General features: G+C 54.4%; 53 protein-coding genes. 39 read left to right on the top strand and 14 right to left on the bottom strand.

What is annotated here, in order from left to right:
- Positions 1-90: 90 nt before the first annotated feature.
- The 3 genes from srtD to JQC72_RS13605 form a co-directional block, all read right to left on the bottom strand.
- A complete protein-coding gene (gene srtD / locus JQC72_RS13615; RefSeq protein WP_205496581.1) occupies positions 91-1,023 on the bottom strand; it encodes a class D sortase, LPxTATN-specific in 933 nt (310 codons plus the stop codon).
- 6 nt (positions 1,024-1,029) lie between these two features.
- Positions 1,030-1,707 carry an LPXTG cell wall anchor domain-containing protein gene (locus JQC72_RS13610; protein WP_205496580.1) on the bottom strand — a complete coding sequence of 226 codons (678 nt, stop codon included), beginning with the start codon at positions 1,705-1,707 and terminating at the stop codon, positions 1,030-1,032.
- A 114-nt stretch (positions 1,708-1,821) separates the two neighbouring features.
- Positions 1,822-3,726: a tetratricopeptide repeat protein gene (locus tag JQC72_RS13605; protein WP_205496579.1), complete on the bottom strand. Its 1,905-nt coding sequence runs from the start codon at positions 3,724-3,726 to the stop codon at positions 1,822-1,824.
- A 190-nt stretch (positions 3,727-3,916) separates the two neighbouring features.
- On the opposite strand from JQC72_RS13605, the gene JQC72_RS13600 reads away from it, so the two are divergent.
- Positions 3,917-5,077, top strand: coding sequence for a conserved virulence factor C family protein (locus JQC72_RS13600; RefSeq protein ID WP_205496578.1), 1,161 nt, complete (start codon positions 3,917-3,919; stop codon positions 5,075-5,077).
- Positions 5,078-5,422: 345 nt separating this feature from the next.
- Entirely contained in the window at positions 5,423-6,070 is a 648-nt protein-coding gene (locus JQC72_RS13595; protein WP_205496577.1) for an HAD family hydrolase, read from the top strand.
- Positions 6,071-6,234: 164 nt separating this feature from the next.
- On the opposite strand, the gene JQC72_RS13590 is transcribed toward JQC72_RS13595, so the two are convergent.
- Entirely contained in the window at positions 6,235-6,963 is a 729-nt protein-coding gene (locus JQC72_RS13590; RefSeq protein WP_205496575.1) for an alpha/beta hydrolase, read from the bottom strand.
- 263 nt (positions 6,964-7,226) lie between these two features.
- On the opposite strand from JQC72_RS13590, the gene JQC72_RS13585 reads away from it, so the two are divergent.
- Positions 7,227-9,182, top strand: coding sequence for an AMP-binding protein (locus JQC72_RS13585; RefSeq protein ID WP_205496574.1), 1,956 nt, complete (start codon positions 7,227-7,229; stop codon positions 9,180-9,182).
- Between the two features lie 196 nt (positions 9,183-9,378).
- On the opposite strand, the gene JQC72_RS13580 is transcribed toward JQC72_RS13585, so the two are convergent.
- Entirely contained in the window at positions 9,379-9,531 is a 153-nt protein-coding gene (locus tag JQC72_RS13580) for a hypothetical protein (RefSeq protein WP_205496573.1), read from the bottom strand.
- 161 nt (positions 9,532-9,692) lie between these two features.
- On the opposite strand from JQC72_RS13580, the gene sigI reads away from it, so the two are divergent.
- The 8 genes from sigI (at position 9,693) to JQC72_RS13540 (ending at position 18,496) form a co-directional block, all read left to right on the top strand.
- On the top strand, positions 9,693-11,708 hold the full coding sequence (gene sigI, locus JQC72_RS13575) for an RNA polymerase sigma-I factor (RefSeq protein ID WP_205496572.1): 2,016 nt from the start codon (positions 9,693-9,695) through the stop codon (positions 11,706-11,708).
- A 57-nt stretch (positions 11,709-11,765) separates the two neighbouring features.
- A complete protein-coding gene (locus JQC72_RS13570; RefSeq protein ID WP_205496571.1) occupies positions 11,766-12,017 on the top strand; it encodes an AbrB/MazE/SpoVT family DNA-binding domain-containing protein in 252 nt (83 codons plus the stop codon).
- A gap of 193 nt (positions 12,018-12,210) precedes the next feature.
- On the top strand, positions 12,211-12,993 hold the full coding sequence (locus JQC72_RS13565; RefSeq protein WP_335342473.1) for an enoyl-CoA hydratase-related protein: 783 nt from the start codon (positions 12,211-12,213) through the stop codon (positions 12,991-12,993).
- Between the two features lie 89 nt (positions 12,994-13,082).
- On the top strand, positions 13,083-13,868 hold the full coding sequence (locus JQC72_RS13560) for an enoyl-CoA hydratase-related protein (RefSeq protein ID WP_205496569.1): 786 nt from the start codon (positions 13,083-13,085) through the stop codon (positions 13,866-13,868).
- Between the two features lie 111 nt (positions 13,869-13,979).
- Entirely contained in the window at positions 13,980-15,128 is a 1,149-nt protein-coding gene (locus tag JQC72_RS13555; protein WP_302104861.1) for a Leu/Phe/Val dehydrogenase, read from the top strand.
- Positions 15,129-15,152: 24 nt separating this feature from the next.
- The gene (pdhA, locus tag JQC72_RS13550) at positions 15,153-16,229 is read left to right on the top strand and encodes a pyruvate dehydrogenase (acetyl-transferring) E1 component subunit alpha (RefSeq protein ID WP_205496568.1); all 1,077 of its coding nucleotides are present in this window, start codon (positions 15,153-15,155) and stop codon (positions 16,227-16,229) included.
- Positions 16,230-16,231: 2 nt separating this feature from the next.
- Positions 16,232-17,209, top strand: a complete 978-nt coding sequence (locus tag JQC72_RS13545; protein ID WP_205496678.1) for an alpha-ketoacid dehydrogenase subunit beta — start codon at positions 16,232-16,234, stop codon at positions 17,207-17,209.
- A 12-nt stretch (positions 17,210-17,221) separates the two neighbouring features.
- Positions 17,222-18,496, top strand: coding sequence for a dihydrolipoamide acetyltransferase family protein (locus tag JQC72_RS13540; RefSeq protein ID WP_205496567.1), 1,275 nt, complete (start codon positions 17,222-17,224; stop codon positions 18,494-18,496).
- Between the two features lie 285 nt (positions 18,497-18,781).
- On the opposite strand, the gene JQC72_RS13535 is transcribed toward JQC72_RS13540, so the two are convergent.
- Together JQC72_RS13535 and JQC72_RS13530 are read right to left on the bottom strand one after the other, a co-directional pair.
- Positions 18,782-19,570: a phosphotransferase gene (locus JQC72_RS13535; RefSeq protein WP_205496566.1), complete on the bottom strand. Its 789-nt coding sequence runs from the start codon at positions 19,568-19,570 to the stop codon at positions 18,782-18,784.
- A 13-nt stretch (positions 19,571-19,583) separates the two neighbouring features.
- On the bottom strand, positions 19,584-19,799 hold the full coding sequence (locus JQC72_RS13530; protein WP_205496565.1) for a hypothetical protein: 216 nt from the start codon (positions 19,797-19,799) through the stop codon (positions 19,584-19,586).
- 161 nt (positions 19,800-19,960) lie between these two features.
- Here JQC72_RS13530 and JQC72_RS13525 point away from each other — a divergent pair, with 161 nt between their 5' ends.
- Together JQC72_RS13525 and JQC72_RS13520 are read left to right on the top strand one after the other, a co-directional pair.
- Positions 19,961-20,788, top strand: coding sequence for an MBL fold metallo-hydrolase (locus tag JQC72_RS13525; protein WP_205496564.1), 828 nt, complete (start codon positions 19,961-19,963; stop codon positions 20,786-20,788).
- A gap of 121 nt (positions 20,789-20,909) precedes the next feature.
- Positions 20,910-21,386, top strand: coding sequence for a VOC family protein (locus JQC72_RS13520; protein ID WP_335342478.1), 477 nt, complete (start codon positions 20,910-20,912; stop codon positions 21,384-21,386).
- Here JQC72_RS13520 and JQC72_RS13515 read toward each other — a convergent pair.
- Complete coding sequence (locus JQC72_RS13515; protein ID WP_205496561.1) at positions 21,309-22,091, bottom strand: undecaprenyl-diphosphate phosphatase; 783 nt, start codon at positions 22,089-22,091, stop codon at positions 21,309-21,311. The two genes, JQC72_RS13520 and JQC72_RS13515, sit on opposite strands and share 78 nt — an antisense overlap.
- Positions 22,092-22,234: 143 nt before the next feature.
- Here JQC72_RS13515 and JQC72_RS13510 point away from each other — a divergent pair, with 143 nt between their 5' ends.
- The 3 genes from JQC72_RS13510 to JQC72_RS13500 all read left to right on the top strand — a co-directional run bounded on the left by JQC72_RS13510 (position 22,235) and on the right by JQC72_RS13500 (position 25,846).
- Positions 22,235-24,388, top strand: a complete 2,154-nt coding sequence (locus JQC72_RS13510; protein ID WP_335342472.1) for a heavy metal translocating P-type ATPase — start codon at positions 22,235-22,237, stop codon at positions 24,386-24,388.
- On the top strand, positions 24,385-25,212 hold the full coding sequence (pdxK, locus tag JQC72_RS13505) for a pyridoxine/pyridoxal/pyridoxamine kinase (protein ID WP_205496558.1): 828 nt from the start codon (positions 24,385-24,387) through the stop codon (positions 25,210-25,212). The genes JQC72_RS13510 and pdxK overlap by 4 nt, the downstream gene beginning before the upstream one ends.
- A 172-nt stretch (positions 25,213-25,384) precedes the next feature.
- Positions 25,385-25,846, top strand: a complete 462-nt coding sequence (locus JQC72_RS13500; RefSeq protein WP_205496557.1) for an SMI1/KNR4 family protein — start codon at positions 25,385-25,387, stop codon at positions 25,844-25,846.
- 319 nt (positions 25,847-26,165) lie between these two features.
- Here JQC72_RS13500 and JQC72_RS13495 read toward each other — a convergent pair whose 3' ends face one another.
- Both JQC72_RS13495 and JQC72_RS13490 read right to left on the bottom strand, forming a co-directional pair.
- The gene (locus JQC72_RS13495) at positions 26,166-26,600 is read right to left on the bottom strand and encodes a TlpA family protein disulfide reductase (protein WP_205496556.1); all 435 of its coding nucleotides are present in this window, start codon (positions 26,598-26,600) and stop codon (positions 26,166-26,168) included.
- 14 nt (positions 26,601-26,614) lie between these two features.
- Positions 26,615-27,475 carry an EamA family transporter gene (locus JQC72_RS13490; protein ID WP_205496555.1) on the bottom strand — a complete coding sequence of 287 codons (861 nt, stop codon included), beginning with the start codon at positions 27,473-27,475 and terminating at the stop codon, positions 26,615-26,617.
- A gap of 171 nt (positions 27,476-27,646) precedes the next feature.
- Between JQC72_RS13490 and JQC72_RS13485 the strand changes: the two genes are divergently transcribed.
- The 10 genes from JQC72_RS13485 to modB all read left to right on the top strand — a co-directional run bounded on the left by JQC72_RS13485 (position 27,647) and on the right by modB (position 37,777).
- Entirely contained in the window at positions 27,647-27,790 is a 144-nt protein-coding gene (locus tag JQC72_RS13485; RefSeq protein ID WP_205496554.1) for a hypothetical protein, read from the top strand.
- A 918-nt stretch (positions 27,791-28,708) separates the two neighbouring features.
- Positions 28,709-29,305 carry a DUF1802 family protein gene (locus JQC72_RS13480; protein WP_205496553.1) on the top strand — a complete coding sequence of 199 codons (597 nt, stop codon included), beginning with the start codon at positions 28,709-28,711 and terminating at the stop codon, positions 29,303-29,305.
- A gap of 204 nt (positions 29,306-29,509) precedes the next feature.
- Complete coding sequence (locus tag JQC72_RS13475; RefSeq protein WP_205496551.1) at positions 29,510-30,493, top strand: NAD(P)H-quinone oxidoreductase; 984 nt, start codon at positions 29,510-29,512, stop codon at positions 30,491-30,493.
- A gap of 87 nt (positions 30,494-30,580) precedes the next feature.
- Entirely contained in the window at positions 30,581-30,937 is a 357-nt protein-coding gene (locus JQC72_RS13470; RefSeq protein WP_205496549.1) for a carboxymuconolactone decarboxylase family protein, read from the top strand.
- Between the two features lie 416 nt (positions 30,938-31,353).
- The gene (locus JQC72_RS13465; protein ID WP_205496547.1) at positions 31,354-33,150 is read left to right on the top strand and encodes a M3 family oligoendopeptidase; all 1,797 of its coding nucleotides are present in this window, start codon (positions 31,354-31,356) and stop codon (positions 33,148-33,150) included.
- Positions 33,151-33,332: 182 nt separating this feature from the next.
- Positions 33,333-33,521: a GNAT family N-acetyltransferase gene (locus JQC72_RS16620; protein ID WP_335342471.1), complete on the top strand. Its 189-nt coding sequence runs from the start codon at positions 33,333-33,335 to the stop codon at positions 33,519-33,521.
- A 177-nt stretch (positions 33,522-33,698) separates the two neighbouring features.
- Positions 33,699-34,244, top strand: a complete 546-nt coding sequence (locus JQC72_RS13455) for an RNA polymerase sigma factor (RefSeq protein WP_205496545.1) — start codon at positions 33,699-33,701, stop codon at positions 34,242-34,244.
- Entirely contained in the window at positions 34,241-35,755 is a 1,515-nt protein-coding gene (locus tag JQC72_RS13450) for a DUF4179 domain-containing protein (RefSeq protein WP_205496677.1), read from the top strand. The genes JQC72_RS13455 and JQC72_RS13450 overlap by 4 nt, the downstream gene beginning before the upstream one ends.
- Before the next feature lie 556 nt (positions 35,756-36,311).
- Positions 36,312-37,115: a molybdate ABC transporter substrate-binding protein gene (gene modA / locus JQC72_RS13445; RefSeq protein ID WP_205496543.1), complete on the top strand. Its 804-nt coding sequence runs from the start codon at positions 36,312-36,314 to the stop codon at positions 37,113-37,115.
- Positions 37,112-37,777, top strand: coding sequence for a molybdate ABC transporter permease subunit (gene modB / locus JQC72_RS13440; protein WP_205496541.1), 666 nt, complete (start codon positions 37,112-37,114; stop codon positions 37,775-37,777). The genes modA and modB overlap by 4 nt, the downstream gene beginning before the upstream one ends.
- A 104-nt stretch (positions 37,778-37,881) precedes the next feature.
- Here the strand turns inward: modB and JQC72_RS13435 are convergent, their stop codons facing one another.
- Together JQC72_RS13435 and exaC are read right to left on the bottom strand one after the other, a co-directional pair.
- Positions 37,882-38,259 (bottom strand): DUF779 domain-containing protein, encoded by a 378-nt coding sequence (locus JQC72_RS13435; RefSeq protein ID WP_205496539.1) that lies wholly within the window; start codon positions 38,257-38,259, stop codon positions 37,882-37,884.
- Positions 38,260-38,276: 17 nt separating this feature from the next.
- Positions 38,277-39,809 (bottom strand): acetaldehyde dehydrogenase ExaC, encoded by a 1,533-nt coding sequence (gene exaC, locus JQC72_RS13430; protein WP_205496538.1) that lies wholly within the window; start codon positions 39,807-39,809, stop codon positions 38,277-38,279.
- A 445-nt stretch (positions 39,810-40,254) separates the two neighbouring features.
- Here exaC and JQC72_RS13425 point away from each other — a divergent pair, with 445 nt between their 5' ends.
- From JQC72_RS13425 to JQC72_RS13395, 7 genes are all read left to right on the top strand, one after another.
- Positions 40,255-42,216, top strand: a complete 1,962-nt coding sequence (locus JQC72_RS13425) for a sigma-54-dependent Fis family transcriptional regulator (RefSeq protein WP_503629804.1) — start codon at positions 40,255-40,257, stop codon at positions 42,214-42,216.
- A 30-nt stretch (positions 42,217-42,246) separates the two neighbouring features.
- Positions 42,247-42,606 carry an Mpo1-like protein gene (locus JQC72_RS13420; protein WP_205496536.1) on the top strand — a complete coding sequence of 120 codons (360 nt, stop codon included), beginning with the start codon at positions 42,247-42,249 and terminating at the stop codon, positions 42,604-42,606.
- 681 nt (positions 42,607-43,287) lie between these two features.
- Positions 43,288-43,917, top strand: a complete 630-nt coding sequence (locus JQC72_RS13415; protein WP_205496535.1) for an FMN-binding negative transcriptional regulator — start codon at positions 43,288-43,290, stop codon at positions 43,915-43,917.
- Between the two features lie 301 nt (positions 43,918-44,218).
- The gene (locus JQC72_RS13410) at positions 44,219-45,178 is read left to right on the top strand and encodes a Bug family tripartite tricarboxylate transporter substrate binding protein (RefSeq protein ID WP_302104871.1); all 960 of its coding nucleotides are present in this window, start codon (positions 44,219-44,221) and stop codon (positions 45,176-45,178) included.
- Positions 45,179-45,193: 15 nt separating this feature from the next.
- The gene (locus JQC72_RS13405; protein WP_205496531.1) at positions 45,194-45,652 is read left to right on the top strand and encodes a tripartite tricarboxylate transporter TctB family protein; all 459 of its coding nucleotides are present in this window, start codon (positions 45,194-45,196) and stop codon (positions 45,650-45,652) included.
- A 13-nt stretch (positions 45,653-45,665) separates the two neighbouring features.
- On the top strand, positions 45,666-47,192 hold the full coding sequence (locus tag JQC72_RS13400) for a tripartite tricarboxylate transporter permease (RefSeq protein WP_205496676.1): 1,527 nt from the start codon (positions 45,666-45,668) through the stop codon (positions 47,190-47,192).
- Between the two features lie 340 nt (positions 47,193-47,532).
- The gene (locus tag JQC72_RS13395) at positions 47,533-48,096 is read left to right on the top strand and encodes a hypothetical protein (protein WP_205496529.1); all 564 of its coding nucleotides are present in this window, start codon (positions 47,533-47,535) and stop codon (positions 48,094-48,096) included.
- Positions 48,097-48,101: 5 nt separating this feature from the next.
- Here JQC72_RS13395 and JQC72_RS13390 read toward each other — a convergent pair whose 3' ends face one another.
- Entirely contained in the window at positions 48,102-48,392 is a 291-nt protein-coding gene (locus JQC72_RS13390; RefSeq protein WP_205496528.1) for a hypothetical protein, read from the bottom strand.
- Positions 48,393-48,941: 549 nt separating this feature from the next.
- On the opposite strand from JQC72_RS13390, the gene JQC72_RS13385 reads away from it, so the two are divergent.
- Entirely contained in the window at positions 48,942-50,576 is a 1,635-nt protein-coding gene (locus JQC72_RS13385) for an APC family permease (protein ID WP_205496527.1), read from the top strand.
- A 680-nt stretch (positions 50,577-51,256) separates the two neighbouring features.
- Here the strand turns inward: JQC72_RS13385 and JQC72_RS13380 are convergent.
- Positions 51,257-51,781 (bottom strand): type 1 glutamine amidotransferase domain-containing protein, encoded by a 525-nt coding sequence (locus JQC72_RS13380; RefSeq protein ID WP_205496526.1) that lies wholly within the window; start codon positions 51,779-51,781, stop codon positions 51,257-51,259.
- A 417-nt stretch (positions 51,782-52,198) separates the two neighbouring features.
- Between JQC72_RS13380 and sufC the strand changes: the two genes are divergently transcribed.
- Genes sufC through sufB form a run of 5 tightly spaced genes read left to right on the top strand, consistent with a single transcriptional unit; the run spans position 52,199 to position 57,403 of the window.
- Positions 52,199-52,987 (top strand): Fe-S cluster assembly ATPase SufC, encoded by a 789-nt coding sequence (gene sufC, locus JQC72_RS13375; RefSeq protein ID WP_205496525.1) that lies wholly within the window; start codon positions 52,199-52,201, stop codon positions 52,985-52,987.
- 14 nt (positions 52,988-53,001) lie between these two features.
- Complete coding sequence (gene sufD, locus JQC72_RS13370; RefSeq protein ID WP_205496524.1) at positions 53,002-54,312, top strand: Fe-S cluster assembly protein SufD; 1,311 nt, start codon at positions 53,002-53,004, stop codon at positions 54,310-54,312.
- The gene (locus tag JQC72_RS13365; RefSeq protein WP_205496522.1) at positions 54,309-55,529 is read left to right on the top strand and encodes a cysteine desulfurase; all 1,221 of its coding nucleotides are present in this window, start codon (positions 54,309-54,311) and stop codon (positions 55,527-55,529) included. The genes sufD and JQC72_RS13365 overlap by 4 nt, the downstream gene beginning before the upstream one ends.
- Entirely contained in the window at positions 55,516-55,956 is a 441-nt protein-coding gene (gene sufU, locus JQC72_RS13360; RefSeq protein WP_205496520.1) for a Fe-S cluster assembly sulfur transfer protein SufU, read from the top strand. Before JQC72_RS13365 ends, sufU begins: the two co-directional genes overlap by 14 nt.
- A gap of 22 nt (positions 55,957-55,978) precedes the next feature.
- Positions 55,979-57,403, top strand: coding sequence for a Fe-S cluster assembly protein SufB (gene sufB, locus JQC72_RS13355; RefSeq protein WP_205496518.1), 1,425 nt, complete (start codon positions 55,979-55,981; stop codon positions 57,401-57,403).
- The last annotated feature ends 268 nt before the right edge of the window (positions 57,404-57,671 follow it).

The following is a 57,671-nucleotide window of genomic DNA, read 5'->3' as shown; positions in this document are numbered from 1 at the left end:
TTCGTTCGGGGACACCGTTTTCCCTATCGCTTCTCTTTCGGCAAGCACAAGGGTCGCTCGTGAGAACGGCCACCGTTTTTAGCGTTTATCTTAAAAGTCGATCAACCCGTATGTTCTCGCATTTTGCACTTGTTTTCGGCTCTCTCTGCCAGGGAGTGTCCGGATAAATCTTTGAGGGTGCAAGTGAACTCCCGGCGAGCGAAACCCGGAAAGCGCAAAAATGAAATCGCGGGCGACTTCCTTTTGGCGAAGCGGCCATGACCTGCTTCCTTGCAGGGGCAGGTGAAGCAAACCGGGAATGCATTTGGTCAGGATTCCGCTTTCTGGGAGAAAGGAAAGAGAGAGAATCCCGTCGCGGGCAATTTCACAAAATAACGGGCCCAAAGGCCCGGGTTTGACAAGTGGGAAGATGGGTTCCCGCTTTATTTTTTTTTTCGAATCGATCCGAATCAAAACTGCTTCTACGATGTAGCGATCCGGTGCGCTTCCGATATAACCGAAAGGATAGCAGGTGGTCAATGTCAGTATCGGCGTCGGTCTGGGAGCGAGAACCGACCGGTCTGTGGGCTTGGTCACCCACATCTTTTGCACCCGGTAGGTAAAGGTGCCCGCTTCGGTTCTCACCACCAGCAAATCGCCTTTTTTCACTTCACCCATCCGGCGGAAAACCGTATCCCGATGCCCGGACAGTATCGCATTGCCGGTGACGCCCGGAAGGGCGCTGCCACGAAGGTGTCCCACTCCTTTGGCCAACTGGTCCTCATCGGTCCCTTCCACGATGGGCAAAATGGCACCGATGCGAGGGATGACCAACTGACCGAGCGTGGCTCCCGTCGGTGGAGCAGGATAGGGTGGGATCCCCCTGGACAGCGCGGGATCATTGGGATGGGTCCGTGGGGTATACGCCAGCGCCGTTTTTGAGTCGTACACGGCTGTACGGCTTTCCGCCCACCACTGATACCCGCTCCAGACCACCAGCAAAGCACCCGCAGCCATCAACAGAAGCCCCAGTTTGCGTATCAAAGCCATTCAGCCTTTTTGCGGACGGAACCGATACAGCACTGCACCGCTGACGAGCAACAATCCGCCCGCCAATGCCAGATTGGGGTACGGCGTAGCCGTTTTCGGAAGTTCTTGGGTTTCCAGCTGGGGTGCGGAAGCGCCCGATTTGTGGAACGACTGTTGTTGGATTTCCTCCGGTTGCACGACGGTGGGTGCACTGTAGGCAGGCTTGTCCACCGTCACCTGACGTCCGCCGTCATGTTGCCCTCCATTGCCCGGTTGATCCACCGGTGTTGGGTTGGTTGGCGGTTGCTCCGCAGGCGGCTCATTGCCCGGTTGATCCACCGGGGGTTGCTCCGCGGGCGGTTGATCCACCGGCGGCTGATCGACCGGCGGTTCATCCACGGGCGGTTGGTCCACCGGCGGCTGATCGACCGGCGGTTCATCCACGGGCGGTTGGTCCACCGGCGGCTGATCGACCGGCGGTTCATCCACGGGCGGCTGATCCACCGGCGGCTCTTCCACCGGCGGTTCCACTACCGGCGGGACCACCTCACGTACCAAATCCGTCACCTCATCGACGGTCCGGTTCACCTGATCGGTGACCGGTTGCGGGTCAACGTTCACTTCGATATCGAGTGGTGCGGCATTTGCGACCGGGAAAGAGGCAAGTAGGAGAGCCAATGTCAAAATGATCGTCCGCAACAGTTCCACTCCCCACCTTATTCAAATTTTGCCCATCTTCCCTATTTTTCTATATTAGCACAATCAGTGAAAAACGGTAGTCCCAACTTAAAAAATCATGTAAAAAGTTGTCGTTCACTTCTGTAATTGGTCGAGAGCTTTTTTGTATAAAGGGTGATTCGGCTCCAAACGAACCGCCTGTTGAAATTGGGCGATTGCTTCATTTCGCTTGCCTGAAGCGGCGAGCACCACGCCGTAATGGTAATGATACAAAGCATGTCGATTGTTTGCTTTCAATGCCTGTTGAATGGCGTTTGCCGCTTCGGGAAGCCGGCCCGCATAGTAGAAAGCGACAGAAGCGTAATAATAACCTCCTTCGTTCAATTCGTGTTTCTTCACCAACGGATCGAATACACGCACCGCTTCCTGTGCCCATTTCCGTTTTTGCGCTTCCTTTTCTTCCGGCAAAAGCGACGGGTTTTCGTTGGCAAGTTCCCGTTTTTTCAGATACAGGATGCCCAACATCATCTTGTAGCGGGGATTGTCACCATCCATGCCGGATGCGGTTTTGGCGGATTGGATGGCGGGATCGATTTGTCCCAAACGGTATTGATATACGGATAGGTCATAGTGATAGTAAGGTTGACGGTTGTCCAAGGCAATCGCCTTTTTCAACATCTCCGCTGCATGGGCATAATCTCCCAGCGCAGCGAGAATTTTTCCGTTGTGATAGAAATAGCCGGGATTGGATGGGTTCATTTGCACAGCTTTGTCACTGGCAGCTTTGGCGGCCATAAAATCCTTGGCATAATACGATTGCATGGCCAATCCGTCCTGCATGGCGGGGTCTTGTGGGAAGCGTTTCACCGCCTGTTTCATGACTTGCACGCCGTTTTGGAAGTCCCCTTGAATTTGGTGTAATTTGGCGACATGCAGGTAGTATCCCTGTTTGCTTGGATCGGCCGCCAACGCCTTTTTGCCCAATTCCAATGCCCGATCGTATTGTTTCGCTTGATATGCCGCCAAGGATTGGTTGTACCAGATCGCCGCCTGTTTGGATTGGGACGGACTCAAGGCCGCTCTGTCCGAGTTGGAGACGAACATTTGCGTGATACCCCATCCGGTGGCTGTCAACAGCATCAATCCGCCGATCGCTGCAGCTCCCAGTCGAACGGCTCTGCGCTTCCACCAAGGGCCGGAGGCGGTTGGAACATGTGGTGCCGGGGAAGTTCGTTCAGATACGCTCGACGCTTTCTTTGCGGTGACGGTGGCCGGGTCGGTTGCGGCATGTCCCCTTCCCGGCGTTTCCGGGCTTGAGAGGGTCCGTGAGGTTTGCTCCAACAGCTCCAATGTTTTGTCCCAAGAAGGGACATTCGTTGACGATGCTTGACACATTTGACGGAGAAAGGACTTCCAAGCATTCGGGACAACGGGATCTTCCGGTAAGGAAAGAAGGGTTTCCATTGGAACATGTAACGGCATCCGCCGGCCCGTCAAAAGCGAATACGCAAGCAAACCCAGACGAACCCCTTCATTCGGCGGGAAAAGGGGAGGACGCGTCAGCCAGGCTGGACCACCGTATAAAAAGCGTACCTGTCCGCTGTCTTCCAGGAATAAGTTTTCGGGATGGATAAAGGTCCATTCGTCATTCCGTTCCACTTGCATCCACGTCCGGACCACCTGTTGCAGCAGCGCGGGAATTTCTCTCTCCGGCACGCGATGGTTTGACAGCAGCCGATATGCAAGCCAGGTGCTTGGCATGCGGCGATATACCCAGTACATCGTCTCCTCTTCGACAAACACCGCTTCCACTGATACGAACCGGGATTCGTCCCGCTCCAGAAGTGCCGCCAGGGGTGCGTCCGTTGCCTGAGAGGTGGCCGGAACCGCAAGAATGAAGCGGGTATCCGCTCGGGTGACATCCGTTTTTGTCGGATCAGGGTGGAACCGTGTGAAATACAGCGTCCCCAGCTGAAGCGGAAATACTTGCAACACTTCATATGTATTTCGGATCCATTCACCCTTGTGTGCGTTCCTCATCAGTCCATACTCCTTTGGTCAAATCGGTTTGCTCATGTCCTGACGTAATTGTATCAACCTTTTTTATTTTATCATGCCTTCGGACGGGAATATATCCATTATCGGGTATGGTTTCCCCGGTTGGAGGGCATGGCAAGGGATATGATACAATACGTCCAGACCATCAAGTGAACGGAAGGGGACGAATCCGATGAAAATCATTTCGATCGAGCCCACGCCGAGTCCCAACACCATGAAATTGAACATGGACGAACGGTTACCCGCAGGGGTGAGCATCAACGTCACCCGTGAACAGGCTGAAGGAGCACCGGACTATGTACGCCGCTTGTTGCAGATTCCGGGGGTCAAAGGGGTGTTTCAGGTATCGGACTTCATCGCGCTGGAACGCCATCCCAAAGCGGATTGGCAGGCGATCCTGTCTGCCGCTCGGGAAGTGTTGGGCGGTGAGGGGGATGTGCAAACTGCGGATGAACAGAAAACGACACAGGACGGATTTGGCGAAGTGCAGGTGTTCGTTCAAACGTTCCGAGGCATCCCCATCCAGGTAAAAGTGGTGAAAAACGGGGAAGAAACCCGTTTCGGCCTGCCCGATCGTTTCCTGGAGGCGACGATGAAGCTGAAAATGGCTTCTCCCAATGTCATCATGGAACGAAAATGGGAAGAGCGCGGGGTCCGGTACGGAGACGTAAACCGCGTAGGAGAGGAAGTGGTGAAGGAAATCGCCGCGGCGTATGATGCCGCCCGGTTGGACCGGATGGTGGAGGAGGCGTTTCGGTTGCAAGCGGGTGAAACGGTTCAAGAGGAGCGATTGGATGCGGATGAAGTGGCCCGCCGGTTGGATGAACCCGATTGGGAAACGCGATATGCCGCATTGTCCCGGATGAAACAACCGGATCGGGAGGCATTGCCCGTACTGCAAAAGGCGTTGTCCGATCCCCATGTGTCTGTTCGAAGATTGGCCGTGGCTTATCTGGGGGAAGTGGATGATGCCGATGTATTGCCATTGTTGTTGAAAGCCTTGAAAGATCCCTCTCCCATTGTTCGCCGTACCGCTGGTGATACTTTGTCGGACCTTGGTGATCCCCGTGCGATCGGACCGATGGCGGAAGCACTCCAAGATCCCAACAAGCTGGTGCGGTGGCGGGCCGCCCGTTTTCTCTACGAAGTGGGGGATGAATCGGCACTGCCGGCTTTGCGTGAAGCGGAGAACGATCCTGAATTCGAGGTGCGTCTGCAAGTGCGGATGGCGCTGGAGCGCATTGAAAAAGGCGAAGAAGCGAGCGGTACCGTGTGGCAGCAGATGACGCGGGCAATCGAAAAAAAGAATGGAGAAACCGGAGACCGCGAGTAATTTTATATAAAAGCGACCGGGAAAACCCGGCCCTTCAGGGTGGGGAAAAAAGCGAGCGTCGGACGCGGGAGGGCTTGGTCCCTCTCGCAAGACCGACAGATTTTGGATACAATGGAGTCGAGAAGTGCAAAAAAACACTGAAAACCACTATGCGAGCGAAAACTCGTAAAACAAAACAGAATGAGGCTGGGACGAAGCCATCGTGGATGGATGGCGTGTTGCTGCGCCGGATGAAGCGAAAAGTCCACGGCGACCGAAGGGAGTGCCTCTGTGCATGAGTCGTGTGGCGTAGTCACTGTTATTCGCGTTGGAACGATCATCAAAACCAGTGGCGGGAGTGATTGCGTGCTACGGACGGTTCTGTTTGATTTCGACGGGACGCTGGCGGATACGCTTCCGGTGATTTACCGGTCTTTTCGCGAAGTATTTCGTCGCTTCGGTGGAGAGGAACTGGATGACGCGGGGATTGCCGCGAGGTTCGGGCCGCCGGAGGAAGTGATACTGGAGAGCCATCTTCCCCGCCATTGCCTTCAACAGGCCCATGATGCCTATTTTCGGTTGTATCGGGAGCACCATGCACGATTGGTCCGGTCGAACGAGGCTGTTTTGGAACTGTTGCGCTGGTTGAAGGAACGAAAAGCCAATGTCGGTGTGGTGACTGGAAAAGGTCGCAAAAGTGCGGTCATTTCCGCCGAACTGCTGGGCATGAACGGATTGGTCGATTGGTGGGTGACCGGTACGGAAATCAACCGGTATAAACCGGAACCGGACGGAATCCGATTGGCCATGCGCCATTTTGGGGCACGACCGGAAGAAACGGTGTATGTGGGGGATATGTCCGTCGACGTGATGGCCGGAAAGGCTGCCGGGGTAGCCACGGTGGGGGTTTGCTGGTTTGCAACGGAAAAGCCCTGTTCCTTTCAACCGGAACCGGATGCTGTTTTCACCGAGGTGAGAGCATTCCGCCATTGGTTGGAGGAGCGACTGGATTAGAGCGTGTGTTTGGTTATTCCATAAGGAAACAATGTTTTTCCGGGCGGAGCGAGCCGGGAAAGCCGTACGGATGAATTGATCTGGCACGCTCAGGATCGGGGAGCCGTTTTTGCCGACCTCGCCATGGTACGAAGTGGATCGGCAAACGGCTCCCTTTTTGTCCGTCAGTTTCCGAAAAAGATTCTCAGGGCATCGGGAATATCTTTTTGCCACAACCCCCACGTGTGATCGCCCTCTTTTTCCGCATAATGCACCTGTGCCTGTTTGTCCTGCAGGTGACGGTACACTTCCCGATTGCGAGCCAACAGATCCAATTTGCCCATATTGGTGGGCACCGCGGTTTCCGCTTTTCCGATGGATTGGTACACCACCAGGTCGTCGAGTGAAGACGTTTGGCGAATCCGGTCGATGGTTGCTTCCAGGAAAGCGCCCGATTGTGACAGTACCTGGCGGAAATCCTCCGGGTATTCCAGTGCCAGGTGAAGTGAAACGGTTCCTCCCAGGGACGAACCGCCGACGACCCGTCCGTCAGGTGTCCGATCCACCGGAAAATCGCTTTCGATCCCCGGCAGCAGCTCCTCCGTAAAAAATTGCAGGTACAGTCGGTTGCGTTCCCCGATCGGGGAATATTCGGCCGTACGCTTGCTTTTGTCGACGGGGACAGCCACCATCATGATCGGTCGGATGTCCTCTTCGTAAATCAGTTGGTTGGCTTGGGTGGCGATGCGTCCCAGATTGAAATAGTCGTCCCCGTCCTGCAGATACAACACCGGATAGGTGACGGTTTCGTCGTAGTGCGGTGGCAGATACACCTGTATTTCTTTGACTTCGTCCAGATAGTGGCTGCGAATCTCTTTTTTAATGATGGTTCGTTTCAAATACTGGGGATTCATTGGTCATCACTTCGCTTTAAATTTGACGTTGTGCTTTCTATTGTACCCCATTTTTTCCCGGTTTGCTCGGGTTTTCAAAAAAACAAATTCCCTTGCCAGCAGGGCAAGGGTTCTCTTCTCCTGACAATCCGTCTTTGATAGATTTCCAAATTTATGTTTATTCATGATGATTTGTTTTGACGATAGATTCTGATTATTCTTTGACCATCTGTCTCCCGACCAGTACAATAAAGGATGAAGTCCTGAAAAGGGGGCGAGTGGGTATGGCGAAAGCGGTCTGGTTTCCCGACGAGGAACAAGCGCGGCAAACACGGTTGTATCGGTTGATGCAACAATTTGGGATCTCCGATTATGACCGGTTTTATGAACGGTCCATCCAAAATGTCGCTTGGTTTTGGGAAGCGGTGGTACATGATCTGGAATTGGAGTGGATTCGCCCATACCGCCAAGTGATGGACGCTTCCGACGGCATTCAGTGGACACGGTGGTTCGTGGACGGGCGTTTCAACGTGTCTCACAACTGTCTGGACCGATGGGTGAACCGCAATGAGTCCCGCCACCGGCTTGCGCTCATCTGGGAAGGGGACGAAGGGGCGGTCCGCAAATACACGTATCGGGACTTGTGGTCCGAGGTCAACCGTTTGGCCGGGGGACTGATGCGGCTCGGTATCCAAAAAGGGGATCGGGTGGGCATTTATTTGCCGATGATTCCGGAAAATGTCATTGCCATGCTGGCCATCGCCCGGATCGGCGCCATTTTCACGCCGTGTTTCTCCGGTTACGGTGCGCAGGCGGTCGCTTCCAGGCTGAATGATTGCGGAGCAAGACTCCTGATCACGGCGGACGGGTTTCTGAGGAGAGGAAAAGTGGTACCCATGAAGGAAGAGGCCGACCGAGCGGTGGACTTGTCCCCTTCGGTGGAAAAAGTGTTGGTCGTTCGCCGGTTGAAACGGGACGGTCCGTGGAATGAAGAGCGCGATGTGGAATGGGATCATTTGATGACTGAAATGAAACCGCTTTCTCCTGAGGCGACGGCGTCGGAGGACCCGTTTATGATCATCTACACGTCGGGTACCACCGGCAAACCAAAAGGAACGGTGCACGTCCACACCGGTTTCCCGATCAAAGCGGCGTTTGATGCAGGATACGGCATGGATGTGGGGCCGGGGGACATCCTGTTTTGGGTGACGGACATGGGATGGATGATGGGGCCGTGGATGGTGTTCGGGGCGTTGATGACCGGTGCCGCCATGTTGGTGTTCGAAGGAACGCCGGATTATCCGGAACCGGACCGATTGTGGCGGATCGTCGCCTCGCACGGAGTGAGCCATTTGGGAATCTCTCCAACTGTCATCCGGGCATTGATGAAACACGACATTTTCTGGGTCAAACGGCATGACCTCAGTTCCCTGCGCGTGTTCGGGTCAACGGGGGAGCCGTGGAATCCCGAGCCGTGGCAATGGTTGTTCAAACAGGTGGGTGGCGGTCGTGTCCCGATTTTCAACTATTCAGGCGGAACGGAGATTTCCGGCGGCATTTTGGGCGGCAACCTGTTGAAACCGATCGCGCCTTGCTCTTTCAGTGGTCCCATGCCGGGCATGGATGCCGATGTATGGAATGAAAACGGTCAGACCGTGCGGGGAGAAGTGGGTGAGTTGGTCCTGCGGCAACCGTGGGTCGGCATGACAAAAGGATTTTGGAATGATCCCAAACGATATGAAGAAACGTATTGGAGCCGCTGGCCCAAAACATGGGTGCACGGCGATTGGGTGGAAGTGGACGAAGAAGGGTTTTGGTATATTACGGGCAGGTCCGATGATACGTTGAAAATCGCGGGGAAACGGTTGGGTCCGGCTGAGATGGAATCAGTGCTCGTGGATCATCCGGCCGTTGTCGAATCGGCAACGGTGGGTGTGCCGGATGAGACCAAAGGCGAGCAGGCCGTCTGTTTTGCGGTGTTGGCGCACGGTTATGAACCCGGGGAAACGCTGGAATCGGATCTGATCCGCTTGGTGGAGGAAAAAATGGGCAAAGCGCTGCGACCCAAGCGCGTTCATTTTGTGCGGGAACTGCCCAAAACCCGAAACGGCAAAATCTTGCGTCGGGTGATCCGGGCCGCCTACCTCGGAAAAGAGGCGGGAGATCTCTCTTCGCTGGAAAATCCGGATGCGGTGGCGGCCATTCGGTCGCTCGGCACGGCGGAAGCCAACCGGATTTGATCGATGGGTTGACACTCCGTATCGCAAAGGCACCGCAGGCACTTCCTATGGTCGCCGTGGATTTGAGTCGGATTTATTGTAAGTCGGATATCTTGAGAAATGGGGACGCCTTTCGGTTTTCCGACGGGCTCCCCATTTTCGGTGGAGAACAACCATTCTGTCGATGGACGGTTTCCGGCCATTTACCGGAAACACCCTATTCGTCCGCATCGCGATCTTGTTCCAACCGGGTTACGCTGGTCGAATGGCCTCGGGCGATCTCCTCCGGTGTTGCTTCTTCCTCCAGTTGCTCTTCCGTCATTCCCGGAGCGAAACGGGGAGGATGAGGACTCCTTTCTTCCTTTTTCATCTCAATTTTACCTCCTTTTTCTACATCTTTCGTTATTCTTCCTAATCTTATGCGGTGACATCCTTGAATTTTGCAGACGATAGGTCAAAAACGTGGTACAATTAGGAAGCAATGAAGGACAGAAAAACGGATGCGCTTACGAATACATAGAGTAGGGAGAGGTGTCGGTATTGCAAGTGCCGGGTAGCGGGGATCTATTGGAGCAAAAGCCCGAGATCGAAGCGCGTGTGAGGGAAGCCCAAGCTGCCGAATCCGGCGGGACCCGCGATGATTTGTTAAGAGACCTTGAACCCTACATACTACGCGTGGCCTCCAAGGTTTGCAAACGGCAGATCAGCAAACAGGATGACGAGTTCACCATTGCGTTGGTCGGGTTGAACGAGGCAATCAACCGCTACGAACCGGGACAGTCAAGTTCGTTCCTGTCCTTCGCGTATATGGTGATTCATCGACGCCTCATCGATTATTACCGTCACGAAAAGAAACATGCGAATCAGGTACCGTTGGTGCCGCCGAACGCCAAAGAGAACGAGCCTCATCATCCAGAAGTGGTCTCCCGATCCTTCGTGCAGTATCAGGAGGAAGAGTTGGCGCGGGCACGCCGGTTGGAAGTGCAACATTTTTCACAATGTCTGGAACGGTTTGGCATCAAGATGTCCGATTTGGTGAAAACCTCCCCCAAACACCGGGATACACGCGAGCATTTGCTGGAGATCGCCAGCCGTATTGTGGCTGACAAAGATCTGTTGCATGATTTTTATGAGCAGGTCAAGCCGAGCAAGGAGCTGGCGGGCCGGATCGGGTTGCACCGAAGGACCTTGCAAAGGCATCGCAAATACCTGGTTGCACTGACGGTGGTTTTGGTCGAGGACCTGCCGTTGATGCAGGAATATCTCGGTCTGTCGTCCGGCAAGAAGGGGGGGGTTGTTGCTGTGCGAAAGGGAATCATAATGGAGGTCGGTTCCCGCGATTGGGTCGTGATGACGTCGGACGGCGAATTTTTGCATGTTCCCAAACAGCATCACCACGCCCAACCCGGAGACGAAGTGATTGTAACCGACATCCACATGAATCCGGTCAGGAAATGGGGTGCCATCGCCTTTGCTGCAGCGGCCCTCGTCGCCGGGATTTTCCTTTTGTTTCCGTGGTTGTTTCCTTCAGACGCCAAAGCGGAATCGTACGTATACATCGACATGAATCCCAGTTTGGAGCTGGGTATCAACGGTCGGCAGGAAGTGGTCATGGTTCGGCCGCTCAATCAGCCCGCACGACAGTTGATACAGGGGATGGATTGGCAACGACAAAATATCCGGAAGTTTGTGGTCTCGTTTCTCGAACGGGCGCATGATCAGGGATACATCCGGGACAAAGAAGGGATCGTGTTGTCCGGCGTCTCCGAAAAGGGATCAGCGAAACCATTGTTGGAGCAGATCCGTCAGGAGATCCGGCATCAGCCTCATCTGGCCACCGCATTGAATGTGTACACTTTGCCGTTGCCCAAGGAACTGCGCGACAAAGCGGAAGGTACCGGGTTGTCGCTCGGCAAATACGCCGTCTGGTTGCTGGCGAAGCGGGAAGGGGCTCCCATCTCGACGAATGTCGTGGCCAATGCATCGATCTCCCAGTTGATGGATCAGCTGAAAACGGTGGAACCGGTGTTGACCGATCCTCCGCCGGAAAAACAATGGGAGGATTGGCTGCAGGAACCGACCCCACCCGCGCAACCGGGTGATCAGGCTCCCCAAGATTCGGGCGAGACCGATGAACCACCCGCACAGTCGGCGGACAATCCGGCCCCTGCGGTGACGGAACCGTCCCCTTCAAATGGAGCGGCTTCCGATTCACCACAGACTTCGGATGCGGAAAACCCGTCCAACAGTACACCAGACAATGGACAGACCACGGCTCCCGCGGGCAACACGGAACCGTCTCCGTCGAATCAAAACGATACCGGTGCGGCCGATGAACAGGGGAATCACAATGGCAGCAGCGGTGATGGAGGTCAGGATCAGAAAAATCCGCAGGCGCAACCAACGAATCCGCCCGCCGACTCCGCAAATGATACCGGGCAGGATGAAGGAGCGCATACCGGTCAGGCGGAGGGGGAGCCGTCTTCCTCCGTCGAACCCCAGACCTTTCCGGCTATGTGCGCTGTCGCTCCGATCCCGCTCCCTTAGCTACCTGTCTTGTATCGACCCTCCCCGAAAACGATCGATTTGCGTAGTGAGGGGATTGTGATGAATGGGATTGGTATCGTGCGCAAAGTGGACCATCTCGGACGGATTGTGTTGCCCAAAGAGCTTCGGGACATGATGAACATCCAACCGCATGATGGTGTGGAGATTTTTGTCAATGACGATTGCATCGTCCTGCAGAAATACAATCCGTCCTGCGTGTTTTGCGGCGGAATGGATAAACTGTTGTATTTCAAAGGCAAAATCTTGTGTGAATCTTGTCTCGAGGAAACGAGAAAATTCGTCTCTTGATGATATTGGCCCGCAAGGGCTCTTTTTTATTGACAGGAAAAGATTTTCTCTTTCGTGCTGTACAGCAGATCACTGACAATCTACCGGCAAAATTGATAGAATGAATTTGCAAACGATTATCTATACATGTTTTTTTCTTAATACATGGAAATGTAAGAGCTTTAGTTACGTTTTTTTACAGGGGGGTGGACCGGTGGGAAACCGCGATTATCGCTACATTGTCGCTTCGATTCGGGAAAACGTGGGTTGGATTCGCCTGAATCGGCCGGAAGTGTTGAATGCGTTGAATCTGCAACTGGTTTCGGAGCTGGTGACTGCGTTGACGGAAATGGATCGGGACGATCATGTCCGTTGCATGGTCATCACCGGCAATGAGAAAGCCTTCGCCGCCGGGGCGGATATCCCGGAGATGGCGGAAGCTTCGTCCGTGGAGATGCTGCTTCAGGATCAGATCGCCGAATGGGACCGCATCCGAAAGTTGGCGAAGCCGTTGATTGCCGCGGTCAATGGGTATGCGTTGGGAGGCGGGTGCGAATTGGCCATGGCTTGCGATTTGATCGTGGCTTCTGAGACGGCTGTGTTCGGCCAACCGGAAATCCTGCTCGGCATTATGCCGGGAGCAGGAGGAACCCAACGGTTGACGCGTGCCATCGGGAAAGTGCGGGCAATGGAAATGGTATTGACCGGCCGATCGATGACCGCGAGGGAAGCACTTCAGGCAGGGCTGATCAACCGGGTGGTTCCACCCGAGCTGGTGGAAGCGGAAGCGATGAATCTTGCCAAAAAGATCGCGCAACAACCACCGGTTGCTGTTCGGTTGGCCAAGCAGGCGGTGCTCAAGGCGATGGACACCACCTTGGAAACCGGGCTGGATTACGAACAAAAGCTGTTTTATTTCCTGTTTTCCACGGAAGATCAAAAAGAAGGTATGCGTGCGTTTGTGGAAAAACGGAAACCACGGTTTCAGGGCAAATAGAAGAGGAATTGTCGGAACATTTCGGTCGGTCGCAAAGCAGGGGGGCTCAAGGTAAATGAAATGGATCAACATCTGAAGGAGGAGATTTTATGCCGGAAACGGTGCAATTCACGAAAGAATCGGGTGTGGGCATGATCACGCTCAACCGTCCGGAAGTGTACAACGCATTCAACCAGCAGATGAACGACGAATTGGTGCAAGTGCTCAAGGAAGCCGCAAAGGATGCCGAAGTGCGTGCGGTGTTGTTGACCGGAGCGGGCAAGGCGTTTTGTTCCGGGCAGGATCTGCGTGACCGAAGTGTCGCCGATTTGGAAGCGATTTCACTCGGCGACAGCGTGCGGACACGGTACAATCCGATCGTCCGCGCCATCGTGCAGATGGAAAAACCGGTAATCGCGTCGGTGAACGGTGTGGCAGCCGGTGCGGGTTGCAGCCTTGCATTGGCCTGCGATTTGCGCATCGTTTCCGACCGGGCCAAATTCATCGTGGCGTTTTCGCGGATCGGCTTGGCTCCGGACAGTGGTGCCAGCTATTTCCTTCCGCGTCTGATCGGTTTCGGCAGGGCGATGGAGATCGCGCTGACCGGCCGTGATGTGGAGGCGCAAGAGGCCGTACAGATTGGGTTGGCCCATCGGATCGTGCCACACGATCAGTTGGAGGAAGAGGCCTTCAAGTGGGCGAAACAGCTCGCTCAGGGACCGACAAAAGCGTACAGCTTGACAAAACGGGCGCTGTTTTACGGGATGGAGCATTCATGGGAGGAAGCGCTGGAGTACGAAGCGCAGATGCAGGAAATCGCGGGGAAAACGGAAGATTTTCGTGAGGGCGTGATGGCGTTTGCTGAAAAGAGAAAGCCCGGGTTCCGCGGTAAATGAACCGGTCCGTCAGGCGAACACCCGGATTTGATCGGGCATATCATTAGTCATGAGGGAAAACGGAATGGCGGACGAGAATACTCACTTCTTCGAAGGAGCGGAAGGTGCCGGATGAAAAATCAACAGACACAGACCCTGCAGTTGGTGAAAAACGATGCCGACGAGAGGGCCACGATGCGGGATATTTTTGAGCTGATGGACCAATTCGGCCACGAACAAGTGATCTTCTGTCGCCACCCGCAATCCGGTCTGAAAGCGATCATCGCCATTCACAACACCACGATGGGCCCGGCTTTGGGCGGTTGCCGGATGGTGCCGTACGCCACGACGGATGAAGCACTGGAGGATGTGTTGCGCCTGTCCAGGGGCATGACATACAAGTGCGGTGTGGCTGATGTGGATTTCGGCGGCGGAAAAGCGGTGATCATCGGCGATCCGAGTCGGGATAAAACACCGGAATTGTTTCGCGCGTTCGGCCGGTTTGTCGGCGGTCTGAACGGACGCTTTTTCACCGGAACGGACATGGGAACGGAACCGGAAGATTTTGTCCATGCGGCACGTGAATCCGATTCGTTTGTCGGGTTGCCCAAAAGTTACGGCGGAAGCGGGGATACCGCCATTCCAACGGCGTTGGGCGTATTGCAAGGGATGAGGGCGACGGCCGAACATCTGTGGGGTTCTCCCAGCCTTGAGGGGCGCGTGGTCGCGGTCCAGGGTGCGGGCAAGGTAGGCACACGCCTGGTGCAATTGTTGGTGGAGGAAGGAGCGCGAGTCATTGTCGCCGATATCGATGAGTCACGCGTGAACGCGTTGTGCGATCAGTACCCGGACCAGGTGGAGCGCGGGGATATTGACACGATTCATCAAATGGATTGTGATATCTTCTCTCCTTGCGCCAAAGGCGGTATCATCAACGACCGCACGCTTGCGGAGCTCCATTGCCAAGCCGTTGTCGGGTCAGCCAACAACCAGCTGGCGGAGGATCGTCACGGTGACATGCTGCACCAAATGGGTATCTTGTATGCCCCCGATTATCTCGTGAACGCCGGGGGACTGATCCAAGTGGCCGATGAGCTGAAGGGATACAACGAAGAGCGCGTGATGGCCAAAACACGATCCATCTATCAGATGTTGTTACAAATCTACCAGTTGTCCCGGGAGGAGGATATCCCGACCTGCCGCGCCGCCGACCGTTTGGTGGTCAAACGGTTGGAGAAAGTGGCCGACCTGCGTCGGATCCTTCTCGGGTTTACGCGTTGAGGCCATCCAGGGAGGAATCGTTTGATGCTGCGACAGATAGAAAAAGTGGGGATACAATATATCCAGCCTGACGGAACGTTGACCCCGGAAGGGGAAGTAGCGTGGAAACCTATCGAGCGACCGCTCAAAATTGAATTTTATAAATGGATGCGCAAGATTCGCCTGTTCGATCAGCGTTCAATCATTTTGCAGCGACAAGGGCGGATTGGCACGTATGCGCCATTGCAGGGGCAGGAGGCGGCTCAAGTGGGGAGCACTTTGTCGCTGAATCGGGAAGATTGGATTTTCCCGAGTTACCGGGAACACGGCGTTGCCATGATCGCCGGGATGCCGCTGAAACAGATTTTGTTGTATTGGATGGGACGGGTCGAAGGATGTCGTCCACCGGAAGGCGTCAAGCTGTTCCCACCGTCCGTTCCGATCGCCACGCAGATCCCGCACGCGGCGGGAGCGGCCTGGGCTTCCAAGCTGAAGGGTGAACCGTCGGTGGCCGTGGCCTATTTCGGCGACGGGGCTACCTCGGAAGGGGATTTCCATGAGGGATTGAACTTTGCGGGCGTGTTTCGCCTGCCGGTGATTTTTTTCTGTCAAAACAACCAGTACGCCATCAGTGTGCCATTTTCCCGACAGACCGCAACGGAGACCGTGGCGGAAAAGGCGGCCGCCTACGCGATTCGCGGAGTGCGTGTCGACGGCAATGACGTATTGGCCGTCTATACGGTGATGAAGGAGGCGGTAAAACGGGCGCGCACGGGAGAAGGAGCCACCTTGATCGAAGCGGTGACGTATCGCCATGGCGCACACACCACCGCCGACGATGCGGGACGGTACCGTGAACAGGAAGAGGCGCGGGAGTGGGTTGAACTGCGTGACCCGCTGAAGCGATACCGTCGGTTGCTGGAGGCGGAAGGCCTGTGGTCGGAAGCGGAGGAACGGGATTGGGAAGCCTGTTGCAAACAGGAGATCGAGGAAGCGGTCTGTGAGGCGGAATCGGCGAAGGCACCGCCGGCCTCCCATCTGTTTGCACACGTATTTGCCGATCTGCCACCTTCTCTGGTACGTCAGCGAGAGTCGCTATTGCGTCAAGAGGAAGGGAGATGAAGATGGCACAATTCACCTTGATCCAAGCCATCAACGATGCCATGCGCCTCGCATTGGAACGGGATCCCGGAGTGGTGATTCTCGGTGAGGACGTGGGAAAAAACGGCGGTGTGTTCCGGGCGACGGAAGGATTGTGGGAACGTTTCGGCGATGATCGGGTCATCGATACCCCGTTGGCGGAAGCGGGCATCGTCGGTACGGCGATTGGCATGGCGGTCAACGGGTTGCGTCCGATCGTGGAAATTCAGTTTCTCGGCTTTGCTTATCCGGGTTTTGAGCAGATTGTTTCCCACGCTGCCCGCCTGCGAACACGGACACAGGGGATGTTCCCGGCCGCCATGGTGATTCGCGCTCCTTATGGTGGCGGCATTCGTGCCCCCGAACTGCACAGCGACTCGACCGAAGCGCTGTTTGTCCACACGCCCGGACTGAAAGTGGTGGTGCCGTCCACACCTTATGATGCAAAGGGATTGCTGTTGGCGGCCATCTCGGATCCCGATCCGGTTCTCTTTTTGGAACCGATGAAACTGTATCGCGCCGTTCGGGAAGAAGTGCCGGAAGAAGCGTATGAAGTACCGATCGGACAAGCGCGTGTCGTGCGCGAAGGGGAAGATGTCACCCTGCTGGCTTGGGGAGCGATGGTGCCGGTGGCGATCGCCGCGGCTGAAGAATGGACCCAAAAAGGCGTTTCCTGCGAGGTGATCGACGTGCGGTCATTGTATCCGCTGGACGAGGAAACGTTGGTTGCATCGGTGAAAAAGACGGGACGTGCCGTCATCGTTCACGAAGCCCCACGCACTGCCGGGGTGGGTGCAGAACTGGCGGCACTGTTGCAGGAGCAGGCGTTTCTCTGGTTGGAGGCGCCGATTGCCCGCGTGACCGGCTATGATGTGCCGGTACCGATGTTTGCGTTGGAAGATGCATTCCGCCCTGATGCATATCGTGTCTCGGAAGCGGTGCGCCAGGTGATTGCATTTTAGGGAGGGAGAGAGATGAGCGTAACCTTTACGTTGCCTGATGTGGGTGAAGGGGTGACGGAAGCGCAAATCGTTCGCTGGTTGGTCAAACCGGGAGATCTCGTCGAAGCGGATCAACCGGTGGTGGAAGTACAGACGGATAAGGCAGTGGTGGAACTGCCCGCTCCCGTTGCCGGCCGGGTGGCCCGGATCAACGGGAAAGAAGGCGACGTGATGCGGGTGGGGGATGTGCTGCTGGTGATCGAAAATGCGTCCGCGAAAGTGGCATCCTCACCGGAATCGCTGACTGCCGCCGTCTCCTTCCCGGATCGGGACCGAACCGTCCGTCCCAACCGCAAACGTGTGCCCGCCACTCCCTCCACCCGCCGCCTGGCGCGCGAGTTGGGAGTTGATCTCACCCAGGTGGAAGGAACGGGGCCGAACGGACGCGTCACCGATGAAGATGTGCGTCGGTATCATGCCGCCGCGGGGAAACGCTCCGTTACGATCAGCGGATTTCGCAGCGATGAGGAAGAATGGGTACCGATCCGGGAATATGGGGAGGAGATCGCTGTCCCCGCCGAAGCCGTACACGCGGATGAGAGGCCGGCGATGACGGAAGAACCGTTGTCGCCGACGCGCAGGGTGATCGCCGACCGATTGATTTTCTCGGTCACAAACAAACCGCATGCCACCCATTTTGACGAGCTGAACGCCGAAGGATTAGTGACCTGGTTCAACAAAATGAAGCAGGAATGGACACCGGATGACGTCCGATTGACTTATACACCCGTATTGATGAAATTGGTGGCCGTCACCCTGTTGCAACATCCCGATTTCAATGCCCATTTTGATGAGGAACGGGGCACCGTTCGCCGGTTTTCTTCGGTGGCGATCGGATTTGCTGTGGATACGCCGCGGGGGTTGCTCGTTCCCGTCGTCCGGCATGTGGAGCAAAAAAGCATCGAGCAGTTGGCACGGGAAGTCTCCGCATTGACGAAAGCGGCCCGTGAGGGGGCACTTTCGCCGGATCATTTGCGTGGAGGCACATTCACGATCAGCAATGTCGGAGGATTGGGCGGTCGATGGGCCACGCCGATCATCAATCCGCCGGAAGTTGCGATTTTGGCGATACACCCGATTCAAGAACGGCCAGTTGTTGAAAACGGGGAGTTGGCCGTCGGCTGGCGGATGAACGTGTCGCTCTCCTTTGACCACCGCGTGTTGGATGGAGCCGATGCCATCCGGTTTACGCATACGCTGGGACGTTATACGGAAGATCCGGGCCGGTTGTTGACTTGTTTGGCCTGACACTCCACACGGCCAAAGAACCGGAGGCACTTCCTGTCGTCGCCGCGGGATTCTTGAGAGGTTGACACCCTCAGTTCATATTTTTCGGGTAACCCTCAAGCCAGAGCTGTGTCATCAGCCCATCCCACCCGGTTAGCACGTACCCGGATGGGCGGCACACTTGTTACCAGCGGGTAAGCTACTAACCCTGAAATGGCTTTGGCGATATGCCTCATTCGAATCAGCGGTGACACGCGGCGAGTGTTGCCGCCTCGTTTTCTTTACAAAGAGAAATCTAGTAGTTGTTCACCTATCTTCCTTGATTAGCTGTTCGATTCGAAACAGTAACCGTTCCTTTTCTTCTGTTGGAATGTTTTCCGTCAATCTCGCCGCGGCAACAGGAAGTTCCCAAGTGTTGATTTGTTGCAGAGAGCAGTTTGACAATTGGATGTATGCATTTAAATATTCTTGAATGATGCTATCTCGTAGGCTTTTAACGACACAATTGGAAATGGACGCAAATCGATAAATCAACACTGTCCTTGCAACATCTGCCAGCGGATGGCCGCAGGTCCCGTCCATCCAATCAATGATGACTGCGCCTTGAGAGGAGATGATAATGTTATTGGTGTGAAAATCTCCGTGGCAAACTTGGCTTCCTTCGGGTAGAAGCTCAAGATGACGAAGAATAAACTTTTTTGTGTTTGCCATAAGTAAGTCCGTATGATGGATACGCTTGCTTAGGATATCCTTTTGTTCTGGTAATCCCATCCCTTTTTTTCGATGTATCGCATTATGCAGGGCGGCAAGTTTGCACGCAAACTTTTTGATATTTCCGGGATCTTGGGAGATTGCCTGTGTCATGGTAGGGCCATTGATTCGCTCGTAGATAATCCCTTCCCTTCCTCGATATTGCCTTCTTTCAAACACTTTTGGAACGTTTAGTCCCAATTTTTCCACTACTTTGCTTATAGAGAACTCCCGGTTGATGGAAGAAACGGAGATCCCCATATGAAACAACTTGATTATTCGATATTCTTCCCATGGATATATGTCTGCTGTGTAACCTTGTCCAAGTCTTTCTCTATTCATCATTGGAGAACACTCCCTATCCTATTTGATCAATCAAACCACCTGCGATCAATAACAAACCCCCGACAAAATAATAGAGTGACCGCTTGGTATCCTGTCGCTTTGCCTCCAGAGTTTTCATGTGTTCAATCTGGGCGTCTATATAGCGGTTGTCGCGGTTTCCCATAGCGGTTTTGGCTGCATACAAGGCGAGCGGCCCGATCAAAATCATCAAAGGACCGATGGTATTCATAAGGAACCCTCCATCATTTTTGGAAATTGATCAATGGATCTATGTTTTACTTCGGTTGGGTGTATCCTTCACAATTTGCCGGAAAAGTAGAAAAAACTGATTCGGGCAGCGTGTTTTGTGCTAAGATAGAAAACATCCCGAAGAATCACAGGTGACCCAGAGTGACAAAGTTGAAATTATCCATTCAGCATCATGATCATGTCCGAACAGTCGAAGGTACGTTCACTTTTTTGGGACATACGCTTCGCTTCTATTGGTACTGTGTCGACGGGCTGTGGATCGATACCGGTCCGCCGAGGGCACGGGATCATGCGGCGGCGTTTGCTGCGGAGCAACCTCCTTCGGCCGTGGCACTGACCCATTTTCACGAAGATCATTCCGGCAATGCGGGCTGGCTGGCCCGAACTTACGGCGTTCCGGTGATGATGAGCGAGGAGACGGCCCGGATCCTGGTGCGGCCACCGAGTATTCCTCTTTACCGGCAATGGGTGTGGGGGCAGCTGGAGCCGGTTTCGGGAACCGTCGCAGAAGAAGTGCTGGAGACGGAACGTTATCGGTTTCGCGTCATACCGACACCGGGCCATTGCCGGGACCATGTCGCGTATCTGGAAGAAGAGCGGGGGTGGTTGTTTTCGGGCGATTTGTTTTTGGGGACCCGTTTACATTACGGTATGCGCGGGGAATCGGTGACGGACATGATCGCCTCGATCGAGCGGGTTTTGGCATACCCTTTTGAGACAGTGTTTTGCGCCCATGCCGGTGTGGTGGAGAAGGGGCGTCAATCGTTGGAGGCGAAACACCGCTTTTTGTTGGAGTTGGTGGAGGAAACCCATCATCTCGCACAAAAAGGAATGCCGGCACGCCTCATCGCCCGGAAACTCTTGCCGGGTTCCACACTGTTGGAATGGTTTTCGCTGGGTGAGATGGGGGCGATTCACCTGATTCGCTCCATTTTGAAGGAGAAGCAGACGACGTCGAAACGGTTTTGACAGTCGTTATCGACGCAGGAGCAGAGCAGCCGTTTCCCGGCAAGCGACCTTTGCGGTTTGGCGAAACGGGAGAGAGCATGACAATGACAGAAAAGGCGGGTGTGTATGATCCTTGGTCCATGTGTCATTTTCCCATCTGGATTACAATGTGGCGGACCTGTCCCGCGCCGTGGCGTTCTACGATCCGCTGATGCATTTTCTCGGATTTGAAAAAGAAGCGGACCATCCCGATTGGGTGCTGTACAACAACGGGCGGATGAAACTGTGTCTGGTGCAGTGTGAGCAGCGTTTCGCCGATCCGCCGTTTCACCGCAAACGTCCGGGATTGAACCATATCGCCTTTCAGGTGGAATCGGTCGAAGAAGTGGACCGGACCGCCCGGTTTTTGTGGGAAAGGAACATCCCTATCCTCTATGACAGCCCGGGGCAGTTTCACGATACGATCCGCTACTATGCCGTCTTTTTCGAAGACCCGTTCCGGTTGAAGCTGGAAGTGGTGTACAGCCCGGATTACTTAGGGTTAAAAAAGACCCGACCACTGTATGATCAGAATGAGCGACCCCAGCACCCACACGTACCAGGCAAACCCTTTGAGTGATCCGCGGCTCAGGATGCGGACCATCCAGCGGACGGCCACGTAGCCGCAAATCCCGGCCATCGCCGTTCCGATCAATAGAGAGGACAGGGGAATGTGTTCCGCCCGACCGTCCAACAGTTTGGCACCCTGCAACAGCACACCGCCGCCGATAGCCGGGATGGAGAGCAAAAACGAATAGGTGGCCGCGGCGGATGTTCTCATGTTGCGCCACAACGCTGCGGCGATGGTCATTCCGGAGCGGGAGACAGCTGGAAGAATGGCCGCGCTCTGGGCCAAGCCGATCCACAGTGCATCGGTGTAGGTGAGGTCGTCCACCCCTTTGTGGCCGTCTGCTTTCATCCGGTCGGCCCCGTATAATACCGCGCCGGTGATGAGAAACTCCCATCCGATGGTGACGCCCGTTTGCGAGATCGTCTCCAGCATGTCTTCCCAGGTGATGCCTGCCACTACCGCGGGAATCGTGCCGACGATCAAGAGCCGTCCCGTTTTGCCCAACGGTTTGCGACAGATGGCGGCGATTTCGTCTCCGTAAACGGTGATCACCGCTGCGAGCGTACCGAGGTGGAGTATCGTGTCCAGAAACAAACCGGCCGAATCCAGCCCGAACAAATGGCGGCCGAGGTAGAGATGCCCCGTGCTGCTTACCGGCAAAAATTCGGTCAATCCCTGGATGATACCCAACACCATCGCTTCCAACCAGTTCATTGTGTTCGCTCCTTTCGCTTTCTTGTCTATGTGTATGGGCATGAGTGGGGGAGAATGTCCAACCGCTTTCATTCTCCGCCTTTTCGCAATACAATGTGGATGACTGGGAATCATACATGTGTGATTTCAAAGGGGGAAAACGGGTGACGCTCAGGGGATACGCGAAAGATCGCGAACAGCATGTCTACCCGTTGGTGGGACTGACTTGCGCCGATTGCGCGGCCAAGTTTGAAGAAAAAGTTCGTCAAGCCGAGGGAGTGATCGATGCCCGCGTTCATCTGGCCACATCCCGGCTGGTGGTGACGGGGCGCAAGCTGAGCATCGAGGAAGTGGAACGGTTGGGAGCCTTTGACGACATCCGGGTCGCCCGGAGGGAAGAGACTGTCGGATTGGGACGGTTCCGCTGGCGCGATCCATTGTTGCTCACAAGCGCCATCGCTTTGGTGCTTCTTTTGCTGGCCGAACTGGCTGAGTGGCTGTTGTTTCCTACGGCGGTCGCCATCGGCTTGTTTGCCGCGGCCACGATATTGGGAGGATGGAACCACTTTCGCCGCGGTATGGTGGCATTGCTGCGGCTGGATTTCAATATGAATGCGTTGATGACCATAGCGGTGGCGGGAGCATGGGCCATCGGCTATTGGGCGGAAGCGGCGGTAGTGGCCTTTTTGTTCGGTGTCAGCGGTTGGTTGGAACGAACCGTGATGGAATCCGCGCGCGCATCGATCAGATCATTGATGGATTGGGCGCCGAAAACGGCGACGGTACGCCGGGAAGGGGAGGAACAATCGGTTTCGGCAGAAGAGTTGAAGGTGGGGGACGTGCTGATCGTCCGTCCCGGAGAGAAAATCGCCGCCGACGGCGAAGTGGTCAAAGGGAGCACGGCTGTCAATCAGGCGGCGATCACCGGGGAGTCCCTGCCGGTGGAAAAATCGCCGGGAGATGAGGTGTTCGCGGGATCGCTCAATCATTCCGGGGCGATCGAGGTGCGGGTGACGCGGCGGGCGGAAGAGACCACCATTGCCAAAATCGTGGCCCTGGTCGGGGAAGCAGAGGAGCAGCGTGCACCGGCACAGGCGTTTGTCGATCGGTTTGCCCGTGTCTATACCCCCATCGTGTTGGCTTTGGCTTTTGCCATCGCCGTCATCCCGCCGTTGGCACTGGGAGCGGCGTGGAAGCCCTGGGTGTACGAAGCGTTGGCATTGCTGATCGTGGCTTGTCCCTGTGCCCTCGTCGTCTCTACACCGGTCGCCGTCGTGACGGCCGTCGGCAACGCGGCTCGACACGGTGTGCTGATCAAAGGGGGCGTGCACCTGGAGAAGGCGGGCACACTTCAAACGATAGCCTTCGATAAAACCGGCACGCTGACCCGCGGCGAACCCGTGGTGACGGACATCATCCCCCTGCAGGATCAGAGTGAAGCGCAGGTATTGGTACTGGCGGCGGGAATTGAGCGGTTGTCCGAACATCCGCTGGCGCTGGCCATCGTTCGGAAAGCGAAGGAAAAACGGGTTCCGGTGGCACATGTGGATCACTTTCAATCCGTACCCGGACGAGGAGCGAAAGCCTACATTGCCGGGACCCCCTATTGGATCGGCAGTCCGCGTTGGATGGGAGAAGAAGGATTTGATTTCGGTCCCTGGGAGGAGACGATTCACCGTTTGCAGGATGAAGGGAAAACGGTCGTCGCTTTGGGGAGGGATCGGGAAGCGTTGGCGATCATCGCGCTCGCTGATGAATTGCGGGATAATGCCGTTCATGTGATTCGTGCGTTGAAACAGCTCGGTATCCGCCGTACGGTGCTGTTGACCGGAGATCATGCCGCGGCGGCGCGATCCGTGGCCCGTCAAACCGGTGTGGATGAAACGTGTGCCGAGTTGCTGCCGGAAGATAAAGTGCGTCAAGTCCGCCGATATACTGAGGAGGGCGGACCGGTCGGAATGGTGGGCGACGGGATCAATGATGCTCCGGCGCTGGCAACCGCCGATGTGGGAATCGCCATGGGCGGGGCAGGTACCGACGTGGCGCTGGAAACGGCGGATATCGTCCTGATGGCCGATGATTTGAGCAAACTGCCGTTTACTGTTCGGATGAGCCGGGCGGCTCTTCGCGTCATCCGGCAAAATATCGCGTTTGCCGTCGGGATCAAGGTGTTGGCCTTTTTGCTGGCGATACCGGGGTGGTTGACCTTGTGGCTGGCGATCGGAGCCGATATGGGTGCCACGATTTTGGTGATGTTGAACGGTATGCGTTTATTGAAAGAAAAACCGGATATGGAAATGAGGAGGGACGAATCATGAGCATTCGCAAAGTGCTGACCATCGCCGGATCGGACAGCAGCGGAGGAGCGGGTATTCAAGCCGATCTGAAAACGTTTCAGGAACGGGGCGTCTACGGTATGACCGCGTTGACGACGATCGTGGCGATGGACCCGGACAACGGATGGGCACATCAGGTGTTTCCTGTTGACTTGGAAACGTTGAAAGCGCAGTTGAAGACGATCGTTGAGGGTATCGGTGTCGACGCGATGAAAACCGGGATGCTGGGCTCCGTGGAGATCATCGAGCTGGCGGCGGAGACGATTGACCGTTATCAATTGAACAATGTGGTGATTGACCCCGTCATGGTCTGCAAGGGAACGGACGAGGTGCTTCATCCGGAAACGGCCGTCGCCTTGCGCGAGGTGTTGGTGCCCCGAGCGACCGTGGTGACGCCCAACCTGTTTGAAGCATGGCAGTTGAGCGGACACGGCCCGATCCGCACGGTGGAAGACATGAAAGCAGCCGCCAAGAAAATCCACGAGTTGGGCGCGAAATACGTGCTCGTCAAAGGTGGCGGCAAGTTGGAACACGAAAAGGCGGTCGATGTTTTGTACGACGGAGAAACGTTCGACATCCTGGAAGGCGACCGTATCGACACCACGTACACCCACGGAGCCGGTTGCACGTATTCGGCGGCGATCACCGCCGAGCTGGCCAAAGGCGCTTCCGTTCCGGAAGCGGTCCGCACGGCCAAAGCGTTTATCACCGAAGCGATTCGCCACGGCTTCCCGCTCAACCAATACGTGGGTCCCACCCTGCACGCAGCGTATCGCTTGTACGGGAAACAAGCGGTGCAACAATGATGGATGGAAGGAAACCGGTCCGCTTCTGCAAGCGGATCGGTTTTTTGCATTTGGGGAAAAGTTGATGTGGCTTCATGATCAGGAGACTGGAAAGCCCATATCAGTTCAACGATACGATTAGACACACCGGGGTACATAAATTCTGGGGTAGAAAAAGGAAGGGGGCTTTGGCATGATCAAATGGATCCCAACCCAAGAATCGATCTCAGACAATGAGATTGCTCAGGCCGAGAAACAAATCGGCGTCAAACTGCCGGAGGACTTTATCGCGTTTTATAAGCACCATGAAGCTCCGGCGAATGATCACGTGTTTATAGATGTCAATGGAGAACCTTGTGATTTGGATGGGTTTTATTCACTGCACTTGATGGTGGATGAGGTTCAAGCGTTGTTGGAAGAAGAGGCGAATTTGAAAAATATCGGGATCATTGTTCCTTTCGCTTACGATACCATCGGCAGTCAGTATTGCTTCTTCTACGCGAAAGGAAAGAAAGAGCCGGAAGGAGTCTATTTTCTTCATACCGATCAATCTCTTTCCGAAATATGGGTGGGGAACCATATCAAGCAGTCATTGTGGATCGGGAAAACGTTTCGTGAGTTCTTGAATCGGTTGTATGTGCGTGATGATTTCTAGGGGGTATGTTGTACGCCCGAGAATACTGCTTTTCCGGCTCGCTCCACCTGCGCCCTGCAGGGAAGCAGATGATGACCGCTCCGACCCGGTCAGCGCAGGACGCGGGCAAAGTACGCTTCGCTTTGAGGAAATTGCCCGCGATTTCAATCCTGCGCTTCACGAGTCTTCACTCGGACGGGGCTTGGTCAGTCGCTCGCCTGGGAATACATTGTTCCCTCACAGATTGACCAGAGTCACTCGACGGGAAATTCGGACACGCTTTCCGAAAAGGCCCTTTGGCCAGTCTTTAAAAGCCTGATGACGGCATCCGAACCCCTCATCATTCCTCCGGCAAAATCCGCTCCAGCTCCCGCATGATCTCCATCATCGGTACGGTTTCGTCATAAACGCCGGCGATGGTGCCGTCAGGCTTGATCAACACCGTGGCGGGGACCGAGGTGATGCCGAACGCGTCGTAAACCCGTGTGCCGTCGTCTTTCAGCACGGGGAAGGTATACCCGTGCTCCCGCAGGAATGCCGGTACGGACTCCGGGCGGGCTTCCCTTCCGGTGACGTTGATGGACAAAAACGTAAACCGGGGATGGCGGACGGAGCGGTACAACACCTCTTTTTGCGGGAGGTCCTGTTGACACGCTCCGCACCATGTCACCCAAAACGACAGCCAGACGGCATGACCGCGGAATTGTCGCAAACAAACGGTGTTCACTCCGTCAATGGTGGGCAGGCAGAAGTCGGGTGCCGGACGGTTGTTCACGAATCATCCCCTCCTCACAGGCGGATCAGGATCAAACCGACAAACAAAGAGACGAGGGAGCAGGTTTGCAAGAGCGACAACCGTTCCCGGAAGATCAGGATGGACAAAATGGCGACAATCAGGCTGTTGGTGGCAAACATCGGGGCTACGATGCTGGCGGGGCCGTCGATCAGGGCAACGGAGTACAATTGCATGCCCAAAAACGAAAAAATGCCGGACAACAACCCCCAAAACAGTCCCGTCCTTGCTGCCTTGCGCGTTTCCGCGTTCTCGAACCGCGATTGCCGGAGCACCTCCACCACAAACCAGATCAGGCCGAGCACGTATCCGTAAAACAACACCGGTGTGCCGGGTATGTGCATTTCCTGCGTCACTTTCAGTCCGCCGTTACGGAATGAGAACAGCAGGGTGGCCGTCAACACCAGCGCATACCAACGCGGGTTGCGGATGGCCAGTTTTTCGTTGCGGTCAATGGGAATGAGCAGAATGGCCAACACCAACAGGGTTACCCCGGCGGTTTCAAACCAAGACAATCTTTCTCCGTAGACGATCACGGAGAAAAGGATGATCAGCAAGATATTGGTGTTCACAAACGGGGTAGTCAAACTGGCGGGCCCGTGATCCAACGCCTTCATGAACAGCACGTTGCCCAGGGCCGATCCCAGGCCGAGCAGAAGGCCGCCCACCAGTGTCGGTACATCTGCCCGGAATGTCTCTTCGCTCCACATCCATAGAAAAAAGCCCAATGTCCCGGTCAGATACAGGCCCAGGAGCAGATAGGCGACGGAACCGCGTCGAGCGGCACTCACTTTCATAAAGAATCCGGCCAATCCGAACGTGAGCGAACTGAGCGCGGCAATCGCAAACCATGCCATGACACTTCGATCCTTTCATTCCTGTCATTCAACGACTGAAATTACATTAACACAAAATCGGCAGACTCACCAGATCAGAGATCTGCCTGTTTTTGCGTTGGAATATACAAAATCGACTGTATGATTTTCAGCCGGCGGAGGCACTTTACGAGGAGGAGGGAGGGACGGATCATGAACCGCAACATGGAAGGCAATCGCGATGTGCCGAAACATATCGACGCTGTTGAGCAGATGGTGGAATCAACGCCGGATTCGAAAAAGGTGGATGAATTGCGCCGACAACAGCCGCAGCGACAGATTCCGCCATCCCGATGACAGCGGAGTACGTTGTCGGATGGAAACCGACACCGGGGCGTAAGACGGAGAGCGTGAGCAAACAAGATGACATCGACCATATGGATGAGCCTTGAATAAGGTTCCAGACGTTTCTATATGGGGGCAAGTCCGACCAATGATGTATGGAAGGCCTCTTTCCCCGGGGAGTGACTTCACTGCATGGGGAACGAATCGGGGAAAGGGTTCCCGAAGACACACGTCCTCAAATGGGAAATCACGCAATTTCACAACCTGCACCGCTCAAAGGCGGTGTTTTTTCGTGCCGTTTGACCAATCTGTCACGGAACGGATGCCGTGTACGGAAGTGGTTCATGGTACAATAAGGATAGGACATCCGGGGACAAGCGGATGGCGGCCTTTCAATCTACTTTCATCGTCGGAATCCGTTTGTCCATGATCACCGGAGGGAAAAAGATGGCGGATACGGACACACAATGGCTTCAACTGAAACAGTGAGCGGAAGCAACGACGAAACACCTGTTGCCCAATCATACATTCCGTCAGAACGACGATTCCAACACCCGATTGCCGGTGGCAGTCACCTGCATGGGGTGGGAACAAAAGAAGTTTGGCAGGCAGCACCGGAACAATACGTTGCAGTGACTAGGGCGTGTCTGGTCATTCCGTAAGGGAGCAATGTTTTCCCGGACGAGCGACTGACCAAGCCCTGACTGAGCGAAGGCTCGGGAAGCGCAGGTTTGAAATCGCGGGCCATTTCCTCAAAGCAAAGCGTACTTTGCCCGCGACTTGCGCTGACCGGGTCGGAGCGGTCATCATCTGCTTCCCTGCAGGGCGCAGGTGAGCGAGCCGGGAAAGCAATGTGGACAACACCAGACACACTCCTCTGACGTCTGACTGATTGACTCGAATCAATGAAAGCATGAAGGAGGAAAAAAGATGACGGTGCAAACGTTGACCCCGATCGCATTGAAAGAATGGGCGGTCGCAGTGGAAGCCCTGGCGGAAGGAAAGCAGATTTTGCTCATGCGCAAAGGGGGCATTCATGAGGAAACCCGTCATTTCCAAGTGGAAGCGGATGCGTTCTTCCTTTACCCCACATATGAACACCAGCAGGAACAAGCCGATCTGGTCAAACCGGAATTTCAGGACAGGCTGCAAGAAACGATGAAAGAGTGGAACCCGGAAGCCAAGACCAACACCGTCAAATACTTTGCCCGTCTGGCTGAAGACATCGAAATCTTGGACGAAGAGACACTGCATCGTTTGTCGTCGTTCCATATTTGGGTGCCCGATTTTGCCGTGAAACGGTTGAAGTGGAAACGGAAACAACCGTTGCATTTGCTTTTGGTGCGCACCTATCGGTTGAAGCGCCCGTTGGAAGTGCCGATTCTGGAGGAGTATCTGGGTTGCCGTTCGTGGATTCGCTTGCCGGAAGAACTGATCCGGGAGACGTCGGCGGCGGAGCCGGTATTGTCCGATGCCGAATTTGAGCAGCAAGTGCGGGCGATCAAGCAGTCACTGGGTCGTGCGTGATATGGCCGGCAGGGTTGTGTGAAGTGCTGTCTGCCACTTGTGGTACAGGGCGTTCCATTTTCCCGCGAACAATCTTTGGAGCTACGCGATACAGGATGAAAGAGGGGAATGATCATCCTGATCTGATAATCAATGGTTTTACGTGGATGGTCTTGATCAACCTGGGAGAATGTGTTGAGCCAATCACGGGAAAGGAGACGGATGATGCGCGCGATTCTCGTGAAGGAACCCGGTGGCGTGGAACAACTGTATTTGGGGGAATATCCGACTCCCGAGCCCAAACCGGACGAGCTGCTGGTACGAGTGAAAGCGACGGCCCTCAACCGGGCGGATATTTTGCAGCGGCGCGGCCATTACCCGCCGCCGCCGGGGGCCAGCCCCATTTTGGGCTTGGAAATGGCGGGGATCGTGGAAAAGACAGGGACGCAATGCACACAGTTTCGCGAAGGAGACCGGGTGTTCGGATTGCTTCCCGGGGGTGGGTATGCCGAGTATGCCGTCATCCCCGAATCGTTGGCCATGCCGATTCCCGATCACTTGGATTTCACGGAGGCGGCGGCCATCGCCGAAGTGTTTCTCACCGCCTATCAGGCGATGTTTTGGTTGGCTGAACTCAAAGCGGGTCAGTACGTCCTGATTCACGCAGGGGCCAGCGGCGTGGGCACGGCTGCGATTCAACTGGCCAAAGAGGCCGGTTTCGTCCCGATCGTCACCGCCGGGACGGAGGAAAAACTGTCGTTCTGCCGGGAGCTGGGAGCGGTCGCGGCGTTCAACTACAAGGAAGGACCTTTTGCCCCCAAAGTGATGGAAGCGACTGACGGTGCAGGCGTGCATGCCGTCCTTGATTTTGTCGGTGCGCCATATTGGCATCAAAATGTGGAATGTCTGACGACGGACGGACGGCTCGTCCTCATCAGCGCATTGGGCGGGGTCAAGGTGGTCGAGGTGAATCTGGCGCCGTTGTTGGCCAAACGAATTCACGTGATCGGCACCACCTTGCGTGCCAGGAGTGTGGTGTACAAAGCCCGGTTGGTCCGCGATTTCACTCAATTCGCATGGAAACGGTTGGCCGATGGGCGGTTGCGGCCGATCATCGATCGTGTGTGGCCATGGACCCAAGTGCGTGAAGCGCACCGATACATGGAAGAGAACCGGAATATCGGAAAAATCGTGTTGCGGGTAGAGTGATGGAGGATTTTATGCATGTCCGTCCCGTGAAGGGCAAATGCTAGCATTGTCAAGCAAATCACATTATGCCCGAAAGGACGGATATGGATGGACCATTCCCTCATTCACGACGCCCTGCAGGAATACAAGGAAGGGTTGGGCGAACTGGAGCGTCATCTGCCGGAAGTGGCTCGCCACTATCATGCATTCACCCATGCATGTTTTACCGACGGCGAGCTTCCGAGTCAGGTCAAACATCTGATCGGTCTGGCGCTGGGTGTTCTCACCAATGATGAGTATTGCATCTTGTATCACACGAAAGGAGCGGTGGACCAAGGCGCCAGCGATATGCAGGTCATGGAGGCTGCAGCGGTGTCCGCCGCTTTCGGTGGAGGTTCCGCCATGGCTCAGGCGGTGACGTTGGTGCAGGATGCGTTGCAGGCGTTTAAAGGTCACACTCATTGACCGGGGAGGGGATCTCCCCCTCTTTTTTATTGCCGACTTGCGTTAAGATAAAAAGAGGAAATTAGCGCTGTGCCATTACATAGTAAATCTGTAAAGCATGCCTGAATATTCCAGCTGTAAAGGATCAGGGCGTATCTGGTAAATCTGTGAGGAAACCAATGCTTCCCGGTAATCGAAGACCTGTGCCTGACCGAGCGAAGACCCGGAAACGCATGAAATCGCGGGCGACTTCCTCTAAGCGAAGCAACTTTGCCCGCGTCCGGCGTTCCGGGTCAAGCGGCCATCACCTGCTCCTTGCAGGAAGCAGGTGAAGCGAGCCGGGAAAGCAATTGGACAGTATTCACCGGGCGCTCTGGAGACACATGGAGAGCATCGGATGAGATGAAGGATGGGAAATCAGCGAGAAGGGTGATGACATGGGCAAACAAAGATATGAATTGAAATGGGATTTGGATTGCTTTTTTCCAGGGGGGAGTGCGTCTCCTCAGTTTGAACATTTCGTCAGCGACCTGTCGCGGCGAATGGATGAACTGAAACGGGATATCATGAAACTGGCCAAACTCAATCCGGCGAACCCGGATCGTTGGCACGAGACATTGACCCGTGCGCAGGAAGCCACCAGTCGGTTGTATCAAGCGAACGCTTTTGTCAGTTGTCTGACCGCTCAGGATGTGAAGGATGAAAAGGCGAAATTGTGGCGGGGGCGACTGACGCAATTGGGGGCCGCTTACCGGGCCGCGATGACGGCGATGGACGACGCGCTCTTGAACGTGCCGGATTCCGATTGGACCGTATTGTTGCAAGATGAACGACTTCAGCCGATCGCCTTTTTCCTGGAAGAACGGCGTCAGCATGCCAAGGAGAGACTTTCTCCCGAGATGGAAACCTTGGCGGGAGATTTGTCCGTTGACGGATACCATGCTTGGGGGCAACTGTACAACACTGTCGTCGGCAGGATGCAGATTCCCCTGGAGGAGAAAGGGAAAACCGTTCATCTCTCCGTCGGGCAGGCATCCAACCGGTTGTCCCACCCCGATCGTCGTGTGCGCCAATCCACTTTTGCCGCGCTGGAGAAAGCATGGTCTCAGGAGGCGGAGCTGTGTGCCGCATCACTCAACCATTTGGCGGGATATCGCTTGAATCTGTACCGGCACCGGGGGTGGAATTCGGTGTTGAAAGAGCCGCTGGACGACAACCGGATGTCGGCCGAAACCTTGGAGACGATGTGGCAAGTGATCGAAAAAAACAAACCCCGCCTGATTTATTACATGGACCGGAAAGCGTTGTTGCTGGGAGTGGACGCTCTCAGCTGGTACGATTTGAGTGCTCCCCTTCCGGGCGAGGAAAAACAAATCCCGTATGATGAGGCCGCCGATTTCATCACGGAACAGTTCGGACACTTCGATCCGGAGATGGCGAAGTTTGCCCGTCATGCGTTTGAAAACCGTTGGATTGAGGCGGAAGACCGTCCCGGAAAACGACCCGGCGGTTTTTGCACCAGCTTCAAACTTTCCCGCCAATCCAGGATTTTCATGACCTATGCAGGGACGGCCAGCAATGTTTCCACCCTGGCGCACGAACTGGGTCATGCGTACCATCAGTATGTGATGAACGACCTGCCCGAGTTTGCCCAGCAATATGCGATGAACGTGGCGGAAACGGCATCGACGTTCGCGGAGCTGATCGTCACGGACGCCGCGATTCGCCATGCCTCTTCGGACAAGGAAAAATTGAAACTGGTAGAAGACAAATTGCAACGAGCGGTGGCCTTTTTCATGGATATTCACGCCCGTTTCCTGTTTGAAACGCGGTTTTATGAACGGCGCAAACAGGGGCCGGTCAGCGTGGAGGAATTGAACGCGCTTATGTTGCAGGCGCAAAAGGACGGTTTCCATCACGCACTCAATGTCTACCATCCGTATATGTGGGCGTCCAAACTGCACTTTTACATCACCGGTGCACCGTTTTACAATTTCCCGTACACCTTCGGCTACCTGTTCAGTACGGGTATTTACGCCCGCGCACTGGCGGAGGGGCCGTCGTTCGCCCGGAAATACGTGGCGTTGTTGCGTGATACGGGACGCATGACGGTGGAAGATCTTGCGAGGAAACACCTCGGCGTCGATTTGACGCAACCCGAATTTTGGCAGTCGGCGGTGGATACGGTGTTGGAAGATGTTGACCTGTTTTTGGAACTGACGGAGACCAAGTGAGTGGATGACGCTTCGGTGCATCGAAGCTGAACAAAAGCGGGGAGAACGGTGTCCATTCGGCATCTTCCTTCAGAAAAACAGCAGATGGCTGATCGGCTATGTGATCCTTACGAGGATCAGAAGGGATCATCTCTTGCACTGTAAGCCGGGAGATTTTCTCGACCGGAAACGCCGGCCAGAGATTGGTCACCGAAGCAATACAGTTGGTTGTCTGTTATGCCTTCACAGAGAAAGGGCTTCACCGGATCGAGGCGGGAGTGATGCCGCGCAACATTGCTTCCATTCGAGTGCCGGAGAAGGCGGGTTTGATCCGGGAGGGGAGGGGCCGGAAGAATCCGAAGATCCATAGCCCCTGGGAAGACCGTGTGTGATGGGTTCTCTGCCGGATGAGGAGTACCTTGCGGCTGCGGAAAAATTGATATTTGAAAATCGGGTTACGTGCTCCGTTGCCATTCCCGGCGCGGAGTTTTTTCTTTTTCCGGTGAGAAACCGCCGACTCTCCGACGTATCAAGGGTGACACAGAAATCAGCAGATGGGAGTGCAGGACATGTCAGATGATCTGACCCTGGTACGGCAGGTTCTCGTCGGAGACCTGGATGCGTTTGATACGCTGGTTCTCCGCTACAAGGACCGCGTGTACCGCCTCATGCTCCGGATGATCGGAAATCCGGAAGACGCCAAGGATTTGACGCAGGAAGTGTTCATCAAGGTGTATCGGAACCTTCAGCGGTTTGATTCTTCACGCCGCTTTTCCACCTGGTTGTATCGGATCGCCTTCAACCGCTGCTTGGATGAACTCCGGAAGCGCGACAGAATGGGCGCTGTCCCGACCGACGGGGAGCCGCCCGGGAACGAGAGCGCCGAAAGTATCGTTCTGAAACGGGAGGAATACCGGTCGCTTATGAACCGGATCGATGACTTGCCGGAACATTACCGGAGGGTATTTCTGCTGAAGTATTTGGATGATTTGAGTTATGCGGAAATTGCTCACGTGCTGGGCATTACGGTGGATGACGTGAAAAACCGCCTCTACCGGGCGAGAAAGAAACTCAGAGAACAGGAAACGCTCAGGAAAGCGGGGAATGGAGCATGAAATGTCCCGATCTGAATGTGTTGTTCGCGTATCTGGACGGTGAACTGGCACCGGAGGAGAGGAGCCGAATGGCGTCCCATCTGTTGAAGTGCCCGGCGTGCCGATCTTTGCTTGACAAGTGGAAAGATGAGGATCAGCAGTTCCGGGAGGTTTTGGCCGAACCGTCCTTGTCGGACTCCTTTGTGTCGGAAGTACGGAAGGAAGTGGAGAAGATTGCTGGGAAGTCCGCCCGTGACGCCGTATCGGAAAAGTCGGGGGCAGGCAAATCCGGATTCAAGTGGATGAGGCGAACCGTCGCGGTTTTTGTTTTCCTGATGCTGGGAGTCGGAATCACCGCTTGGGCTTCACCTACGTTTGCGGAATATTTGACGGCCACTTTCCGGGATTTCGGTTTACTCCCAGAAGTTATCAAGAAAAATGAATACCGCAACGGCTACAGCGTGACGGACAAGGGATATACGTTGCGGGTCACGGAAGTGTTGGCCAATACCAATGAGGTGTATTTCATCTACCAGGTGGAGAAGGACGGCAAAATCCTGGATGTGCGCGACATCGGCAAAGACCGTTATGATCTGGCCATTCGTTCCCAATTGTTTGATGCACAGGGAAAATGGATCAATACCGGGGAGTCTCTAAGCCCTTCTAAGGATTGGCGGTCGGGAATGGTCCGGTTAACGGGCTTCAACCAACCGAAAAATTCCCGGATTACCTTGGTCGTCAAGGCCAAGTCGATTCAGGGCGTTCAAGGAAATTGGGAGTTGAAAATCCCGTTGGATCTCAGTAAAGCCCGTGTGCAAAAATTCAAGCCCGATGAGCAAAGTGTGACCCCCGACGGAAAGTTTGCGTTCACACTTAAGGAAGTGACTTACACACCTACCAGTGCGCAGATTGTTGCCGGCGTGCGACTGAATGGACAAGAAGCAGTCAGGCACAAAGAACGGCGCCCGGAACTCCACATTGCGTACCAGATCGTGGATCAAAGCGGCAAGGTGATCTCCGGCACGCACCATGAGGAAAAATGGGTCATGCGTTATCAGGTCTCTCCCAGAGGCGGCGGTGGAGAGGAATACAATTTCGGTCCCCTTCCGAAAAAACCGTTGTATTTGCTGTTTGATACCGTTTATTTGGCTGAACTGACCGATAAAACGTATGAATTCATTCCGGGCCGGGAGCAGACGATCCGGCTAAGCCGCGCCGCCTACACACTCAACAACGCGAGATTGGGCAAATCAACCGCCACCTTGCCGGAAACGCCGAACCATCTGCTGATCGACTTGACCCAAACCTCCGTGGTGAAAAAGGAGGATACTCTCCTCATCGCCAAAGAGAATTTGTGGCTGGTGTATGATGAGTCTGGGAAGGAGTATTCGGGATTTGTCCTCAACGATAACGGACGCTGGGTGCTGGAAGTTCCGGACCTTTACCGAATCCCCGAAAAGCTGAGAATCCGACCATACGATGTCACAGTGTACAAGTACCAGGTGAAAATTCCGCTGCCGGAACAGAAATAAACGGTCAAATCAATCAAAATGCTCCTCCATTATCCTCTTTTTATAAGGAGTGAGCGGAAAACCCAAACCTTCAGAGTCGGGATGATCGTGAGCGAAAACTTGTGAAAACAGGTATAGCCATCGTGTATGGATGCGGGTTGTCACGGAAGTTCACGGCGGTCAAAGGGAATCCTCCGGTGCATGATTTGAAGTATGAAACAAGAATCACTTTTCTCAGATCCCTGTTGACGATAGCGAATCCTTCTTCGTACGGCCGGATGACGCGGACGCAAAACAGGAGCGGGGATGAGCGGCAAGCGAAGGTGACCGGGCCGGGGGGGGGGTGCAGACTCCCCTGTTGTGAGGGTGGCAGACTCATCCCGGGGCGTGTCTGGTCATTCCATAAGGAAAGGCAATGCATTCCCGGATGAGCGACTTTCTCAAGCCCGACCGAACGGAGAACCGGAAAAGCGAAACTTCACCCGGCCGGATAGCGGCCGGGCTTTTTCATGCTAAAATAGGATTGGTATGAGATAGAGGAACATGAATCAAACGCATTTTCATTTTGGAGGTTTCTATGAAACGATTCGCTCATTCGTTCGGTTGGATTGCGGTCGTGCTGATGATGATCATGACAGTCGCCTGCAATCGGGGAGAAAATGATGCACATCCACAACAGGTGGAAATCTCGGTACTGGCGGCCGCCAGTCTGACCGATGCGATGAAAGAAATCAAGTCCCGATATGAGTCCACACATCCCGGCGTCCATCTTGTTACCAGTTTTGCGTCTTCCGGCAAGTTGAAACAACAGATCGAACAGGGTGCTCCTGCGGATCTGTTCCTCTCTGCCGGAGCGAAAGAGATGGATGCGTTGGTTCGGGCAGGGATCGTCGATCCGCGTGATCGTTCCGATTTGCTCAGTAATGAATTGGTTTTGATCGTGCCCAAGAATTCCCGCTTGAAAGTGAGCGGGTTTTCCGATTTACCATCCCCCCATGTCAAAACCATTGCCATCGGGCAACCCGAAACGGTACCGGCCGGTCAATACGCGAAACAAGCATTGGAAAACATGAATCTGTGGAAAAAAGTGCAATCCAAGTTGGTATTCGCAGGTGATGTTCGCCAAGTGCTCGCTTATGTAAAAACGGGAAATGTCGATGCGGGAATCGTGTATCGGTCGGATATCCGATCTGCCCATGACGTAGAAACAGTTGCTGTGGCTGATCCGAAAACGCATCAACCGATCGTGTATCCGGTCGGTGTGATCAAAGCGACTCCGCACGCCAAACAAACGCGGGATTTCTACAAATGGTTGCGCGGCCCCGAAGCGATGAAAATCTTTCAAAAATACGGATTTGAAAAGGCGCATCATCCGGCATGATGAATCAGGATTTCTGGTCACCCATTTGGTTGTCTCTGGAAGTGAACGGGGTTGCCAGCATTCTCGTGTTTGTTCCGGCTCTTTTGGCCGCATGGTGGATGAAGGGGCGCTCTTTCTATGGAAAAAGCGCGGTTGAGACCTTGTTGATTCTGCCCCTGGTCCTCCCGCCCACGGTGGTCGGTTTTGGACTGCTGATCCTGATGGGGCGAAACAGTTGGATTGGACAGGCGGTAGAGCGGTTGTTTCATCAGCCCGTACTGTTTACTTGGTGGGCGGCCGTGATCGCTGCGGTGGTGGTGGCTTTTCCCCTGGTATATCAGACGCTGAAAAACGGTTTTGAGTCGGTGGATCGGGAATTGGAAGATGCGGCCCGATCGATGGGAGCCGGGGAATGGCAAGTCTTCCGATATATCACGCTCCCGTTGTCGTGGCGATCGCTTTTGACGGGATATGTGCTCGGATTTGCACGAGGGATGGGAGAGTTTGGCGCGACCCTGATGGTCGCCGGAAACATTCCGGGAAAAACGCAAACCATACCAACCGCCATTTATATTGCCGTAGAATCGGGTGACACGCGGTTGGCCGCTTGCTGGGTAGCATCGACGGTGTTGATTTCTTTTGCATTGTTGGCCATTGTCCAATGGGTGAAAATACGCTCCTGAATCAAAAAAAAGGCAGGATCACCAATGACCCTGCCTGAATCGGGAACGGGGAGTCTTGCCGGGAAAGCGTAAAGATGCAAAGCATCTCAAACCGCGATGACAGATCACCCGGGGTTGCGAATCGGCTCCAGCCGTTTCCGTTCTTCCTCCGTGAATGGGCGGGAACGGATGAGGAAGCGCACACCCAACGGGATTTCCAGGGAGAATGAGGCACCCCTGCCGGGTGTGACATCCACCGTGAGTTGCGTATGCTGCCAGTATTCGAATTGGGAACGGGACATGTAGAATTCACAACCGTCGATTTCTCCGAGCAACACATCGCTGGAACCGACCCGGAATTCCCCTTTGCGAAAACACATCGGGGAGGAACCGTCACAACAACCGCCGCTCTGGTGAAACATCAGCTCGCCGTGTTCTTCGCGCAATCTCCGAATGACACGCCTGGCTTCGTCAGTGACCAGCACCCGTTTGACCCTTTCCATCCGCGTCATCTCCGGGATCAGAAGAATCCCATCGGATTCTTGTCGTAGGAGATCAGGACGTTTTTGGTTTGTTGGTAGTGTTCCAGCATCATTTTATGCGTTTCCCGCCCGATACCGGATTGTTTGTACCCACCGAAGGCGGCGTGTGCCGGATACAGGTGGTAGCAGTTGACCCATACGCGGCCGGCTTCAATCTTCCGGGCGATTTGATAGGCCTGATGCACATCGCGCGTCCAGAGGCCGGCACCCAGTCCGTACAAGGTGTCATTGGCGATTTCCAGCAGTTCCGCTTCGTCCTTGAATGTGGTGACGGAGACGACCGGTCCGAAGATCTCCTCCTGGAAGATGCGCATTTTGTTGTGGCCTTCAAAGACGGTCGGTTCGATGTAGAAGCCGTTCGGGTAGCGTTCGTTTTGATACGGTTTGCCGCCGGTGAGACATTTGGCGCCTTCTTCCTTGCCGAGCGCGATGTAACTCAGGATTTTCTCATATTGGTCATTGGAGGCTTGCGCACCCATCATGGTGTTGGGATCGAGCGGGTCGCCCATTTTGATCTTTTTCACCCGTTCCAATGCCCGTTCCATGAATGCGTCGTAGATTGACTCTTGGATCAGCGCACGGGACGGGCAGGTGCAGACTTCTCCCTGATTGAGGGCAAACATGGTAAAGCCCTCCAGTGCCTTGTCCAGGAATTCGTCATCGGCTTTCATCACGTTTTCGGTGAAGATGTTCGGCGATTTGCCCCCCAGTTCCAGCGTGACCGGCGTGATGTTTTCGGAGGCGTACTGCATGATGAGGCGGCCGGTGGTCGTTTCGCCCGTAAAGGCCACTTTGCCGACGCGGGGGGACGTAGCGAGCGGTTGTCCCGCTTCCGGACCGAAACCGTTGACCACGTTGACCACACCCGGCGGGAGCAAATCAGCGATCAATTCCATGAGAAGCAGGATGGTAACCGGTGTTTGCTCCGCCGGTTTCAGCACCACACAGTTGCCGGCGGCCAGAGCGGGAGCCAGTTTCCACGCCGCCATCAGGAGCGGGAAGTTCCAAGGGATGATTTGTCCCACGACGCCGATCGGTTCTTTGATATGAAGCGATACCGTTTTGGCGTCGATCTCGGACATGCTGCCCTCTTCACCGCGAATCACGCCGGCGAAATAGCGGAAATGGTCGATGGCCAACGGCAGGTCGGCATTCAGCGTTTCGCGGATCGGCTTCCCGTTGTCCCAGGTTTCGGACAAGGCCAGCTTCTCCAGATTCTCCTCCATACGGTCGGCGATTTTCAGCAGGATATTGCTGCGTTCGGTAACAGAGGTGTTCGCCCATTTTTCCTTGGCGGCGTGTGCTTTGTCCAGCGCGTACTCGATATCTTCTTTTCGGGATCGGGGAACACGGGTAAACACTTGGCCGTCGACAGGAGAGATGTTGTCAAAATACTCTCCGCCCATCGGCGGTACCCATTCTCCGCCGATGAAGTTTTCGTACTGCGGCCGATAATGGAGCAAGCTCCCCTCCGTATTGGGCTTCTTGTAGCCGGACAACGTGATGCTCATCCTTTTCAGCCTCCTCGCAAAATCGTTTGATAGCGCTTCCGCTTTTCAGGATGCAGCAAGTTCCATGCCAAGGCTTACGTCCCGAAATACGGCCATCACTTGTTCCGGTTTTTGTTCCGACAGTGTAACGGTGTTTCATTTTGAAACAGTTTTTTCTTAAATCTATTGAAATTTCCGAAGATAAACGCTATACTCGAACATGGAAAACCCTGGGTGTGTCTGGTCAATGGACGAAATGGCAACGTTTGGTTCAGGACGTGTCTGGCCATCCGGCGATTTTTCCAAGTCGAGAGAAGACGCAAGCCCTGACTGAGCGAAAACTCGGAAGCGCAGGATTGAAATCGCGGGCCATTTTCTCAAAGCGAAGCGTACTTTGCCCGTGTCACTGCGCTGACCGGGGTGGAGCGGTCATCATCCGGACGCAGGTGGAGCGGCCGGGAAAGCAATGTGGACAGTATTCACCACACACACCCTGGCGAAGCAGGAAAGCGGACATGATGATCAGACATGCCCCAGTCGATCGCGGAGGGATTTTATGCAAACGGAGCCGGAACGAAACGAACTTCCCCCGATGTTGGTGTCGTCGTGGCAACGCTGTCGCAAATGGGGTGTCGATCCCAAAAGGGTGCAGGACGAGTTGTTGACCGACGGCGAACTGGAAGACCGAAGGGAGCGGATGCATGATCTGTTCCAGGCCTGCAAGCCGATTCTGGAAACGTTGTACACGCAGGTGAGGCAATCGGATTTCATGGTTCTGGTATCGGATCGGGACGGGTATATCGTGGCCAAATGGGGGGAACCACCGTTTACCGAACGAGCATCTCGGGTCCGGCTGGATGTCGGGGCCAATTGGGAAGAACGGGTGAAGGGGACCAACGCGATCGGTACAGCCTTGGCAGAATCCAAACCGGTTACGGTTTGGGGAAACCAGCATTTTTGTGAAGAGAACCGGTTTTTGACCTGCTATGCGGCTCCTTTGTATTCTCCGACAGGAGAACTGGTGGGGATTCTCGATGTCAGCGGTGATGCCCGGTTGCATCATCCCCATACGTTGGGGATGGTGATCACGGCCGCGCAAGCGTGTCAGGCCCGTTTGTTGTTGCAGCAGACCCGGCGTGAACTGGTCTTGCATATGCGGGAAATGGACGCGGTGATGGAAAGTTTGGGTCAACCGTTGATCGCTGTCGATACGGATGGGCTGATCACCCGGTTGAATCAGTCTGCTGCCAGGTTGTTGGGAAATCCGATGGCGGATTGCATCGGTCAACCGATGACCCGTTGGTTTGATTCCGACGATGTTCAAGCTTTGCTGACAAAATCGGACCGGGATGTGACGATTCTGTCCTTCGCAGACAGCGACGTTTCCTGGGTGGCCAAATCCGTCCAAGACGAGCGAAAACGGACGTTTCGCATTCATCTCGCCGGTCGGACTCCGGCGGACCGCCAATCCGACGGGGTGAAACCTGTTTCCAATCTGGTGATGGATTGCCCAAAGGTGCGAAAAGTGTTTGAGCTGGCGGTTCGGATCGCTCCCTCCCCCCTTACGCTGCTGATCCGTGGGGAAACGGGGACGGGCAAAGATCGGCTGGCACGTGCCGTTCACGAGGCCAGCGGCAGAAAAGGGGCATTTGTAGCCGTCAACTGCGGGGCGATTCCCGCGACACTGGTGGAGTCGGAGTTGTTCGGCTACGAAAAAGGCGCATTTACGGGAGCCCGAAAGAACGGATACAAAGGAAAGTTTGAAGCGGCTGACGGGGGGACGCTGTTTCTGGATGAGATCGGAGACATGCCGACCGCTTCACAAGTGGCGTTGTTGCGTGTTTTGGAGGAGAAGAAAGTGACCCGGATCGGTTCTCATCGGCCGATCCCCGTTGATGTGCGCGTGATCGCCGCAACGCATCAGAATTTGGAACAAGCTGTCGCAGAGGGTCGTTTCCGGGCCGACCTCTTTTATCGTCTGCGCGAGATGGAGTTGGTTCTGCCGGCCCTTCGGGAGCGAACCGACCTGCGTTTGTTGGCGGACCATTTTTTGAAGCAGGTGGAGCAGGAGCTGGGACGTGCCATCAAGGTTTCAGCCGAGGTGTGGCCCATCCTTGAACAGTACGATTGGCCGGGAAATCTTCGTGAACTTCGGCAAGTGATCCGGCAGGCGGCTTATCAAGCGTGTTTGATTCGCGGAGTGGATTGGATCACTCCTCAGGACTTGCCGACTCTGAGGCGCGAAGAGTCCGGGTCGGAAAAGACCGTTTCTTTTTTCTCGATCGACGATGCCGAGGAGCGGGCCATTGCACAGGCGATTCAAGCCGCACACGGCAACCTTTCGGCGGCTGCCCGACTTCTCGGGATCGGTCGTACCACGTTGTATCGGAAATTGCACAAATTTCCCCATCTCAAACCGAGGTGCTGAATCGGTCAATCAGAAGAGGAGGTGTTCACCATGTTCCCTGATTTCCAATCGTTTTGGCTGCATTATCTGAGACAGCACAGCAAGAAAAAGACGCGACAGTGGCATGCGGCGGGCACATCCATGGTGGTGGTGTGCGTGGTGTTGGCATTGGTCACCATGGAATGGAAGTGGCTGTTGTTGGCGCCTGTCATCGCGTACGGATTGGCGTGGTACAGCCACTTTTTCATCGAGGGAAACAAACCGGCGATCGGCCATCCGTTGTGGTCGTTGATTGCTGATTTTCGTATGGTGTTCCTCATGTTGACCGGCAAACTGGATGCGGAGCTTAAGAAAGCGAAGATTGGGCATGTCGAGATGCACTCGTCCGAACGGGATTCGTCCTTTCATTAAATCATCGCCAAAATGGGAAGATCTCTCCACTCTTCTTCTTCACATTTTTTCGCAATGCCCTCTTTTTCACAACCAGCCTTTCCAGGACGCGGATAGAAGCGATATTGTGCGGCATGACAACCGCTTCCTATGCGGTACATGCAACTTGACGGCAAGGCGTTACGGCCTCTGTCATATAGCCGTTTCCGCTGTGCGCCTGATCGAAACAATAACCGATCCAACAACTGCGAAGTTGAGGCGCACGAAGAATCTCCGATAAAGTGACCTTCCCGATCAGTTCATTTGTTTCATATGGTTTCTGATCAGCGTATTTGATGTTGATTTCGCGAGTATCCTCTGGCAAGATTTTTTGAAAGGACCATATCCGCCTTATAAAGAGCGAGCGAGAGTGCCCAGCGCTTAGAGTTGGGATGAAAGCGAGCGTCGAACGCGGGAGGGCTTCCGCTCTCGCAAGTTCGCCGAATTTGGTACCATTAAGTCGAAAGTGCGAAAACACTTCAAACTGCGATGCGAGCAAAGATTCGTAAAACCGAAAATCACCCAGGCTTGGACGAAGCCATCGTGGATGGATGTGGGTAGCCGCGCCAGATGAAGCGAGTAGCCCACGGCGGCCCAAGGGAGTGCTTCTGGTGATTTTGCCGTGCGGAGCAAGTCACGTGATGAAACATCGGGAGGAACGGGATGTATATACCAAAGCATTTTGCTGTGACGGACAGGGAAAAATTGATCCGGTTTATAAAGGAGAACAGTTTCGGGATTTTGTTTTCACAGACTGACGGTCGTGCCACCGCTTCGCATTTGCCATTCCTGCTGAAGGAAGATGAGGGAGAGTTCGGAGCGTTGTACGGTCACATGGCTATGGGTAACCACCATTGGCGGGAGATCGAGGGGGAGGTGTTGGTGGTCTTCCCCGGACCGCATGCGTACGTTTCTCCGACATGGTATGAAGAGAAAGACACTGTTCCCACATGGAATTACGTTGCGGTACATGTATACGGAACGTTTTCGTTGATTGAAGACCACAAACAACTGAAAAAGATTTTGTATGATACAATCGACTTTTATGAATCACACATGGAAAACCCCTGGACAACCGATCTCGAGACCTCCGCAAACCGGCGGGGAATGAAGGGGATCAAAGGGTTTCGCATTCGGATCACGGAAATCCAGGGGAAATGGAAACTGAACCAGCATCATCCGCTCGATCGGCAGCAACGAACGGTACAGCACATGAAAAAAGAAGAGCGGTACGATTCACGGGAAATCGCGAGACTGATGCAAGAAAATATCGATCGGACTCTCCGGAAATGATATCATTTGGTGCCACTCTGAAAGAGAGTGGCTTTTGGCTTTTTTGTGGTTGAAATCGAACGAGAGGGAATAAAAGGTCCATCCCTTGAATGGTTTGATCACTTTGTCATCTGTCTCCCGTTTACCCGTGTTGAACGGGAAAATATGAATGAAGTGAAGCTTGCAACATTGGTCGACAATCTTTTATCTAAAATATTCATTTTTTCTATCCATTCTGATATCATATATCATACAAAACAAGAGGATGGGAGGAATTTTGGTGAGAAAAGCGGCAATCGCTTGGGTGTGCGCATTGGCGCTGATGGTTGTAACCGCTTGCAGCGGGAAACCTTGGGCTGCGGGAAGCTATCCCGCAAAACCGATTACCGTTGTCGCGCCTTCCGGTGCGGGCGGAGGTTGGGATTTGACTGCCCGGGCATTGGTCAAGGCGCTAAGAGAATCCAAGCTGGTCAATCAATCGATGAGCGTAGAAAACAGACCGGGTGGTGGCGGCACGGTATTTTTGGCCGAGTATGCTACCCAAGACCGGGCCAATCCTTATAAGCTGTTTGTGAATTCCCCTCCGATCCTGATCAATCACCTGAAAAAAGAGGGCAACAGTCCGTTCGGATATCGGGATACGACGCCGCTGGCTCAGCTGACCGAGGATTATGGTGCATATGTGGTCCGAGCGGATTCACCTTACCGCGATTTGCGCTCGGTCCTGCAAGTGATTCAAACCCATCCCGAACGCTTGACAGTGGCGGGCGGTTCGGCACCTGGTTCCATGGATCACCTGATTGCGATTCTCCCCGTTTATTATTCGGGCATTTCGCCGAAAAAGATGAAATACGTCTCCTATGACGGGGGAGGAGAAGCGATGGCCGCGTTGTTGGGAGGAAATGCTGACTTGATCGCCACCGATGCTTCCAGTGTCGGTGAATACCTGAGAGCGGGCAAAGTACGGGTACTGGCCGTCACCGCACCTCATCGTCTGAGCGGTGAATTGAAAGCGGTACCAACATTAAAGGAGTTGGGTATCAACACCGAATTCACCATATGGCGAGGTGTGTTCGGACCCAAGCAAATGCCTCCGCAATCGGTGAAATATTGGCAGAAGCAGTTGAAAGCCTTATCTGATCATCCGGTTTGGAAGCGGGAGTTGGCCGCCAACCACTGGATCGGTCGATATCGGGACGCCCAATCGTTCCAAGCGTTTTTGGAAGAACAGGATCAGCAGATTCGCACGTTGTTAAAAGCATTGGGCATGGCCAAACCCTGATGGGAGGGATTGCGGTTGAGCAAGAGGTTTGATCGGGCGGCGGCGATTGTCTTCGTCTTGATCGGAGTGGCGTTTGCAGCCGAAAGCCGCAGGATTGCCGACACAGCCTACGGCAGTGTGGTGGGACCCGATATCTTTCCCATGATCCTGGGTGGCGTGCTGGCGTTGCTGGGTCTCCGGCTGTTGATGGAGACATTCCGCTATCCGGAGCAATCAGAGAAGAAGGAAAGCCCGGATGTGAAACGATTCGCCGTGATTCTGGGGGCGACTATATTATACGGTGCATTGCTGGAGACATTGGGATACATTTTGTCTACATTTCTCTTTTTGCTCGTCGCCTTTCAAACGATGGAGCGGGGGAGTTGGGGAAAAACCCTTTTGATTTCGGGTGCTTTTTCCGTGGGAGTGTACGCGTTGTTCGTCATGGTTCTGGAAGGAACTTTGCCCGGTTTGCCGGTTTGGCTGGGCGGATAAGGGGGGAACTGCCATCGAAACACTGGAGTATCTTTTGAGGGGATTTCAGACGGCACTGGAATGGCACAATCTGTTATTTGCATTCGTTGGCGTATTGATTGGCACGGCCGTGGGGGTGTTGCCCGGTATTGGGCCGATGAGCGGTGTGGCACTTCTCATCCCGGTTACCGCCACGATGACGGCCGGGGCACCGCCGGAAGAAGCGGCCGCCAGCGCCATCATTCTGTTGGCGGGTGTGTACTATGGAGCAATGTATGGAGGTTCCACCACATCGATTCTGTTGAATACACCGGGTGAATCCTCCTCCGTCGTAACGACGTTGGACGGCTATCAGATGGCACGGCAGGGGCGTGCAGGCGCCGCTTTGTCCATTGCTGCGATCGGTTCATTCGTTGCCGGTGTGGTGGCGTTGGTGGGACTGGTGTTTCTGGCACGACCGTTGTCCGATTTGGCGTTGTCGTTCGGACCTGCCGAATATTTTTCATTGATGGTGTTGGGTTTGTGTGCCGTCAGCGGATTAGCCGGAAAATCAATGACCAAAGCCTTGATCATGACGGTGACGGGGTTGTTGCTTTCGACCATCGGAATGGATAATGTGTCGGGCGTCGCCCGGTTCACCTACGATATTCCGGTGTTGTACCAGGGATTGGAGTTTCTCACGGTGGCCGTTGGACTGTTTGCCATGGGGGAGGTTTTCCGGGCGATCCTCGAGCGGGAGCGGGCCGAATCGCCGGTGAGCAGGATTGGAAATGTGTTGCCGACGCGTCAGGATTTGAGGCAAAGTGCCATGCCCATCATGCGGGGTTCTCTGTTGGGATTCCTGATCGGCGTATTGCCGGGGGCAGGGGCGACGTTGGCTTCCTTTTTCGCCTATGTGTTGGAGAAAAAGTGGAGCAAACACCCCGAGAAGTTCGGACGCGGAGCGATTGAGGGAGTGGCCGCGCCGGAATCGGCCAACAACGGGGCATCCGGTGGAGCCATGATCCCGCTGCTGACGCTGGGGATTCCCGGTTCCGGCACGACGGCCATTCTCATGGGAGCGCTGATCATGTACAACATCCAGCCCGGCCCGCTGCTGTTTTCGGAACATCCTCAGGTGGCGTGGGGATTGATCGCCAGCATGTTCATCGGCAATGTGATGTTGTTGATTCTCAACATGCCGCTGGTCAAGCTGTTTGCCAAGATCATCGAAACGCCGCCAAAATATCTGCTTCCTCTGATCATCGCCATTTCCGTTTTCGGGGTATATGCCGTCCAGGTCAACCTCTTTGACGTGTTTTTGTTGATCGGTTTCGGCGTGATCGGATACGTGCTCTCCCGAAACGACTATCCGTTGGCACCGCTCGTACTGGGATTGGTGTTGGGACCCATGATCGAGAACAACATGCGGCGGGCGCTCACCGCTTCCAATGGCGACTGGACGGTATTCGTCGCCAAACCGATGTCGCTGTTCTTTCTGTTGATCGCCGCTTTATGGTTGGCCGTAGTGTTGTGGCGAAAACGTTCAAACGGGAAAGACCAAGTTTCCATGGAAGCCTGACACAACCGGATGGACCAAAAGGGAACCTCTTCGGGTGAAGTTGTTGACACAGCGGTTTGACCACTCACGATTCCGGGTGCGGGAGGGGGCTTGGCATTTCCTGCAGGGCTGGGAGATGAAGACGGGGGATCGGAACCCGTGAACGATTGCAACAACCTGACCTCTCCGATTTTCGGGGAGGCTTTTTTCATATATATGGATATTTATTAAAAATCAGTTTAATAGATAATACTTATTGACGATATTGATGATTTTTTAACGTTATCTGCTTGACGCGTGCAAATTTTGGGTTTATTTTAATTTGTATGGGAGTCCATAGATGGGAGGCAATCGGGTACATATGTTAAAAAAACTCATCATCCTTATATCTTTCGCCCTCATGAGCAGTCTTTTATCCGGATGCGGTCAACTTCTTTCCGCTGTCAGCAATCCGCCCAAAGACGGCAAGGCAACGGAGAATACCGGTGATGCCCAGGGGAAAGACGGACAAAATCAGGAAGATGTGGAGGGTGCCACGGCTCCGCAGGAAACGTATCAGGAGATCGAGTTCCAGCCGATCAACTGGATTAACGGTGCACCGGACCCGCAGCCCACGCCGGGGGTTTGGGTGTATACCAAAGAGAAACATCCCGGCAATCTCGAGGATTCCTTCACCTGGGACGAAGAGGATGTGTTGTTGGTACAAATCGGCAACCCGGAGTATGAAGGGTACGAAATGACCCCGACCAATCTTCAAGTCATTCAGCCCGACGTGGTACGGGTAGTGGTGAAGCTGGAAAAAGACGAGTTCCAGACCGATGAGAAAGAACCGGCTCGGGTGTACATGACCGTCAAGCGAGGAGCGCTCGATGGCAAAAAATTTATTGTGGTCGATCAAAACGGCAAAAAACTGCAAACGAAATAAGGATTCTACTGATGATCCCATGCCAACCCGATCTTGTTAACTGAGATCGGGTTCGTTTTTTCATGTAAGGACATATGGGATCGTCTGATCGCTTCAATACGGTGAAGGTTGGCCTTTTCCGGCAGGGAAGCTTTTCGAATCAAGGTTAAGAGAAATAACGCCACCAGAATCATGGTTTCCGGGAAATAGGGGAGAAGGAAGTTGAAGTCCATGATATACCGAAAGGTTTGAGATATTCGGATGTCGATACGGTCTGGGATATGTTTTTGTATTTTGTCGAACAGCAGTACGATCATGACGACGAAGCTTTTCAATTTGTGAAAGATACCTATGATCAATTGAAAAAATTGAAGAAGGAAAATGGATTGGATTTGGTGGAAATGCGTATTCATTTGAGCTTCATCTGGATCATCACATCTGATTTATAATCGGTCTGATGAGCTGGTTAGGATCAACTTACCAGCCGAAAATAGCTGTATCCTACTATTCGTCAGGTCATATTCTTGCGAGCGACCTTGGAGCTTGCCGAAAGAGGAGTGAACGCGAACACGGCTCACCCGAAATCGCAACCAGTTCGATCACTTTGTCAGCAGTCTCTTCCTGCCTTTTGGCAGGTTTTCTTTTTTCAAAAAACAAGGGTTGTCAATCACTTCCAAGCGCAGAGTGTTGGCGCGGTTCCAAATGATTATGTTATATTAGTTAACGTTGAGTATGACACCTTTCGTCATTTTGCCGCAATAAATCAGACAATATACATTCTATTGCGGATTCAAAATGAAGAAGAACCGACATTCGTGTGTGTCAGCCAACGCCCGCATGGTTGCCTTTTGTATCCACCATAAGGGATGTGTACGCATCACCAATGGAGAGGAAGTGGTTCGGTGTCGGAAAAAAACATGAGAAAAGATTTGGGGACGTTTGCACTGATGATGACGGGCTTGGGCTCCATCATCGGCTCCGGCTGGTTGTTCGGTGCGTGGAAAGCGGCGTCGGTTGCCGGACCTGCTGCGATTTTCGCTTGGATTTTGGGAATGATCGCCATCATGTTCATCGGTTTGACGTATGCGGAATTGGGCGCGATGTTTCCACAATCGGGCGGAATGGTACGTTATGCGCAATATTCGCACGGTTCTTTCGTCGGTTTCATTTCCGGTTGGGCCAACTGGATCGCGATCGTTTCGGTCATTCCGGTAGAAGCGGAAGCTTCCGTTCAGTATATGAGTTCCTGGCCGTGGGAATGGGCCCGCAGTCTGTATGACGGAAAAGAATTGTCGTCGATGGGCCTCTTCCTGGCAGGCATTTTGGTCATCGTGTATTTTCTGTTGAACTACTGGACGGTTCGCCTGTTTGCCGTGGCGAACAATGCCATCACCGTCTTCAAATTCATCGTGCCGGCATTGACGGCGCTGGGTCTGATCGTCGCCGGGTTCCACAGCGGCAACTTTACGGACCATGGCGGTTTCGCCCCTTACGGATGGTCAGGGGTGCTGACGGCGATCGCCACCTCCGGTGTGGTGTTTGCGTTCAATGGATTCCAAAGCCCGGTCAACCTGGCGGGAGAAGCAAAAAATCCGAATCGCTCCATCCCGGTGGCTGTGGTCGGTTCGATTCTGATCGCCGGTGTGATCTACGTCTTGTTGCAAGTGGCATTTATCGGCACGGTGTCTCCTGAACAGGTGGCCAAAGGTTGGGCCAACATCAACCTGAATTCTCCGTTTGCCGATCTGGCCATCGCGCTTAACCTGAATTGGCTGGCGTTGATCCTGTTCGCAGATGCGTTCGTTTCGCCGTCAGGCACGGGGATCACCTATACTGCCACCACTGCGCGGATGATTTACGGCATGAAGGAAAACGGCTACATGCCGGGGATTTTCGGGGCCATTCACCCGCTTTACGGTGTGCCGCGTGCGGCGATGTGGTTCAACTTGGCCATTTCGTTCGTGTTCCTGCTCTTGTTCCGCGGATGGGGTTCCCTGGCCGAGGTGATTTCGGTCGCGACACTGATTTCCTATGTGACGGGTCCGATCTCGGTTATGGCATTGCGTCATACGGGCCCGCATCTGAACCGGCCGCTCAAGGTGAAGGGCATGGTGCTCATCGCGCCGGTGGCGTTTATCATGGCATCTTTGATCCTGTACTGGGCGACTTGGCCGCTGACAGGTGAAGTCATCTTCATCATGCTGTTGGGTCTGCCGATATACTTCTATTATCAGGCGAAATTGGACTGGAACGGGTTTGGCCGCCAGCTGAAAGCAGGCTTGTGGCTGATCGTGTATCTGGCCTACATGACGCTGATCTCCTATCTCGGCAGCGAAAAATTCGGCGGACACAACTATATTCCCTACGGTGCCGACATGGTGCTGATTGCCGTTTCATCCTTGGTCTTCTATTATTGGGGGATTAAAAGTGCTTGGGAAACCGAGTACATCCAAGCGAGCAAAAAAGAAAATGTCGCGGAAAAGTCTGCGGCTTCATTATAAAGAGCGAGCGGGAAAAGCCAATCCTTCAGGGTTGGGATGAACGCGAGTGTCGGACAAAAAAACCCGTGAAACGAAAATGACCCGGGTTTGGACGAAGTCGTCGTGGACGGATGTGGGCTTCCACGCCGGATGAAGCGAAAAGCCCATGACGATCAAAGGAAGTGCCTCCGGTGCTTCAGCCGTATGAGGCAAATCACTAGGGCGTGTCTGGTCATTCCGTAAGGGAGCAATGTTTTCCCGGCGAGCGACTGACCAAGCCTGACTGAGCGAAGACACGGGAAGCGCAGGATTGAAATCGCGGGCAATTTTCTCAAAGCGAAGCGTACTTTGCCCGCGACCTGCGCTGACCGGGTCGGAGCGGTCATCATCTGCATCCCTGCAGGGCACAGGTGGAGCGAGCCGGGAAAGCACTGTGGAATACCAGACATACTCTAGTACAAACCACACAGCCTTCCGCTTTCATGAACGGAAGGCTGTGTGGTTTTTCAGGAGCGGCGCCGATTCTGGTCGATTGGATCAGTTGAACAGCGGGGCGGGGACGGATCGGACTCAACTCGAACATACCAACCCTTGCCAATGGGTCGGTAAAGATGCCGGTTTTTCTTGTGCAAGGGACAATATTCACATCGGCCGCCCGGTCTCTGAAGGTAGCACTGGATACAACGGACCGGTTGCATGGATCAGGTTCCGGCCAATGCGTCGCAGAACGCTTTGGCGTAAAGCGGCAAATCCGGCGGGCGACGACTGGAGATGATATGGCCGTCGACAACGACGGGTTCATCGACCCAGGCAGCCCCGGCATTCACCATATCGTCGCGGATGCCGGGCGTCGACGTGACTCGTTTGCCACGGAGAATGCCGGCGGAAATCAGTACCCAACCCGCGTGGCAGATATGTCCGATCGGTTTTTGGGCCGCATCCATCGCGCGGACCATGTTCAGCACCGGCTCGTAACGTCGCAGCTTGTCGGGTGCCCAACCGCCGGGCACCAGAATGCCGTCGAAGTCATTCGGGTCGATGTCGTCAAATGCCGCATCCGTCTGAACGGGTACGCCATATTTTCCTTTGTACTCGGCTTTTGCCCGGGGGCCGACCAATACCACTTCCGCTCCTTCTTCCCGGGCGCGGAGAACGGGATACCAAAGCTCCAAATCCTCAAATTCGTTTTCCACCAGCGCAATCACTTTTTTTCCGGCGAGGCGCATGTTTCTCCTCCTTTTCCTGCAAGTTAAAAACTGACAGATTTTTGGATGGATGGCCATCATGTTCATTCATGCACGATTGTACCTTGATCCACATAAGCACATGATATAGAATAGAATGAGAATCAGATGAGAATCAGTTTAAGAAAGAGTTGGATTCACCGTCCCGGCTTCATCGTATCATCAGCTGGGTCCATCCCGCAATCGAATTCGGGACGTACTGGCATTGGAAATTCCCGAAGGCGCCCAGGACGAGTCTGGTCATTCGCCGATCCGAGATCAGGTTACCGAGCAAAGGCAGAAAAGAGTTTTTTACGAAACCTTGCGGCGGTAATCAGCAAACCCGGAACGACCAGACACGCCCCGACAGGCGCCGTTCGGTTTAAACATACAAGTGCTGACACAATGGAGGAATTGTATATGTCGAACGCACCTAAGCTCAAAATAGAAAATCTTCGCGTCAACGTAGAAGGAAAAGAGATACTCAAAGGTGTCAACCTGGAAGTTAACGGCGGCGAAGTGCACGCCATCATGGGTCCCAACGGGACGGGAAAAAGTACGTTGGCTTCGGCGCTGATGGGACATCCCAAATATGAAGTGACCGGCGGGAGCGTGACGTTGGACGGCGAAGACGTACTGGAGATGGAAGTGGATGAACGGGCGCGCAAGGGCCTGTTCCTGGCGATGCAGTATCCGAGTGAGATCAGCGGTGTGACCAACTCGGATTTCCTGCGTACCGCCATCAACGCCAAACGCGGGGAAGGCAACGAAATTTCCCTGATGAAGTTCATCCGCAAAATGGATGAAAAAATGGCCATGCTCAACATGGACGAATCGTTTGCCCACCGGTATCTGAACGAGGGTTTCTCCGGCGGGGAGAAAAAACGGAACGAGATTTTGCAGATGATGATGTTGGAACCCCGCATCGCCATCCTGGACGAAATTGACTCCGGTCTTGATATCGATGCGTTGAAAGTGGTGGCCAAAGGCGTCAACTCCATGCTGGGTCCGAACTTGGGCGTTCTGATCATCACGCACTACCAACGCTTGTTGAACTACATCAAGCCGGATTTCGTCCATGTATTCATGCAAGGTCGGATTGTGAAGTCGGGCGGCCCGGAATTGGCGGAACGGCTGGAAGCTGAGGGCTACGACTGGATCAAGGAAGAGCTGGGCATCGAAGACGAAACCGTCGGGCAGCAATCGTAAGGGGCGTGGCGATCATGAGCGTGGATACCGGATTGTTGTTCGAGCAAAACGTCGTCGAAACACTGTCTCAGTCCCAGCAAGAGCCTGAATGGATGCTCCAGCTTCGCCTGAATGCGTTGAAAGCAGCCGCGTCGCTTCATTTGCCCAAAGTGGAAAAGACGCGGATCGATCGTTGGAATTTCACTTCTTTCCAACCCTATACGACGGCGGAGCCGCTGTCGGGTCTGGATCAACTGCCCGAAGAGATTCGCGCCCTGCTGTCCTCCGAAGCACAGAATGACAATGTGATCATACAAAAAAACTCCAGCCCGGTGTACCGCAAATTGCAGGGTGAACTGGCGGAGAAAGGCGTCATCTTCCAGGATCTCGCCTCCGCCGTGCGTGAACATCCGGAGCTGGTGAAACGATACTTCATGACCGATGCAGTCCGGGTGGATGAACATCGTCTGACTGCGTTGCATGCTGCATTGTGGTCGGGGGGCGTCTTCCTGTACGTCCCGCGCAATGTGGAAGTGGAACTTCCGTTCCAAAGTCTGTTCTGGGCCGAAGGTACGGAAGTCGGGATGTTGCCGCACGTGTTGGTGGTGGCTGAAGACAACAGCCGCGTGGATCTGGTCGTCAACTTCGTTTCCGACAAAAACGGCACGACCGGTGTCAACAACAGCATCATTGAGACGTTTGTCGGACCGGGAGCCCGCGTTCGTGTGGCGACGGTCAACAACATGGGGGATCAGATCGTGGATACGACCTACCGCCGGGCGATCGTTAGCCGGGATGGTCGGATGGAATGGATCGTCGGCGATCTCGGCACCGGTCGGATCATTTCGGATAACACCACACATCTCAAAGGTGACGGAGGCTTCGTCGACGTCAAAACCATCGCCGTGGGGACTGATGAAACGCGCGCCAACATCACGTCGACCGTGCATCACTGGGGCAAAGCGACCGAAAGTGATATCAATGCGCGCGGGGTGATGAAAGACCAAGCGTCTTCCATCATCAACGGCATCACCAAAATCGAAAAGGGTGCGAAACAAGCGAACGGTCAGCAAGCCGAAAAAGTGTTGATGCTCAATCGCGAAGCCCGCGGGGATGCCAACCCGATTCTCCTGATCGATGAAAACGACGTGAAAGCGGGTCATGCCGCCAGTGTCGGACGGATCGACGAGTTGCAACTGTTTTATCTGATGGCTCGCGGCATCCCGCGTCAGGAAGCGGAAAAACTGATCATTTTCGGCTTCTTGTCCCCAGTGCTGTCGGCCATCCCGATCGAGGCGCTGCGTGAACGTCTGCACGGCGTGATCGAAAGGAAATTCGGAAGATGAACCAGTATAAAAAAGATTTTCCGATTCTGCATCAGGAAGTAAATGGTCACCCGTTGGTATATCTTGATAGCGCAGCTACGTCGCAAAAACCGGTTCAGGTGATCGAGGCGGTGGAACAATACTACCGCGGTTACAACTCCAATGTGCACCGCGGAGTACACACACTGGGCACCCGCGCCACGGATGCGTATGAAGGGGCACGGGAAAAAGTGCGCGGATTTATCAATGCCCGTTCCACCAAGGAAGTGATCTTCACGCGGGGAACGACGACCGCTCTCAATCTGGTGGCGCACAGCTACGCACGGACTCATCTGGGTGAAGGCGATGAAATCGTCATTTCACCGGCGGAACATCACAGCAACCTGATTCCGTGGCAACAGGCGGCCAAAGCGACGGGCGCGACGCTGAAATATTTTGAGCTGGAACCGGACGGCACGATCGATCTGGAAAAGGCGAAACAAACCATCACCGAACGGACGAAAATCGTCGCGATCGGACATGTGTCCAACGTGCTGGGCACAGTCAATCCAGTCAAAGAACTGGCTGCGATGGTGCATGCAGTAGGCGGCGTCATCGTGGTCGACGGGGCGCAGAGCGTGCCGCACATGAAAGTGGATGTACAGGATTTGGATTGCGATTTCCTTGCCTTTTCCGGTCACAAAATGATGGCTCCGACCGGGATCGGTGTGCTCTATGGGAAAGAAGCGCTGTTGGAGCGGATGGAGCCGGTCGAATTCGGCGGGGAAATGATCGATCATGTGGATTTGTACGAATCCACATGGAAAGAGTTGCCGTGGAAATTTGAAGGTGGTACGCCGATTATCGCCGGCGCGATCGGTCTCGGTGCGGCCATCGATTATCTGCAGGAGATCGGTATGGACACTGTCGAAGCGCACGATCGCAAACTGGCCGCTTATGCGATCGAGCAGTTGGAGAAGATCGACGGTCTTACCATTTACGGTCCCAAGAAAGATCGGATGGCCGTCATTACGTTCAACTTGGGCGACATTCATCCGCATGACGTGGCCACGGTGCTGGATGCCGAAGGCATAGCTGTACGTGCCGGACATCACTGTGCGCAACCGTTGATGCGGTGGTTGAATGTGACGGCCACGGCGAGAGCCAGCTTCTATCTGTACAACTCGGAAGAAGATATTGATCTGTTGGTGAAAGGGTTACAAAAAACGAAGGAGTATTTCGGTCATGTCCTTGGATGATTTGTACCGTCGCGTGATCATGGACCATTACCAGAAACCCCGCAATCGTGGACGGATTGAGGACGGCGCGGTCACCGTCGATCTGAACAATCCAACATGCGGTGACCGTGTCTCCGTGCAAATGCGGGTGAAGGATGGTACAATAGAAGAAGCAAAGTTCCTTGGCGAAGGCTGCTCGATCAGCCTGGCTTCCGCCTCGATGATGACGGAAGCCGTCAGAGGACTGAAAGTGGAAGAAGCCCTTCGCCTGGTGGATCTCTTTTCAGAGATGATGCAAGGAAAAGATGTGGACTTTGAACAGTTTCCATTGGAAGATATCGAAGCCTTGAGCGGCGTGTCGAAGTTTCCGGCACGGATCAAATGTGCCACTCTGGCTTGGAAGGCCTTGGAGAAGGGATTGAAGAACTCCCAGGCAATCGGGCACTAAGCCCTACAAGGGGGGATTGAACATGGCGAAAGAACTGCCGGATCTGTCTGAATACAAATACGGCTTTCGCGATAAAGATGTCGCCGTTTACCGGGCCAAGCGCGGTTTGACCCGGGAGATCGTCGAGGAGATTTCCCGGATGAAGGGCGAACCCGAGTGGATGCTGGAGTTTCGCCTGAAAGCGTTGGAGCAGTTTTACAAAATGCCCTTGCCCAACGAAATGAACAGCAAATGGTTCTCCATTTTGCCCGGTAAATTGGACGACTTGGACTTTGACAGCATCACCTACTATGTAAAACCGTCCGAACGCCAAGGACGTTCTTGGGACGAAGTGCCGGAAGAGATCAAACGGACGTTTGACCGTTTGGGGATTCCGGAAGCCGAGCAGAAGTTCCTGGCAGGCGTGTCGGCGCAGTACGAGTCGGAAGTGGTTTACCATAACATGCAAAAAGAGCTGGAAGAACAAGGTGTCATTTTCTGCGACACGGACACTGCCGTACGCGAATATCCGGAACTGGTGAAGGAGTACTTCGGCACGGTCGTACCGCCGTCTGACAACAAATTTGCCGCTTTGAACAGCGCGGTCTGGAGCGGCGGCAGCTTCATCTACGTGCCGCCGGGTGTCAAATGTGAAGTGCCGTTGCAGGCGTACTTCCGGATCAACTCCGAAAACATGGGGCAATTTGAACGGACGCTCATCATTGCGGACGAAGGCAGCTTCGTACACTACGTCGAAGGTTGTACGGCCCCGATCTACAGCACCGACTCGCTGCACAGCGCTGTTGTGGAAATCATCGTCAAGAAAAACGCCCGTTGCCGCTACACCACGATTCAAAACTGGGCGCCCAACATCTACAACTTGGTGACCAAACGTGCGGTGGCCGAAGAAGGGGCGCACATGGAATGGGTGGACGGCAACATCGGTTCCAAACTGACCATGAAGTATCCTGCCGTCATCATGAAAGGAGAAGGCGCCAAAGCGGATGTCCTCTCCATCGCGGTCGCGGGCAAAGGTCAGCATCAGGACGCCGGTGCCAAAGTGGTGGCGTTGGCTCCCAATTGCACGGCGACGATCATTTCCAAGTCGATCAGCAAGCAAGGCGGAAAGGTCACCTATCGCGGTTTGACCAGCTTCGGCCGCAACTCGCAAGGGTCCAAAGCCAACGTCAAATGCGATACCTTGATTCTGGATGACCAATCCACTTCCGACACCATTCCGTACAATGAGATCCTGAACGACGACATCACACTGGAACACGAAGCCACGGTCAGCAAGGTGAGCGAGGATCAGCTCTTTTACCTGATGAGCCGTGGGTTGAGTGAAGAAGAGGCTACACAGATGATCGTGATGGGCTTTATCGAGCCGTTCACCAAAGAACTGCCGATGGAATATGCGGTGGAGATGAACCGCCTCATCAAGCTGGAGATGGAAGGTTCGATTGGTTGATTGGGTAGCCATCACAAAAAAAGGGTGACCGGTTTATTGTAAACCGGTCACCCTTTTGCATTGGATTGAGGGGGTCAGAGTCAACTGCTCACCGTCTACGCTAATGCTTAGAGGCGGGAGCTTGTATCTGTCCAGTAGTGCGAGCGTCTTTCGACTCCTACCTTAGAGTGACGATACATCAGGGCAGGTTGACAGCTACCCGTCCGACACAAGTCATACTTGTGCCGAAACTGCACTCAGGTACTCCATTCCCTTTCTGTGCAGATTC

This window comes from Polycladomyces zharkentensis (genome assembly GCF_016938855.1).
Lineage (GTDB): Bacteria > Bacillota > Bacilli > Thermoactinomycetales > JIR-001 > Polycladomyces > Polycladomyces zharkentensis.
Note: the sequence above shows the minus strand (reverse complement) of the source record. Positions and strands in the feature narration are given on the sequence as shown.

What these genes read in the sequence shown, in the direction of transcription:
- JQC72_RS13605 (WP_205496579.1), bottom strand. Translation starts at nt 3,726, where the DNA reads ATGAGGAACGCACACAAGGGTGAATGGATCCGAAATACATATGAAGTG.
- JQC72_RS13600 (WP_205496578.1), top strand. Translation starts at nt 3,917, where the DNA reads ATGAAAATCATTTCGATCGAGCCCACGCCGAGTCCCAACACCATGAAA.
- JQC72_RS13590 (WP_205496575.1), bottom strand. Translation starts at nt 6,963, where the DNA reads ATGAATCCCCAGTATTTGAAACGAACCATCATTAAAAAAGAGATTCGC.
- JQC72_RS13585 (WP_205496574.1), top strand. Translation starts at nt 7,227, where the DNA reads ATGGCGAAAGCGGTCTGGTTTCCCGACGAGGAACAAGCGCGGCAAACA.
- JQC72_RS13580 (WP_205496573.1), bottom strand. Translation starts at nt 9,531, where the DNA reads ATGAAAAAGGAAGAAAGGAGTCCTCATCCTCCCCGTTTCGCTCCGGGA.
- JQC72_RS13560 (WP_205496569.1), top strand. Translation starts at nt 13,083, where the DNA reads ATGCCGGAAACGGTGCAATTCACGAAAGAATCGGGTGTGGGCATGATC.
- JQC72_RS13555 (WP_302104861.1), top strand. Translation starts at nt 13,980, where the DNA reads ATGAAAAATCAACAGACACAGACCCTGCAGTTGGTGAAAAACGATGCC.
- pdhA (WP_205496568.1), top strand. Translation starts at nt 15,153, where the DNA reads ATGCTGCGACAGATAGAAAAAGTGGGGATACAATATATCCAGCCTGAC.
- JQC72_RS13545 (WP_205496678.1), top strand. Translation starts at nt 16,232, where the DNA reads ATGGCACAATTCACCTTGATCCAAGCCATCAACGATGCCATGCGCCTC.
- JQC72_RS13540 (WP_205496567.1), top strand. Translation starts at nt 17,222, where the DNA reads ATGAGCGTAACCTTTACGTTGCCTGATGTGGGTGAAGGGGTGACGGAA.
- JQC72_RS13535 (WP_205496566.1), bottom strand. Translation starts at nt 19,570, where the DNA reads ATGATGAATAGAGAAAGACTTGGACAAGGTTACACAGCAGACATATAT.
- JQC72_RS13530 (WP_205496565.1), bottom strand. Translation starts at nt 19,799, where the DNA reads ATGAATACCATCGGTCCTTTGATGATTTTGATCGGGCCGCTCGCCTTG.
- JQC72_RS13515 (WP_205496561.1), bottom strand. Translation starts at nt 22,091, where the DNA reads ATGAACTGGTTGGAAGCGATGGTGTTGGGTATCATCCAGGGATTGACC.
- pdxK (WP_205496558.1), top strand. Translation starts at nt 24,385, where the DNA reads ATGAGCATTCGCAAAGTGCTGACCATCGCCGGATCGGACAGCAGCGGA.
- JQC72_RS13500 (WP_205496557.1), top strand. Translation starts at nt 25,385, where the DNA reads ATGATCAAATGGATCCCAACCCAAGAATCGATCTCAGACAATGAGATT.
- JQC72_RS13490 (WP_205496555.1), bottom strand. Translation starts at nt 27,475, where the DNA reads ATGGCATGGTTTGCGATTGCCGCGCTCAGTTCGCTCACGTTCGGATTG.
- JQC72_RS13485 (WP_205496554.1), top strand. Translation starts at nt 27,647, where the DNA reads ATGAACCGCAACATGGAAGGCAATCGCGATGTGCCGAAACATATCGAC.
- JQC72_RS13480 (WP_205496553.1), top strand. Translation starts at nt 28,709, where the DNA reads ATGACGGTGCAAACGTTGACCCCGATCGCATTGAAAGAATGGGCGGTC.
- JQC72_RS13475 (WP_205496551.1), top strand. Translation starts at nt 29,510, where the DNA reads ATGCGCGCGATTCTCGTGAAGGAACCCGGTGGCGTGGAACAACTGTAT.
- JQC72_RS13470 (WP_205496549.1), top strand. Translation starts at nt 30,581, where the DNA reads ATGGACCATTCCCTCATTCACGACGCCCTGCAGGAATACAAGGAAGGG.
- JQC72_RS13465 (WP_205496547.1), top strand. Translation starts at nt 31,354, where the DNA reads ATGGGCAAACAAAGATATGAATTGAAATGGGATTTGGATTGCTTTTTT.
- JQC72_RS13455 (WP_205496545.1), top strand. Translation starts at nt 33,699, where the DNA reads ATGTCAGATGATCTGACCCTGGTACGGCAGGTTCTCGTCGGAGACCTG.
- JQC72_RS13450 (WP_205496677.1), top strand. Translation starts at nt 34,241, where the DNA reads ATGAAATGTCCCGATCTGAATGTGTTGTTCGCGTATCTGGACGGTGAA.
- modA (WP_205496543.1), top strand. Translation starts at nt 36,312, where the DNA reads ATGAAACGATTCGCTCATTCGTTCGGTTGGATTGCGGTCGTGCTGATG.
- modB (WP_205496541.1), top strand. Translation starts at nt 37,112, where the DNA reads ATGATGAATCAGGATTTCTGGTCACCCATTTGGTTGTCTCTGGAAGTG.
- JQC72_RS13435 (WP_205496539.1), bottom strand. Translation starts at nt 38,259, where the DNA reads ATGGAAAGGGTCAAACGGGTGCTGGTCACTGACGAAGCCAGGCGTGTC.
- exaC (WP_205496538.1), bottom strand. Translation starts at nt 39,809, where the DNA reads ATGAGCATCACGTTGTCCGGCTACAAGAAGCCCAATACGGAGGGGAGC.
- JQC72_RS13425 (WP_503629804.1), top strand. Translation starts at nt 40,255, where the DNA reads ATGTGGACAGTATTCACCACACACACCCTGGCGAAGCAGGAAAGCGGA.
- JQC72_RS13420 (WP_205496536.1), top strand. Translation starts at nt 42,247, where the DNA reads ATGTTCCCTGATTTCCAATCGTTTTGGCTGCATTATCTGAGACAGCAC.
- JQC72_RS13415 (WP_205496535.1), top strand. Translation starts at nt 43,288, where the DNA reads ATGTATATACCAAAGCATTTTGCTGTGACGGACAGGGAAAAATTGATC.
- JQC72_RS13410 (WP_302104871.1), top strand. Translation starts at nt 44,219, where the DNA reads ATGGTTGTAACCGCTTGCAGCGGGAAACCTTGGGCTGCGGGAAGCTAT.
- JQC72_RS13395 (WP_205496529.1), top strand. Translation starts at nt 47,533, where the DNA reads ATGTTAAAAAAACTCATCATCCTTATATCTTTCGCCCTCATGAGCAGT.
- JQC72_RS13390 (WP_205496528.1), bottom strand. Translation starts at nt 48,392, where the DNA reads ATGATCGTACTGCTGTTCGACAAAATACAAAAACATATCCCAGACCGT.
- JQC72_RS13385 (WP_205496527.1), top strand. Translation starts at nt 48,942, where the DNA reads ATGTGTACGCATCACCAATGGAGAGGAAGTGGTTCGGTGTCGGAAAAA.
- JQC72_RS13380 (WP_205496526.1), bottom strand. Translation starts at nt 51,781, where the DNA reads ATGCGCCTCGCCGGAAAAAAAGTGATTGCGCTGGTGGAAAACGAATTT.
- sufC (WP_205496525.1), top strand. Translation starts at nt 52,199, where the DNA reads ATGTCGAACGCACCTAAGCTCAAAATAGAAAATCTTCGCGTCAACGTA.
- sufD (WP_205496524.1), top strand. Translation starts at nt 53,002, where the DNA reads ATGAGCGTGGATACCGGATTGTTGTTCGAGCAAAACGTCGTCGAAACA.
- JQC72_RS13365 (WP_205496522.1), top strand. Translation starts at nt 54,309, where the DNA reads ATGAACCAGTATAAAAAAGATTTTCCGATTCTGCATCAGGAAGTAAAT.
- sufU (WP_205496520.1), top strand. Translation starts at nt 55,516, where the DNA reads ATGTCCTTGGATGATTTGTACCGTCGCGTGATCATGGACCATTACCAG.
- sufB (WP_205496518.1), top strand. Translation starts at nt 55,979, where the DNA reads ATGGCGAAAGAACTGCCGGATCTGTCTGAATACAAATACGGCTTTCGC.